Annotated in this window: 53 protein-coding genes, 1 tRNA gene and 2 pseudogenes (1 of these 56 running past the window's edge); 30 read left to right on the plus strand and 26 right to left on the minus strand. The window is 61.2% G+C overall.

Annotation, left to right across the window (positions count from 1 at the left end; genetic code table 11):
• Positions 1-145: 145 nt before the first annotated feature.
• The 4 genes from ATY29_RS06365 to ATY29_RS06380 all read right to left on the minus strand — a co-directional run bounded on the left by ATY29_RS06365 (position 146) and on the right by ATY29_RS06380 (position 5,416).
• Positions 146-1,504: an esterase-like activity of phytase family protein gene (locus ATY29_RS06365; RefSeq protein WP_097535563.1), complete on the minus strand. Its 1,359-nt coding sequence runs from the start codon at positions 1,502-1,504 to the stop codon at positions 146-148.
• Positions 1,505-1,609: 105 nt separating this feature from the next.
• A complete protein-coding gene (locus ATY29_RS06370; protein WP_003574099.1) occupies positions 1,610-2,671 on the minus strand; it encodes an adenylate/guanylate cyclase domain-containing protein in 1,062 nt (353 codons plus the stop codon).
• A gap of 77 nt (positions 2,672-2,748) precedes the next feature.
• The gene (gene rnd, locus ATY29_RS06375) at positions 2,749-3,894 is read right to left on the minus strand and encodes a ribonuclease D (protein ID WP_003574096.1); all 1,146 of its coding nucleotides are present in this window, start codon (positions 3,892-3,894) and stop codon (positions 2,749-2,751) included.
• Positions 3,895-4,024: 130 nt separating this feature from the next.
• Complete coding sequence (locus tag ATY29_RS06380; RefSeq protein ID WP_097535565.1) at positions 4,025-5,416, minus strand: multicopper oxidase family protein; 1,392 nt, start codon at positions 5,414-5,416, stop codon at positions 4,025-4,027.
• A gap of 254 nt (positions 5,417-5,670) precedes the next feature.
• On the opposite strand from ATY29_RS06380, the gene aspS reads away from it, so the two are divergent.
• A complete protein-coding gene (gene aspS / locus ATY29_RS06390) occupies positions 5,671-7,461 on the plus strand; it encodes an aspartate--tRNA ligase (RefSeq protein ID WP_097535567.1) in 1,791 nt (596 codons plus the stop codon).
• Positions 7,462-7,597: 136 nt separating this feature from the next.
• Here the strand turns inward: aspS and ATY29_RS06395 are convergent, their stop codons facing one another.
• Positions 7,598-8,785 carry an aq_1923 C-terminal domain gene (locus ATY29_RS06395; RefSeq protein ID WP_097535570.1) on the minus strand — a complete coding sequence of 396 codons (1,188 nt, stop codon included), beginning with the start codon at positions 8,783-8,785 and terminating at the stop codon, positions 7,598-7,600.
• Between the two features lie 234 nt (positions 8,786-9,019).
• Between ATY29_RS06395 and parC the strand changes: the two genes are divergently transcribed.
• A complete protein-coding gene (gene parC, locus ATY29_RS06400; protein ID WP_097535572.1) occupies positions 9,020-11,275 on the plus strand; it encodes a DNA topoisomerase IV subunit A in 2,256 nt (751 codons plus the stop codon).
• A gap of 194 nt (positions 11,276-11,469) precedes the next feature.
• The gene (locus ATY29_RS06405) at positions 11,470-11,928 is read left to right on the plus strand and encodes an SRPBCC family protein (protein WP_025415830.1); all 459 of its coding nucleotides are present in this window, start codon (positions 11,470-11,472) and stop codon (positions 11,926-11,928) included.
• Here the strand turns inward: ATY29_RS06405 and ATY29_RS37505 are convergent.
• The 5 genes and pseudogenes from ATY29_RS37505 to hemB all read right to left on the minus strand — a co-directional run bounded on the left by ATY29_RS37505 (position 11,918) and on the right by hemB (position 15,718).
• Entirely contained in the window at positions 11,918-12,040 is a 123-nt protein-coding gene (locus tag ATY29_RS37505; protein WP_425299289.1) for a hypothetical protein, read from the minus strand. The genes ATY29_RS06405 and ATY29_RS37505 overlap by 11 nt on opposite strands.
• 7 nt (positions 12,041-12,047) lie before the next feature.
• Positions 12,048-12,921, minus strand: a pseudogene (locus tag ATY29_RS06415) (DMT family transporter).
• 271 nt (positions 12,922-13,192) lie between these two features.
• A complete protein-coding gene (locus ATY29_RS06425) occupies positions 13,193-13,969 on the minus strand; it encodes an arginyltransferase (RefSeq protein WP_097535640.1) in 777 nt (258 codons plus the stop codon).
• Positions 13,970-14,174: 205 nt separating this feature from the next.
• Complete coding sequence (locus tag ATY29_RS06430; RefSeq protein ID WP_003574079.1) at positions 14,175-14,633, minus strand: RDD family protein; 459 nt, start codon at positions 14,631-14,633, stop codon at positions 14,175-14,177.
• A 71-nt stretch (positions 14,634-14,704) separates the two neighbouring features.
• Positions 14,705-15,718 carry a porphobilinogen synthase gene (hemB, locus tag ATY29_RS06435; RefSeq protein ID WP_003574076.1) on the minus strand — a complete coding sequence of 338 codons (1,014 nt, stop codon included), beginning with the start codon at positions 15,716-15,718 and terminating at the stop codon, positions 14,705-14,707.
• Positions 15,719-15,938: 220 nt separating this feature from the next.
• Here hemB and ATY29_RS06440 point away from each other — a divergent pair, with 220 nt between their 5' ends.
• The 7 genes from ATY29_RS06440 (at position 15,939) to ATY29_RS06470 (ending at position 22,680) form a co-directional block, all read left to right on the plus strand.
• A complete protein-coding gene (locus ATY29_RS06440; RefSeq protein WP_003574074.1) occupies positions 15,939-16,376 on the plus strand; it encodes a DUF6163 family protein in 438 nt (145 codons plus the stop codon).
• A gap of 128 nt (positions 16,377-16,504) precedes the next feature.
• The gene (gene ldtR / locus ATY29_RS06445) at positions 16,505-17,020 is read left to right on the plus strand and encodes a transcriptional regulator LdtR (RefSeq protein WP_003574072.1); all 516 of its coding nucleotides are present in this window, start codon (positions 16,505-16,507) and stop codon (positions 17,018-17,020) included.
• Positions 17,021-17,460: 440 nt separating this feature from the next.
• A complete protein-coding gene (locus tag ATY29_RS06450) occupies positions 17,461-18,762 on the plus strand; it encodes a L,D-transpeptidase family protein (RefSeq protein WP_003574070.1) in 1,302 nt (433 codons plus the stop codon).
• A gap of 217 nt (positions 18,763-18,979) precedes the next feature.
• Positions 18,980-20,278, plus strand: coding sequence for a serine hydroxymethyltransferase (gene glyA, locus ATY29_RS06455; RefSeq protein WP_025415833.1), 1,299 nt, complete (start codon positions 18,980-18,982; stop codon positions 20,276-20,278).
• A 9-nt stretch (positions 20,279-20,287) separates the two neighbouring features.
• Positions 20,288-20,764, plus strand: a complete 477-nt coding sequence (gene nrdR / locus ATY29_RS06460; protein WP_003547190.1) for a transcriptional regulator NrdR — start codon at positions 20,288-20,290, stop codon at positions 20,762-20,764.
• A 3-nt stretch (positions 20,765-20,767) separates the two neighbouring features.
• Positions 20,768-22,069: a bifunctional diaminohydroxyphosphoribosylaminopyrimidine deaminase/5-amino-6-(5-phosphoribosylamino)uracil reductase RibD gene (gene ribD / locus ATY29_RS06465; RefSeq protein WP_003574066.1), complete on the plus strand. Its 1,302-nt coding sequence runs from the start codon at positions 20,768-20,770 to the stop codon at positions 22,067-22,069.
• On the plus strand, positions 22,069-22,680 hold the full coding sequence (locus tag ATY29_RS06470; RefSeq protein WP_003574063.1) for a riboflavin synthase: 612 nt from the start codon (positions 22,069-22,071) through the stop codon (positions 22,678-22,680). The genes ribD and ATY29_RS06470 overlap by 1 nt, the downstream gene beginning before the upstream one ends.
• A 97-nt stretch (positions 22,681-22,777) precedes the next feature.
• Here ATY29_RS06470 and rfbA read toward each other — a convergent pair whose 3' ends face one another.
• From rfbA to ATY29_RS06515, 9 genes and pseudogenes are all read right to left on the minus strand, one after another.
• Positions 22,778-23,647: a glucose-1-phosphate thymidylyltransferase RfbA gene (rfbA, locus tag ATY29_RS06475; RefSeq protein ID WP_003574061.1), complete on the minus strand. Its 870-nt coding sequence runs from the start codon at positions 23,645-23,647 to the stop codon at positions 22,778-22,780.
• Between the two features lie 9 nt (positions 23,648-23,656).
• A complete protein-coding gene (rfbD, locus tag ATY29_RS06480; protein ID WP_097535574.1) occupies positions 23,657-24,544 on the minus strand; it encodes a dTDP-4-dehydrorhamnose reductase in 888 nt (295 codons plus the stop codon).
• A gap of 3 nt (positions 24,545-24,547) precedes the next feature.
• Positions 24,548-25,603 carry a dTDP-glucose 4,6-dehydratase gene (gene rfbB, locus ATY29_RS06485; protein ID WP_025415836.1) on the minus strand — a complete coding sequence of 352 codons (1,056 nt, stop codon included), beginning with the start codon at positions 25,601-25,603 and terminating at the stop codon, positions 24,548-24,550.
• 6 nt (positions 25,604-25,609) lie between these two features.
• Positions 25,610-26,188, minus strand: coding sequence for a dTDP-4-dehydrorhamnose 3,5-epimerase (gene rfbC / locus ATY29_RS06490; RefSeq protein WP_003574055.1), 579 nt, complete (start codon positions 26,186-26,188; stop codon positions 25,610-25,612).
• A pseudogene (locus ATY29_RS06495) lies at positions 26,178-28,189 on the minus strand (CgeB family protein). The gene rfbC and the pseudogene ATY29_RS06495 overlap by 11 nt, the downstream one beginning before the upstream one ends.
• Positions 28,190-28,442: 253 nt before the next feature.
• On the minus strand, positions 28,443-29,249 hold the full coding sequence (locus ATY29_RS06500) for a hypothetical protein (protein WP_003574051.1): 807 nt from the start codon (positions 29,247-29,249) through the stop codon (positions 28,443-28,445).
• 169 nt (positions 29,250-29,418) lie between these two features.
• The gene (locus ATY29_RS06505) at positions 29,419-29,931 is read right to left on the minus strand and encodes a GNAT family N-acetyltransferase (protein WP_097535576.1); all 513 of its coding nucleotides are present in this window, start codon (positions 29,929-29,931) and stop codon (positions 29,419-29,421) included.
• Positions 29,932-29,941: 10 nt separating this feature from the next.
• On the minus strand, positions 29,942-30,445 hold the full coding sequence (locus ATY29_RS06510; protein WP_097535578.1) for a cupin domain-containing protein: 504 nt from the start codon (positions 30,443-30,445) through the stop codon (positions 29,942-29,944).
• 145 nt (positions 30,446-30,590) lie between these two features.
• Positions 30,591-30,950: a hypothetical protein gene (locus tag ATY29_RS06515; RefSeq protein ID WP_003574045.1), complete on the minus strand. Its 360-nt coding sequence runs from the start codon at positions 30,948-30,950 to the stop codon at positions 30,591-30,593.
• Between the two features lie 130 nt (positions 30,951-31,080).
• Here ATY29_RS06515 and ATY29_RS36355 point away from each other — a divergent pair, with 130 nt between their 5' ends.
• The 4 genes from ATY29_RS36355 (at position 31,081) to ATY29_RS06530 (ending at position 34,572) form a co-directional block, all read left to right on the plus strand.
• Complete coding sequence (locus ATY29_RS36355) at positions 31,081-31,290, plus strand: hypothetical protein (RefSeq protein WP_128398469.1); 210 nt, start codon at positions 31,081-31,083, stop codon at positions 31,288-31,290.
• Positions 31,291-31,293: 3 nt separating this feature from the next.
• Positions 31,294-31,749 carry a 6,7-dimethyl-8-ribityllumazine synthase gene (ribH, locus tag ATY29_RS06520; RefSeq protein WP_003574043.1) on the plus strand — a complete coding sequence of 152 codons (456 nt, stop codon included), beginning with the start codon at positions 31,294-31,296 and terminating at the stop codon, positions 31,747-31,749.
• 3 nt (positions 31,750-31,752) lie between these two features.
• On the plus strand, positions 31,753-32,235 hold the full coding sequence (nusB, locus tag ATY29_RS06525; RefSeq protein ID WP_003574041.1) for a transcription antitermination factor NusB: 483 nt from the start codon (positions 31,753-31,755) through the stop codon (positions 32,233-32,235).
• A gap of 198 nt (positions 32,236-32,433) precedes the next feature.
• Positions 32,434-34,572 (plus strand): sodium-translocating pyrophosphatase, encoded by a 2,139-nt coding sequence (locus ATY29_RS06530; protein WP_003574040.1) that lies wholly within the window; start codon positions 32,434-32,436, stop codon positions 34,570-34,572.
• Between the two features lie 103 nt (positions 34,573-34,675).
• Here ATY29_RS06530 and ATY29_RS06535 read toward each other — a convergent pair whose 3' ends face one another.
• Positions 34,676-35,209 carry an outer membrane protein assembly factor BamE gene (locus ATY29_RS06535; protein WP_097535580.1) on the minus strand — a complete coding sequence of 178 codons (534 nt, stop codon included), beginning with the start codon at positions 35,207-35,209 and terminating at the stop codon, positions 34,676-34,678.
• Positions 35,210-35,398: 189 nt separating this feature from the next.
• Between ATY29_RS06535 and ATY29_RS06540 the strand changes: the two genes are divergently transcribed.
• The 6 genes from ATY29_RS06540 (at position 35,399) to ATY29_RS06565 (ending at position 39,853) form a co-directional block, all read left to right on the plus strand.
• Complete coding sequence (locus ATY29_RS06540; RefSeq protein ID WP_080588200.1) at positions 35,399-36,019, plus strand: ubiquinol-cytochrome C chaperone family protein; 621 nt, start codon at positions 35,399-35,401, stop codon at positions 36,017-36,019.
• Positions 36,020-36,029: 10 nt separating this feature from the next.
• Positions 36,030-36,584 (plus strand): YceD family protein, encoded by a 555-nt coding sequence (locus ATY29_RS06545; protein WP_003574034.1) that lies wholly within the window; start codon positions 36,030-36,032, stop codon positions 36,582-36,584.
• Between the two features lie 98 nt (positions 36,585-36,682).
• Positions 36,683-37,729, plus strand: a complete 1,047-nt coding sequence (gene plsX, locus ATY29_RS06550) for a phosphate acyltransferase PlsX (protein WP_003574032.1) — start codon at positions 36,683-36,685, stop codon at positions 37,727-37,729.
• A 20-nt stretch (positions 37,730-37,749) separates the two neighbouring features.
• Positions 37,750-38,721 (plus strand): beta-ketoacyl-ACP synthase III, encoded by a 972-nt coding sequence (locus tag ATY29_RS06555; protein ID WP_025415844.1) that lies wholly within the window; start codon positions 37,750-37,752, stop codon positions 38,719-38,721.
• 104 nt (positions 38,722-38,825) lie between these two features.
• Positions 38,826-39,164 carry an integration host factor subunit alpha gene (locus ATY29_RS06560; RefSeq protein WP_003574027.1) on the plus strand — a complete coding sequence of 113 codons (339 nt, stop codon included), beginning with the start codon at positions 38,826-38,828 and terminating at the stop codon, positions 39,162-39,164.
• A 149-nt stretch (positions 39,165-39,313) separates the two neighbouring features.
• Positions 39,314-39,853: a MerR family transcriptional regulator gene (locus ATY29_RS06565; protein WP_003574025.1), complete on the plus strand. Its 540-nt coding sequence runs from the start codon at positions 39,314-39,316 to the stop codon at positions 39,851-39,853.
• A 66-nt stretch (positions 39,854-39,919) separates the two neighbouring features.
• On the opposite strand, the gene ATY29_RS06570 is transcribed toward ATY29_RS06565, so the two are convergent.
• The gene (locus ATY29_RS06570) at positions 39,920-40,267 is read right to left on the minus strand and encodes a response regulator (protein WP_025415845.1); all 348 of its coding nucleotides are present in this window, start codon (positions 40,265-40,267) and stop codon (positions 39,920-39,922) included.
• A gap of 270 nt (positions 40,268-40,537) precedes the next feature.
• Here ATY29_RS06570 and ATY29_RS06575 point away from each other — a divergent pair, with 270 nt between their 5' ends.
• Positions 40,538-42,184: an ATP-binding protein gene (locus ATY29_RS06575; RefSeq protein WP_025415846.1), complete on the plus strand. Its 1,647-nt coding sequence runs from the start codon at positions 40,538-40,540 to the stop codon at positions 42,182-42,184.
• A 39-nt stretch (positions 42,185-42,223) separates the two neighbouring features.
• Here the strand turns inward: ATY29_RS06575 and ATY29_RS06580 are convergent, their stop codons facing one another.
• Positions 42,224-42,538: a DUF1236 domain-containing protein gene (locus ATY29_RS06580; RefSeq protein WP_025415847.1), complete on the minus strand. Its 315-nt coding sequence runs from the start codon at positions 42,536-42,538 to the stop codon at positions 42,224-42,226.
• 310 nt (positions 42,539-42,848) lie between these two features.
• On the opposite strand from ATY29_RS06580, the gene bcsN reads away from it, so the two are divergent.
• From bcsN to ATY29_RS06615, 7 genes are all read left to right on the plus strand, one after another.
• On the plus strand, positions 42,849-43,841 hold the full coding sequence (bcsN, locus tag ATY29_RS06585) for a cellulose biosynthesis protein BcsN (RefSeq protein ID WP_097535582.1): 993 nt from the start codon (positions 42,849-42,851) through the stop codon (positions 43,839-43,841).
• A gap of 107 nt (positions 43,842-43,948) precedes the next feature.
• Positions 43,949-46,141, plus strand: coding sequence for a UDP-forming cellulose synthase catalytic subunit (gene bcsA, locus ATY29_RS06590; RefSeq protein ID WP_003574015.1), 2,193 nt, complete (start codon positions 43,949-43,951; stop codon positions 46,139-46,141).
• A complete protein-coding gene (locus ATY29_RS06595) occupies positions 46,138-48,594 on the plus strand; it encodes a cellulose biosynthesis cyclic di-GMP-binding regulatory protein BcsB (protein WP_003574013.1) in 2,457 nt (818 codons plus the stop codon). Before bcsA ends, ATY29_RS06595 begins: the two co-directional genes overlap by 4 nt.
• Positions 48,591-49,634: a family 8 glycosyl hydrolase gene (locus ATY29_RS06600; RefSeq protein ID WP_003574011.1), complete on the plus strand. Its 1,044-nt coding sequence runs from the start codon at positions 48,591-48,593 to the stop codon at positions 49,632-49,634. The genes ATY29_RS06595 and ATY29_RS06600 overlap by 4 nt, the downstream gene beginning before the upstream one ends.
• Positions 49,631-52,006 carry a cellulose synthase gene (locus ATY29_RS06605; protein ID WP_097535585.1) on the plus strand — a complete coding sequence of 792 codons (2,376 nt, stop codon included), beginning with the start codon at positions 49,631-49,633 and terminating at the stop codon, positions 52,004-52,006. Before ATY29_RS06600 ends, ATY29_RS06605 begins: the two co-directional genes overlap by 4 nt.
• A 101-nt stretch (positions 52,007-52,107) precedes the next feature.
• Entirely contained in the window at positions 52,108-52,776 is a 669-nt protein-coding gene (locus tag ATY29_RS06610; RefSeq protein WP_097535587.1) for an HAD family hydrolase, read from the plus strand.
• A gap of 98 nt (positions 52,777-52,874) precedes the next feature.
• Positions 52,875-52,951: transfer RNA gene (locus ATY29_RS06615), tRNA-Pro, on the plus strand.
• A gap of 81 nt (positions 52,952-53,032) precedes the next feature.
• Here ATY29_RS06615 and ATY29_RS06620 read toward each other — a convergent pair.
• Positions 53,033-53,665, minus strand: coding sequence for a class I SAM-dependent methyltransferase (locus ATY29_RS06620; protein ID WP_003574006.1), 633 nt, complete (start codon positions 53,663-53,665; stop codon positions 53,033-53,035).
• Positions 53,666-54,225: 560 nt separating this feature from the next.
• Here ATY29_RS06620 and ATY29_RS06625 point away from each other — a divergent pair.
• A complete protein-coding gene (locus ATY29_RS06625) occupies positions 54,226-54,441 on the plus strand; it encodes a hypothetical protein (RefSeq protein ID WP_025415852.1) in 216 nt (71 codons plus the stop codon).
• Between the two features lie 2 nt (positions 54,442-54,443).
• Here the strand turns inward: ATY29_RS06625 and ATY29_RS06630 are convergent, their stop codons facing one another.
• Positions 54,444-54,677, minus strand: a complete 234-nt coding sequence (locus ATY29_RS06630) for a DUF982 domain-containing protein (RefSeq protein ID WP_003574002.1) — start codon at positions 54,675-54,677, stop codon at positions 54,444-54,446.
• 195 nt (positions 54,678-54,872) lie between these two features.
• On the opposite strand from ATY29_RS06630, the gene ATY29_RS06635 reads away from it, so the two are divergent.
• Positions 54,873-55,085 (plus strand): hypothetical protein, encoded by a 213-nt coding sequence (locus ATY29_RS06635; protein ID WP_029872887.1) that lies wholly within the window; start codon positions 54,873-54,875, stop codon positions 55,083-55,085.
• A gap of 95 nt (positions 55,086-55,180) precedes the next feature.
• On the opposite strand, the gene ATY29_RS06640 is transcribed toward ATY29_RS06635, so the two are convergent.
• Both ATY29_RS06640 and ATY29_RS06645 read right to left on the minus strand, forming a co-directional pair.
• A complete protein-coding gene (locus tag ATY29_RS06640; protein ID WP_003574000.1) occupies positions 55,181-55,474 on the minus strand; it encodes a helix-turn-helix domain-containing protein in 294 nt (97 codons plus the stop codon).
• A gap of 49 nt (positions 55,475-55,523) precedes the next feature.
• Positions 55,524-56,153, minus strand: the 3' portion of a protein-coding gene (locus ATY29_RS06645) for an ROK family transcriptional regulator (RefSeq protein ID WP_097535589.1). Its footprint extends 552 nt past the window's final position; 630 of the gene's 1,182 nt are visible here — the last part of the coding sequence; its start codon lies beyond the right edge, outside the window; its stop codon occupies positions 55,524-55,526.

The raw sequence follows: 56,153 nt of genomic DNA on the forward strand, positions 1-56,153 counted from the left end.
GTCAGAGACGCCTTGCGGCAGCAAAATGAAATAATGATCGCACTCGAATAAACTGACTTGGTGAGGGAGAAACTTGGATGTGCTCGACCCAAATAAAAAGGGCGGCGCTCTCGCACCGCCCTCTCAATCTCACATCAACCCCGAATTACTTCGCGTTCAAAAACTCACCAACCTCGAGCAGGCTGAACTCGTTATTATCGGCCTTGTCGACCGCACGGCCGGCCGAGAAGGGCAGGTTGTTGTCGTTGCCGATGATGATGTGGGTGGCATCGACGCGGTCGACGTTTTCGATCGTCACGAAGGGCATGTCGTAGACCCCGTCCTTGCTGCCGGCCTTCTTCTTGTTGTCGGGGTCCTGGATGTTCAAGAGGTCGATATAGCCGATCTTGCGGACGGCCTTGCCGGCATTGGCGTCGTTGAACTCGATCTTGTAGACGCGCTTCAGATCGGCAGGCGCCTCGAAGCAATCCGGTTTCGGCTGCTTCGGGTCGGCGCAGACCTTGTCCTTGGTGCCGGCGCCACTGTCGCGCTCGATGACGAGAGCGGTCGTGTCGTCGAGCGTGTTGAAGTCGCCGATCGAGACGCCCTTGTCTTCGAACGGATAGAGCCAGCTGCGGCCGGTCCACTTCTTGGCGGCGACGTCGAATTCGATCACGCGGACGGCGGTGTGGCCGTCGACGTTCTCCATCTGCCCGTCATCCTTGTAAAGGGCGCCTTCGAGCAGGCCGTAGAGCTTGGCGCCGTCCTTCGACATGGCGAGGCCTTCGAAGCCGCCGGAGCGCTTCAGGTTGAAGACCGGCATCTTCGCGGCCGGGTTGCCGGGAAGCTGGATCAGCGGATTGTCGGGTGAAAGCACCGGCTTGCCGTCGAGCGTCGTCGCGATGACGTCCGTCAGGTGGCCTTCGCTGTCGATTTTCAGGATGTAGGGGCCGAATTCGTCGCCGAGCCAGAAGCCGTCGGCAACCGGCTGGATCGATTCGATGTCGAAGTCGGCGCCGGTGAGATAACGCGTGTCGGTGCCTTCGAGCACGATCGGGAACGGAGCGATCTTGTTCGGATCGGAAAGGAAGAGGTTCTTGACGATTTCAGCCCTGTCGCTGGCCCAGTCGAATTTCATCTGGTGCAGGAGAAGCATGGCGTCCGAAGAGTTGGCTTTCGAGCCGAAACCGTTGTCCGTCAGCGTCCAGAAGGTGCCGTCGGCCATCGTTTTGATGCCGGAAAAGCCCTGGACCGGCTGACCGTCGAAGGGAAGCTTCAGGTCGGTGACGCGGGCGCCGTCCTTGCCGGGAACGGTGCCGAGCGCTTCGGTGCGCTTGCGGTTCGGCGTCGTGAACTTGCCAGAATGCTTGAGGAATTCAGGAGCGTCGGCCGGGGCCGGAACCATGGTGTTGGCAGGCAGGATCGCCTGGCCGGCGAGCTTGGCCGGGAACTGCTGTTGGTCTGCTGAAGCGGGACCGGCGATCAGGATGAAAAGCGATACGGAAGCAAAAAGGACGTTCTTCATAATATCCCCCTGGAACGGAAGCGAATGCCTTCCGCTTAGCAGGGGTTTAATGTCAGCGAATTGACGGTTGGGTGAAGCTTTGGTGACGCGCGGCAGAACGTTTGCTCAGCCGTGCAGAATGACCGCGGGTGTGTTCAGCACGGTGACGGCGCGCGAGGAAAGCGCCATGACGCCGAGCGCCTGGCCGCGCCCCCTGACGGCATGGCTGCCGAGATCCTCGCACGATATGTCATCGGGAAACTGCATCCGCCGGGCAAGTTCGGCGGAGATCAGCACCGGCCGGTTCAGGCTGCGGCAGAGCGCCTCCAGCCGGGCGGTGGTATTCACCGTGTCCCCGAAATAGCTGATCTTGTGGTGGTCGACGCCGATTTCGGCGGTGATGATCTCGCCGCCGTGAAGGGCGGCCCGCAGCTTCGGCACCTGGCCGTAGCTTTTCCGCCAGCCGGCGGCATTGGCTTCGATATCGGCGAGGATATCGAAGATGCAGCGCACGCAGCGGGCATTCTTGACGCCGCGGGCAAGCGGCCAGGTGATGATCGCCGCATCGCCGACATAGTCGTTGATCATGCCCTTGTGGCGCCGGACCGGCTCGGCGAAGGTCGCAAACAGCGAGTTCAGCAGTTGCTGCGCGCGGAGGTCGCCGTGTTTTTCGGCAAAAGCCGTCGAATCGACGAGATCGATGAACAGGAAGACACGCTCTTCCTTGACCGGATTACGATACCGGCTGATGAGCATACTCAGAAATACCTCGCGGCCGAGCAATTCCCGCACGCGCAGGATGAAGATCATCGCCGAGCAGACGGCAAGCGCATAGAGGAAGACCTCATACGGCATGATGATGAGATCGACGAGCGACGACGGCTTCACCATGCCGATCGACCAGAGCAGCAGGCCGCCGCAGGCAAAGCCGATGCTCATCAGGATCTCGTAGATCACCAGTTCACTGATGATGAAGGCGAAGGTCGGCAGCTTCTGAATACGCCTGTACAGCCCGCGAAACAGTACCTTGCGCTCGAAGGCGATGATCGGCATGCCGATGAACAGCGCGAAGATGGCGCCGATAACGGGCGTCTGATTGGAGTAGAACATCAGATCATAGACGACGCCGCTGGCGGCCAGAACGAGCGTGATCAAGATCCAGTTCTGCGTCGGAGATATTTCCCGCATGCGGCCCTTCGCCGATGATGTTTCTTCCAGCCATTGTTTCAGCTGGGAAAAAAGCGTCAAGCGATTTTAAATCCGACTCAGAGGCTGACCGTTTCGACCTTCCGGCCGACGAAGCGCAGAGCGATCTGACCCTGGATCAGCTGCAGCGCCGGCTCGCCGAAAAGATCGCGCCGCCAGCCGTTAAGGGCGGCGACTTCGGCCTTCTCTCCCTCGGCGGCGATCCTGTCGAGATCCTCGCTGTTGGCGATCACCTTCGGCGCCACGCCGTGTTTTTCCGAAATCAGCTTCAACAGCACCTTCAGCAATTCGACGGCGGCAGCGGCCCCTTCGGGCGCCTGCGCCTGGCGCGGCACATGTGGCATATCGGCTTTCGGAAGAGCGAGCGCGGCGTTGACGGCCTCGATGACTGATGCGCCGGAGGTCGAGCGCTCCCAGCCTTTCGGAATGGTGCGCAACCGGCCAAGCGCTTCGGTATCCTTGGGCTGCTGTTGGGCGATCTCGTAGATCGCATCATCCTTCAGCACCCGCGAACGCGGCACGTTGCGCGCCCGCGCCTCGCGTTCGCGCCAGGCGGCGACATATTTCAGGATCGCGAGCTCCTGCGGCTTGCGCAGCCGCATCTTCAGCCGCTGCCAGGCATCGTCGGGATGCATGTCGTAGGTTTCGCGTGCCTCGAGAATGTCCATCTCCTCGGAGAGCCAGGAGGTGCGGCCTTCGCGATCGAGTTCCGCCTTCAGCGACAGGTAGACGTCGCGCAGATGGGTGACGTCGGCCAGCGCATATTCCAGCTGTTTGTCGGAGAGCGGCCGGCGGCTCCAGTCGGTGAAGCGCGACGACTTGTCGATATGGACGTTCTTGATGCGGCTGACCAGTTGATCATAAGAGACACTGTCGCCGAAACCGCAAACCATGGCGGCGACCTGCGTGTCGAAGATCGGATGCGGAATGAGATTGCCGCGGTTGAAGATGATTTCGATGTCCTGGCGCGCCGCGTGAAAGACCTTCAGCACCTTCGGATCGGCCATCAGCTCGAAGAAGGGGGCGAGGTCGATGCCCTTGGCCAGCGGATCGACGAGAACTTCGGTCGTCGGGCTTGCCATCTGGATCAGGCAAAGCTCCGGCCAGAAGGTCGTCTCGCGCAGGAATTCGGTATCGATGGTGATGAAGTCGGACTTGGCCAGCTCTTTGCAGGCGGCCGCCAAATCGGCGGTGGTTTCGATCATATCATTTCATTCGCAAGGAAAAGGTCGGTTGAACCTTCCTTCTCCTTTCGCTTCGATATGTCAATACAACAGCATACGCTTCGAGCATTGCTGGCTAAGAATCACGTCCAAACTGTGGCAGCTGAGCGCCTCAGCCGACTCGGACATAGCTGGTCATTCCGGTCTTCTGGTGCTCGATGATATGGCAATGCAGCAGCCAGTCGCCGGGATTGTCGGCGACGAAGGCGAGCTGCACTTTCTCGTCCGGCTGGATGAGATAGGTATCGGACACCAGCGGCATCACCTCTCTGGTCGAGGAGGAGATCACCGTGAAGCTCATCCCGTGCAGATGGATCGGATGCGCGTGCGGCGTGGTGTTCTCCAGATTGAAGACATAGCTCTTGCCGAGCGTCAGCTCCGCCAGCGGCGCCGTCGGATCGGGCGTATCGCCCGGCCACGGCACCTTGTTGATCGCCCAGAAACTGTAGCCGAGCGTGCCGCAGATGCTTTCGGCGGCGGTATTCTCCGCCGTGGCGCTCAGCACCAGCGGGATCTCTTCGGCGGCGGAAAGGTCGGCCCTTGCCACCGGATTTTCGACAAGCGGCCCGAGATCGCCGATCTCGCGCTTCAGCGATGACCCGGTGGCGCGCAGGCTGGCGATCGTCTTCGGCGTCGTGCCGCGGATATCTTCGAGCGTTGCGACGGCGCCCTCGCTGTCCGGCATACGCACGGCGAGATCGAGCCGCTGACCCGGTCCGATCTGCAGAAGATCAAGGGGGAAGCGCTTCGGTACCGGATTGCCGTCGATTGCAATCACGCTCGCATCGGCATCTTCCATCTTCAGCGAGAAGATCCGCGTCACGTCGGTCACCGCAATGCGCAGCCGCACCAGCCCGCCGGCGGGCGCGTCATATCGCGGCTCCTGGTGCCAGTTGGCTGTGCGCACGGTGCCGTAGGTGCCGGACTTGGCGGCGTCACGCGGCCGGAAAGGGGCGATGAACTGTCCGTCGCCGCCGAGCCGCCAGTCGCGCAGGTTCAGCACCACCTCTGCATCGAACTCCGGATCGGCCGGATCTTCGACGACGATGACGCCGGTCATGCCATGCCCCATCTGCGTCAGCGTGTTGCAATGCGGATGATACCAGAAGGTGCCGGCATCGGGCGGCGTGAAGGCATAGTCGAAGCTGTCGCCGGTATAGATGTAGGGCTGCGTCATGAAGGGCACGCCGTCCATGCGGTTGTCGATGCGAAGCCCATGCCAGTGGATCGTCGTCGGCTCGTCGAGCCCGTTTTTCAGCCGCGCTGCATAGGGTCGCCCCTTCGTCATCCTGAGAATCGGCGGCATGCCGTCATGGCCCCAGCTCATGATCTCCCGGGTCGGTGCCGCCTCGGTCAGCATCGCCTCTGTCTTCACAGCTGTCAGCAGTTGCGGCTCGGGTGCCGCCTCGGCAAGCCCGAATTTGCCGCCAATGCCCATGCCGACACCATAGGCGCCCGCGACGGCGGATGCCTTGAGAAGGTTGCGGCGGGTGAGCAGAGGCATGCGGAGGCTCCGGGATGAGAATGCCGATCCTTTTAAAGTTGACAGGCATCTTCATCAATACCGGAAACGCGGCCAAACTGCCGCAGCATACGCGCCGTGGCCTCGCCACAAACGCGTGCCAATCGCGGGGGCAGGGCGCGCCAAGCCTTGACAAATCGGAGCGTCCATGCGCTTTTCCGCCCGATTTTCTTGTCGGCGCTTGAGGGTCTTTGAACCCTTGCTGCCGTCTTAAGCCACATCCAGGATTTGAGATCATGCATCGCTATCGCAGCCACACATGCGCCGCCCTCCGCAAGACGGATGTCGGCTCGACCGTCCGTATCTCCGGCTGGGTCCATCGCGTCCGCGACCATGGCGGCGTTCTCTTCATCGACCTTCGCGACCATTACGGCATCACCCAGGTCGTCGCCGATCCCGACAGCCCCGCCTTCAAGACGGCGGAGACCGTGCGCGGCGAATGGGTCATCCGCATCGACGGCCTCGTCAAGGCCCGCACCGAAGACACTGTCAACAAGACCATGGCAACCGGCGAGATCGAGCTCTACGCCCAGGAGATCGAAGTGCTCTCCGCCGCCAAGGAACTGCCGCTGCCGGTCTTCGGCGAGCCGGACTACCCCGAAGACGTCCGCCTCAAGTACCGCTTCCTCGATCTTCGCCGCGAAACGCTGCATAGGAACATCGTCAAGCGCACCCAGGTCATCTCGTCGATGCGCCGCGAAATGGGCGATGTCGGCTTCACCGAATATTCCACGCCAATCCTGACGGCCTCCTCGCCGGAAGGCGCGCGCGACTTCCTCGTGCCCTCGCGCATCCATCCCGGCACCTTTTACGCCCTGCCGCAGGCGCCGCAGCAGTATAAGCAGCTGCTGATGGTCGCAGGCTTCGACCGCTACTTTCAGATCGCGCCGTGCTTCCGCGATGAAGACCCACGCGCCGACCGTCTGCCGGGCGAATTCTACCAGCTCGACCTTGAAATGAGCTTCGTGACCCAGGAAGACGTCTGGGACACGATGGGCCCGATGATGACCTCGATCTTCGAGGAATTCGCCGAAGGCAAGCCGGTGACCAAGGAATGGCCGCGCATCCCTTACGATGAAGCGATCCGCAAGTATGGATCCGACAAGCCTGATCTTCGTAACCCGATCGTCATGGAAGCGGTGACCGAGCATTTTGCCGGCTCCGGCTTCAAGGTCTTCGCCGGCATGATCGCCTCCAACCCGAAGGTTGAGATCTGGGCGATCCCGGCAAAGACCGGCGGTTCGCGCGCCTTCTGCGACCGTATGAACGCCTGGGCGCAGAGCCAGGGCCAGCCCGGTCTCGGCTACATCTTCTGGAAGGAAGAAGAGGGCAAAATCGCCGGCTCCGGCCCGCTTGCCAAAAACATCGGCGAGGAGCGCACCGACGCAATCCGCACGCAGCTCGGCCTCGAGGTTGGCGACGCCTGCTTCTTCGTCGCCGGCGAGCCGTCCAAGTTCTACAAGTTCGCAGGCGAAGCCCGTAACCGCGCCGCCGACGAATTGAACCTGATCGACCGCGACCGTTTCGAACTGTGCTGGATCGTCGACTTCCCCTTCTTCGAGTACAACGAGGAAGACAAGAAAATCGACTTCGCCCACAACCCGTTCTCGATGCCGCAGGGCGGCCTCGACGCGCTGCTGAACCAGGATCCGCTTGGCATCAAAGCCTACCAGTACGACGCTGTTTGCAACGGCTTCGAAATCGCCTCGGGTTCGATCCGCAACCAGTCGCCTGAAACCATGGTCGCCGCCTTCGAGAAGGTCGGTCTCAGCCAGCAGGATGTCGAAGACCGTTTCGGCGGCCTCTACCGCGCCTTCCAGTACGGAGCCCCGCCGCATGGCGGCGCTGCCTTCGGTATCGACCGTATCGTCATGCTGCTGGTCGGCGCGAAGAACCTGCGTGAGATCTCGTTGTTCCCGATGAACCAGCAGGCCCAGGATCTGCTGATGGGCGCGCCGAGCCCGGCAACCCCGACGCAGCTGCGCGAACTTTCGATCCGCCCGATCCCGCCAGTCAAGAAGGACTGACATAGGGGCTGCGCGGCCAGCCCCGTCCTTCGAGGCCCCTTCGGGCACCTCGGGATGAGGCTGGAGAGAGTCGCGCTCAGAAAGATGAAAGGCCCGGCAGTGGAACTGCCGGGCCTTTATTTTAATGTCGAAACGATCAGTCGTTGGCCGAAACCTTGACGCCGAGCACCTGCGGCAGCGTGTTCGGAGCGCCCATGGCAGCACCGACGATCGTCGGGAACGGTACCGGCTTTTCGGGAGCGGCCTTGACGGTCAGGCTCTTCGGGTCGTCGAGGAAGGTATTGACCGCTGCCGAAACAGCGTTCTGCAGTTCCGGGATATTGAGCTGCGCCAGCATGATCGGCGTCATCGCCTTCAGCGAATCCGCCATCTGCTTGCCGGACATGTTCTGCTGCGAGCCGGCATAATCGAGCGCACGCTTGGTGATCGACGCATCTTCGAAACGCACCTGCGCGGCCTCGAAGGAAAGCTGCTGCATCAGGCCGAGCATGGCAAGGCCGAGCGCCTGCTGCGACTGTTCCTTGTTCGGATTGGCTTCGGATTGCTTCATCGCATCCTGCATCGATTTCATGAAGGCCATCGTGTAGCCCGAAATCTTGAAGCCGAGGTTCAGCTTGCCGACGTTGGTGAAGTCGAAGGCGAATTCCGAAATGTCGATCGTGCCGGGGGCGAGCTCCCAGGCGCCCTTCATGGTGATGTCGCCCTGGATGTGCTGCAGGGCGAGCTTCTCGATCGCATCCTTGCTCTGCGCATCCTCGGTCTTGGTGAGGTCGGCCTTCATACTTTTGAAGGCGCCGTCGAAATCGAAGCCGGATTCGTCTTCGCGCAGCGTCAGGTTCATGTTGCTTTCGAGCAGCGAGAACACTTCCGCGCCGTCCTTGACCACTTTCAGCGGCCCAATATGGGCGCTTTCATAGAGCATCATGGTGTCGAGCGTATCGCCGCCCGGCGTTGCCGGCACGGAAATGCCGCCGAGCGTCAGCTCCTGCGCCGTCACGGTCACGCCGTCTTGGGTCTTGTTGATGTCGGGGAAGGCCGCTTCTTCGATGTAATAGCCGCCGTCCTCGTCTTCCTCGACGCCGGAAAGGGTGATTTGGCCGATCGGCAGGCTCTCGCCGGCGGTCGGCTTGACGGTGACATTCTTCAACGTCACGGTCGTGCCGTCGATGTCGACGCTTTCCGCGGCAATCGTCCCGCCCTGTGCGGCATAAGCGGCATTGATCTTGTTCAAGAGATCGGTGCCATCGAGAGCGAAAGCTGAGCCGGCGAGCGAGAAAAAGGCGGCGCCCGACAGCATCAGCCGCGTTGTCCGGTAAAAGTTCATGGGTGATTCCTCTGGTGGCGTGTGGCGGTTCTGAAATCTGCAGTTACGCTACTACGGATTGGGCCCGCTTTATATTTACGGACTTCTAAATTTCCGTTGAAAGGAACGGCAAACGAAGTCCGAATTGCGGCCGAACGTTTGTCTCATCCTTTGATGTCGGTGCCAAGACTTCATCCACAGCTGCAATGGCCTGGATTCCTTGCCCGCCAGCCTCTTCTGGGCTAGTCAGAAGCTATGGGACAAGAGATTTTGCCGCCCTCCGGCGGAGACGACGACAACATCCAACCGGTCGACCTCAAGGCGGCGCTCGAGCAGCGCTATCTCGCCTATGCGCTGTCGACCATCATGCACCGTGCTTTGCCCGATGTGCGCGACGGGCTGAAGCCTGTGCACCGCCGCATAGTCTATGCGATGAACGAGATGGGGCTGCGGCCGACGTCGGCCTTCAGGAAATGCGCCAAGATCGTCGGCGAAGTGATGGGTAACTACCATCCGCACGGCGACCAGTCGATCTACGACGCGCTTGCCCGTCTCGCTCAGGATTTCTCGCAGCGCTACACGCTGGTCAACGGCCAGGGCAATTTCGGCAATATCGACGGCGACAGCCCCGCCGCCATGCGTTACACCGAATCGAAGATGACGGCGGTCTCCGAACTGCTGCTCGAGGGCATCGATCAGGATGCCGTCGATTTCCGCGATACCTACGACGAATCGAATTCCGAACCGACCGTCCTTCCCGGCGCCTTCCCCAACCTGCTCGCCAACGGCTCCTCCGGGATCGCCGTCGGCATGGCGACCTCGATCCCGTCGCACAATGCCCACGAGCTTTGCGACGCCGCGCTGCACCTGATCAAACATCCGGATGCCACCGTCGAAAAGCTCGTCGAATTCATTCCCGGGCCGGACTTCCCGACAGGCGGCATCATTATCGACAGCCGCGACAGCATCATCGAGAGCTACCGCACCGGCCGCGGCGGTTTCCGCGTCCGGGCGAAATGGCAGACGGAAGATCTCGGCCGCGGCGGCTACCAGATCGTCATCACCGAAATTCCCTTCCAGGTGCAGAAGTCGCGGCTGATCGAAAAGATCGCCGAGCTGCTGATCGCCCGCAAGCTGCCGCTCCTGGAAGACATTCGCGACGAATCGGCCGAGGACATCCGTGTCGTCCTGGTGCCGAAGACCCGCAGCGTCGATCCGACCATCCTGATGGAATCGATGTTCAAGCTGACGGAGCTCGAAAGCCGCTTTCCGCTCAACATGAACGTGCTGTCCATGGGCCGCATCCCGCGGGTCATGGCGCTGAACGAAGTGCTGAAGGAGTGGCTGGATCACCGCCGCGAGGTGCTGCAGCGCCGCTCGCGTTTCCGCCTGGCCGCGATCGACAGGCGTCTCGAAATCCTCGGCGGTCTGCTGATCGCCTACCTCAATATAGATGAAGTGATCCGGATCATCCGCGAGGAAGATGAGCCAAAGCCGGTCATGATGGCGCGCTGGGATCTGACAGACATTCAGGTCGAGGCTATCCTCAACATGCGGCTGCGCGCCCTGCGCAAGCTCGAAGAGTTCGAGATCCGCAAGGAATTCGACGAACTCACCAAGGAAAAGAGCGAGATCGAGGCGTTGCTCGCCTCCGATGACAAGCAGTGGCAGACGGTCGCCTGGGAAATCGGCGAAGTGAAGAAGAAGTTCGCCAAGGCGACCGAGGTCGGCCGCCGCCGCACCCAGTTTGCCGACGCACCCGAAGCCGACGAGGAAGCAATCCAGCAGGCGATGATCGAAAAGGAACCGATCACCGTCGTCATATCGGAAAAGGGCTGGATCCGCGCGCTGAAGGGCCACATCGCCGACACGGCGACGCTGACCTTCAAGGAAGGTGACGGCCTGAAGATAGCCTTCCCGGCGCAGACGACGGACAAGATCCTGATCGTCACCACAGGTGGCAAGGCCTTCACCCTCGGCGGCGACAAGCTGCCGGGCGGTCGCGGCCATGGCGAGCCGCTGCGCATCATCGTCGACATGGATAACGACCAGGCGGTGCTGACCGCTTTCGTCCACGACCCCTCGCGCAAGCAGCTGATCGTCTCCACAGCCGGCAATGGCTTCGTCGTTGCGGAGGCGGAGCTGGTCGCCAATACCCGCAAGGGCAAGCAGATCATGAACGTCGCTCTGCCCGAGGAAACCCAGCTGCTGGTGCCGGTGGGTGGCGATCATGTCGCCGTCGTCGGCGAAAACCGCAAATTGCTGGTCTTCCCGCTGGCGCAGGTGCCGGAAATGTCGCGCGGCAAGGGCGTGCGTCTGCAGCGTTACAAGGATGGCGGCATCTCGGACGTCCGCTGCTTCGCGATATCAGACGGCCTCGTCTGGGAAGACAGCGCCGGCCGCACCTTCACGAAGAACAAGGACGAGCTTGCTGAGTGGCTGTCCGACCGCGCGACCGCCGGTCGCACTGTGCCGAAGGGCTTTCCGCGCAGCGGCAAATTCGCCGGTTAATGCATTTCGCCCGGACATATAATTCGGGGATACGCCATGCATAAAAATTCCGCGCTCGTCTCTTGGCGGGCGCCGGAACTTCTCTATCTCTTTGCTGTTACCCAAAAGAAGAGAAGGCCGATCCGTGGGCGGACGGAACGGCTGTGGCCCGTGCGCTTGGAGAAGGTGCGAGCCGTTTACCGGAGGAAAAATCGATGCCCGCCAGCACCATCAAATTGCATGTCAGCCACACCTACAGGGTGCCGCCTGCTGTCGTGTACGACGCCTGGCTCAATCCTGAAATCGCCCGCCGCTTCCTGTTTGCCACCGATGACGGTCACGTCATCCGCGCCGATATCGATCCGCATGTCGGCGGCCGTTTCTTCATCGTCGACCGCCGTCCCACCGGCGACGCCTTTCACCAGGGGGTCTTCCTGGAACTGAAGCGCCCGCAACGCATGGTCTTCAGTTTTTCCGTCGAGGACCATGATCACAATTGCGACCGCGTCGAAATCGACATCGAGCCGCTCGGCGGCGGCAGCCGCCTGACGCTGACCCACGAAATGTGTGCCGAATGGGCCGAACACGAGGAAAAGACCCGGCGAGGCTGGGCGCATGTGGTCGAAGGGCTTGGCAAGGAGCTGGAACAGCAGCAGATGAAAGCTACCGGTTGAGAGGTGCGCTGAAATCGCGGAGGAAGCGGGCAGCACCTCCTTCGTCGATCTCGCCGGCTGCTACGACAAGCACGAAGGTGTTGAGATTGGCGCCGGTCGTTGCAGGCGACAACATCGCCTCAGAAGAGTCGCTTGATGCTCTTCCCCCGCGTCATCCAAAGGGAATGCCCTCGCCACCAGGATGCCGCCGCCGACGAGTGTCATCGTCGCAGGCGTTTCGGCAAAGATCAGCCAGACCCAGATGGGCGCGAGCACCGTTTCCAGCAGATAGAACATGCCGACTTCAGGCGCGGAAAGATAACGCGGCCCGGTCGCAAGGCACCAGAAGGCGACCGGCATCACGATGGCACCATTGAAAAGGATCCAGCCTGGATGGGCGATGGCAAGCCCTGAGGGCAGGGCTTGCGCGAGGCCGAGCGCGGCCGGCAGGAGGGCGGCCAGCAGCGGCACGAAGCCCATTTCCCGGCGCGAGGCACGTCCGACCGTGATGGCTGCGGCAAGAATTAGCGCGCTGAGAAGCGCCATGGCGTCGCCAAAAACATGGCCGCTCGCAAGCCCTTCGCGCACGATCAGTCCAACGCCCACGACCATGGATAGCATGGCGATCAGCGTTGCTGCGGGTGGCTTCTCCTTGAGGAAAATCCAGCAAAGAAGCGCCCCAAACATCGGATTGAAGGCGACGATGAAGACGACATTGGCCGTGGTCGTATTGAAGACGGCCAGCACGAAGGTGAGGGACGAGATGCCGTAGAGCAGGCCGGCGAACACGCCGGCTCGCCCGGGAATGAGGATCGGCCATTTGCCCGAGGTAAGGCGCATCGCTCCAAGGATGACGAAGGTGGCGAGAACCGTTGCAGCGCTTCGCACTCCCAGGACCGACCAGATGTCGCCATCGCCAAGACGGACGAGCGGGATATCCATGGAAAGCGCCAGCCCGCCGATCGCCGTCAGCAGCAGACCCTTCCGATGATCGGAAAGAGCGGTGGGAGGCATTTAGAGCCTTTCCTGGACAGATTGAAGTATTCTGCCGGAGCAGGTTTTCGTCAGGGCAAAGGCGATTGGCGACGGGCATACCCCGAGGTACGTCCGAGCCGATCGCCTTTGATCCTGGCGGAAAGATGCCCGGCCCTTCGGGTTGGCTGAAACGGGCCGGCTGATCGACCGGCCGGCTTGGCCGTAGAGCTTTGCTACGACGCGCGCCGGCCGGTCGACCGTCCGACTCCGTTTGAGCCAACAGAATGCTTCAATCTGACCAGGAAAGGCTCTAATCGTGGGGGCTTTCGGGCTTGGATGAGGGATCGAAACGTTCCCAGCCGCGCGGGGTCAGATGTTCCTGCGGCTGGAAGCGGGTCTTATAGTCCATTTTTCGCGACCCTTGCACCCAGTAGCCGAGATAGACATGCGGCAGGCCCAGCGCTTTCGTGCGCCTGACATGGTCGAGAATCATGAAGGTGCCGAGTGACCGCCGCTCGAGATCGGGATTGAAGTAGGAATAGACCATCGACAGCCCGTCGCTCATCGTGTCGGTCAGCGCGGCACCAAGCAGTTCGCCCTTCGGCCGCTGCTCCAGTCCGGAGCCTTCTTCACGCCGGCGGTACTCGACGATTCGCGTGTTCACATGCGTGTCTTCCACCATGATCGCATAGTCGAGCACGGTCATGTCGGACATGCCGCCGTGCTGGTGGCGATAATCGAGATAGCGGCGGAAAAGCGAATATTGCTCGCTGGAAGGCTGGGCCGTGAATTCGGTGGCGATGACGTCGGAATTGGCGGCAAGCACCCGTTTCATCGATTTCGTCGGCTCGAACTCCTGGGCGAGAATTCTGACGGAAACGCAGGCGCGACAGGATTCGCAGGCCGGCCGGTAGGCGATGTTCTGGGAGCGGCGGAAACCGCCCTGGGTCAGGATGTCGTTCATCTCGGCGGCGCGCGGGCCGACCAGATGGGTGAACACCTTACGCTCCATCTCATGCGGCAGATACGGACACGTAGCCGGGGCCGTCAGATAAAACTGCGGGGATGGCGTTGTCTGCGTATTCATCTGTCGCGGAAATTTCCTTGTCGAGATCGTGCCGTTTCTTGACAGCATGACCTAAGAATAAAAAACGTCAACAGCGGGGCGGTTCTCGCCCTTCATTTCGGTCTTCTAATTTTAGATATGGAGCGGCGGCGCTCCCGGGCAAAGAGAAAGCGGAGACTTTATTTCGTCTCCGCTTAATGGTTTAGCCGTGGTCTCTATCCAACGCTCAGGCGGTGCGGACCGTCGCTGTGCCGACAAGCAGGTCGTGGATGAGACGGCTGCGCTCGGTAAACAGGCCGGCAAGCAGGATGAGCGGCGTCAGCACCGAGTTGAGGATCCAGAATAGCGCCAGATGCACGATCGCCGTCAGGAAATCCATCGGCCGCCCATCGACGCGCACGATGGCGATCCCCATCGCGCGCATGCCGAGTGAGGCCTGGCTCCGCCCGCCGACAGTCAGGCCGAAATAGATGCCGGCAACGATGACGAAGAGGGCAGGGTAGAGCAGGAAACCGAGCCCGAGCGTGACGATCGACAGAAAAAACAGCACGATCCCCGCGGGGATGCAGAGCAGCAGGACGATCAGATAGTCGAGGATGAAGGCGAAGACACGGCGGCTCAACACGCCGCTATAGGCGCGCCAGTCCTCCGGTGCGGCATAAAGCGGATTGGGGTTGTAGCTCATCTCAATCTCCTACGGAAAAGCGATGCCGCAGATATGGTATCGGCAGAACAAAATACAATATTCTGTCGGAATCAGCGTTTGCCGAGAATTTTCGCCACCTCGACCGCGAAATAGGTGAGGATGCCGTCGCATCCCGCCCGCTTGAACGACAGCAGCGTTTCGAGCATCGCCCGCTCGCCGTCGATCCAGCCGTTCATCGCCGCCGCCTTGATCTGGCTATATTCGCCGGAAACCTGGTAGGCGAAGGTCGGCAGGCCGAAAGCTTCCTTCATCCGCCAGCAGATGTCGAGATAGGGCAGGCCGGGCTTGACCATCAGCATGTCCGCGCCTTCCTCGACGTCGAGAGCGGCATCGCGGATCGCCTCGGTACCGTTGGCCGGGTCGATATAATAGGTCTTCTTGTCGCCTTTCAGCAGCCCGCCGGTCGAGATCGCCTCGCGATAGGGGCCGTAGAAGGCGGAGGCGAATTTCGTCGCATAGCTCATGATGCCGACGCTCTGGTGACCTGCCGCATCGAGCGCCATGCGGATTGCGCCGATGCGCCCGTCCATCATCTCCGACGGCGCGATGATATCGGCGCCGGCATCGGCCTGCATCACGGCGGCGCGGGCAACCTGGTCGACCGTCTCGTCGTTGACGATCTCGCCGTCTCTCAAGATGCCGTCGTGTCCGTGGCTGGTGAAGGGATCGAGCGCGACGTCGGTGATGACGCCGATATTGGGCACAGCCTTCTTGATCGCCACTGTTGCCTGATTGATCAGATTGTTGGCTTCGAGGCTGTTCGAGCCGGTCTCGTCGCGCAGTTCCATCTCGATGTTCGGAAAGGTTGCGAGTGCGGGAATTCCGAGGCCGGCGGCTTCCCGTGCCGCCTCGACCGCCTTGTCGATGCTCATGCGGTTGACGCCGGGCATAGCCTGGATCGGATCGACGATGCCGGAGCCGGGCACGATGAAGATCGGCCAGATCAGGTCGTCGACCGTCAGCCGGTTCTCCTGCACCAGCCGGCGTGTCCAATCCGCCTTGCGGTTGCGCCGCATCCGGCGATGGCCGGTGATGTCGTCGACGAGATGCGTCCTATCCTGCATGATATCTGCCCTGGCCCATTCCATTTATCGGAGCGCTCATTATCATGCCCCTCGAAAAATCCAAACCGGACGATCGGCCGCGGCGGAAAAACCTCAAGCGTCTAACCCGAAATTGATTTTCGGCGTTACGCGCCAACGCGATGTGATAGAGCGTCGTTAGCGCGTCGTCAGACGCACGGCGCTCTTCAAGAAGATGCAACCCCGAACCGATGTCTGCGCTATGGAAACCGATTCCCCGACGATACCGAAACGCACGCTGGCGGATATCCTCTTCATTCTGTTCCTGAGACTGGTCGCCATATCCTGTTTCTGGTTCGGCCTGCAATATTGGGCGATGCTCGTCGGCTATTCGCTGGTCGGCGCCGGCCGCTTCGATCTTTTGAGCCTGCCGTGGAAGGTGGCGAGCACCAGTCTCGCCGTGCTTTTTCCTGTCGCTTCCCTCGGTCTTTGGCTCACTGTCTCCTGGGGGCCGGTCATCTGGGTGCTGGCCGCCGGCGGGCAAATCCTGATGTATGGATTGCTGCCCAATATTTTCGGGCCCAACAAACTGATCATCCTGCTGCATGTGATGGTCGCAGCCGTCTACTGGATTTTCCGCCTGCTGCTCTGGCTGGAAAAGCGCCGGCACCGCCGCCAGGTAAGTGTTGATTTACCCTGAGACAACGTGGGGTTTCCAGTAAGGCTCCGTTAAGCCTGCGGTTTAAGTCGAATTTTATATGTATTCGATAGGGTCTCACTCAAGGCGGGAAGAAAACACACCGCCAATCAAACAGTGAGGCAGTCAATATGAACACGAAAATTAAGCCGCAGGCGGTATCGAACTTCCGTGACCAGCAGGATCAGGGCATCCGTGATCTTTACATGGAATCCCTTCATCTTGTTGAACGTCTTCACCGTCGTCTTCTCGACGTCATCAAGGACGAGTTCGACCGTCAGGGTCGCAGCGACGTCAACGCCATCCAGGCGCTGCTCCTTTTCAACATCGGCAATTCCGAGCTGACCGCCGGCGAGCTGCGCTCGCGTGGCTACTATCTCGGCTCCAACGTTTCCTACAACGTCAAGAAGCTGGTCGACCTCGGCTTCATCAACCACCAGCGCTCGCGCATCGACCGCCGCTCGGTCCGCATCAGCCTGACCGAAACCGGCCAGGACATCGCCGAAACGGTAGCCAAGCTCTACGAACGCCACATCACCTCGATCGACAAGGTCGGCGGCATCGGCACCGACGAGTTCACCCAGATGAACAAGCTGCTCCAGCGCCTGGACCGCTTCTGGAACGACTCGATCATGTATCGCCTCTAAGACCCTCGACCTCCTTTCAGGGTTGCAGAAAATCGGACGTGTCCCTGCACGTCCGATTTGCCGTTTGCTCTCCGTGGCATCTTTGCAACGCAAGGCGGGCAAGCATTATCGCCCGTATCCAAGCCGTTTTTTAGCCGTTATTAACCGGCACGGTTTAGCCCGTCATATGGTTCGTTGTGTCGTGTTTCCGGTAGCCGGGTCATCCGTCTTCCGGCCCGATAACACGAATTGGCCATATTGGTGTGGCAGCGGAAGGCTTAACAACCGGCGCTTTCAACAGACCGATCAATTGGTCAGCCTGTCGCATCGCAATCTTGTGATGGGGCAAGCGGAAAGTTTTGATGTGCCGGGACAACAAATGCACAGAGATCTGCGTTAGAGCGCTGTGATATCGCAAAGAGCCGCGGCTTCTCTTTTCGCCGCATTCAGTGGTTGGGACTATGTCGAAGAAAAACGGAAATGAAGCTCTCTCGCGCCGCGCTTTCCTTGCGTCCGCGGCAACAGTTGGCGCCAGCGCGATTGCCGCGCCGGCCTTTGCGCAATCGGCGATCGATACGCTGATCAATGCACCGCGCCGCGGCAACTGGGACGACCAGTTCGACGCCAAGGCGGCTTCGCGCACGGCAAGCGCTGTCGTTTCCAATACGCCGATTCTTGGCCCCCAATCGGTCGCCAGCGCCCAGCAGGCGATCATGCAGTATCAGCAGATCGCGGCCGCCGGCGGCTGGCCCGAAGTCAATCCCGGTGACCAGCGCCTGCAGCTCGGCGTCAGCCACCCCGCAGTCCAGGCGCTACGCCAGCGCCTTGCGATTACCGGCGACCTGCCGCGCGAAGCCGGCATGTCGAGCGCCTTCGATTCCTATGTCGACGGTGCCGTCAAGCGCTTCCAGGCCCGCCACGGCCTGCCGTCCGATGGTGTGCTCGGCGAATTCACGCTGAAGGCGATGAACATCCCCGCCGATGTCCGCCTGCAGCAGTTGAACACCAATATCGTCCGCCTGCAGACCTTCCCCGAGGACCTCGGCCGCCGCCACGTGATGGTCAACATCCCCGCCGCCTATGTGGAAGCCGTTGAAGACGGCAGCGTCGCGACGCGCCACACCGCGGTTGTCGGCCGTCTCAGCCGCCCGACCCATCTCGTCAACTCGAAGATCTACGAGGTCATCCTCAACCCCTACTGGACCTCGCCGCGCTCGATCGTCGAGAAGGACATCATGCCGCTGATGCGCAAGGATCCGACCTATCTCGAAAAGAACGCCATCCGCCTGATCGACGGCAAGGGCAACGAAGTCGCCCCCGAGACCATCGACTGGAACGGTGAGGCGCCGAACCTTATGTTCCGTCAGGACCCCGGCAAGACCAACGCCATGGCCTCGACCAAGATCAACTTCTACAACAAGAACGGCGAGTACATGCACGACACGCCGCAGCAGGGCCTGTTCAACAAGCTCATGCGCTTCGAATCGTCTGGATGTGTCCGCGTCCAGAACGTGCGCGACTTGTCGAACTGGCTCTTGCGCGAGACCCCCGGCTGGAACCGCCAGCAGATGGAGCAGGTGATCGCAACCGGCGTCAACACGCCGGTCAAACTCGCCATCGAAGTTCCGGTCTATTTCGTCTACATCTCCGCCTGGGGCATGCCCGACGGCATCGTCCAGTTCCGCGACGACATCTATCAGATGGATGGCAATGCCGAGCTGGCGCTGGATACCACGGCTGGCATGGAACAGCCGGTTCAATAAGCGGCGACCTTTGCAATCGCAACCTCAAACCGCGCCTTCCCGGCGCGGTTTTTTTATGCGGGGGAGGGCGCGCGCGCTCGTAGCCATCATTCCTCGGCGCCGCGCTGTCGCAAAATGATCGGAGCGCGCGCTTTGCTCAGCAAATGTCGTTCTTCGTATTGCCCTTGCCACAACGGAAGGCTAATACCTCAGCGCATTCCAGTTGAGGAGCCCGCCCATGACCAATGCTTCCACCGAATCCTTCTTCAATCGCTCGCTTGCGGACGTCGATCCGGAAATTTTCGGCGCGATCGGAAAGGAACTCGGTCGCCAACGGCACGAGATCGAACTGATCGCTTCCGAGAACATCGTCTCCCGCGCCGTGCTGGAAGCCCAGGGCTCCATCATGACCAACAAATATGCCGAGGGTTATCCCGGCAAGCGTTATTACGGCGGCTGCCAGTTCGTCGATATCGCCGAGGAGTTGGCGATCGAGCGCGCCAAGAAGCTGTTCGGCGTCAATTTCGCCAACGTCCAGCCGAATTCCGGCTCGCAAATGAACCAGGCCGTGTTCCTGGCGCTGCTGCAGCCGGGCGATACCTTCATGGGTCTCGACCTGAATTCGGGCGGCCACCTCACCCATGGTTCGCCGGTCAACATGTCCGGCAAGTGGTTCAACGTCGTCTCCTACGGCGTGCGTGAAGGCGACAACCTGCTCGACATGGATGAAGTTGCCCGCAAGGCCGAAGAGACCAAGCCGAAGCTCATCATTGCCGGTGGCACCGCCTATTCCCGTATCTGGGACTGGAAGCGCTTTCGCGAGATTGCTGACAGCGTCGGCGCCTATCTGATGGTCGACATGGCCCACATCGCCGGTCTCGTTGCTGGCGGCCAGCATCCCTCGCCGTTCCCGCATTGCCATGTCGCGACGACGACGACCCACAAGTCGCTGCGTGGCCCGCGCGGCGGCGTCATCCTCACCAATGAAGAGGATCTGGCGAAGAAGTTCAATTCGGCCGTTTTCCCGGGTCTCCAGGGTGGTCCGCTGATGCACATCATCGCCGCCAAGGCGGTCGCTTTCGGCGAGGCGCTGCAGCCTGAGTTCAAGGATTACGCTGCCCAGGTCGTCAAGAATGCCAAGGCGCTGGCCGAAACGCTGATCGCTGGCGGTCTCGACGTCGTCTCCGGCGGCACCGACAACCATCTGATGCTGGTCGACCTGCGCAAAAAGAACGCCACCGGCAAGCGCGCCGAGGCCGCTCTCGGCCGCGCCTACGTCACCTGCAACAAAAACGGCATTCCCTTCGACCCGGAAAAGCCCTTCGTCACCTCGGGCGTGCGCCTGGGTGCACCGGCCGGCACGACCCGCGGCTTCAAGGAAGCCGAATTCCGCGAAATCGGCAATCTCATCGTCGAGGTTCTCGACGGCCTGAAGGTCGCCAATTCCGATGAAGGCAATGCTGCCGTCGAAGCCGCGGTGCGCGGCAAGGTGGTCAACCTCACAGACCGCTTCCCAATGTATGACTACATGGGATAAGGAGTAGCAATGCGCTGCCCCTATTGCGGTTCGGAAGATACACAGGTCAAAGATTCGCGCCCGGCGGAGGACAACACGTCCATCCGCCGGCGGCGTATCTGTCCGGATTGCGGCGGCCGCTTCACCACCTTCGAGCGCGTGCAGCTGCGCGAGCTGATGGTCATCAAGAAGACCGGCCGCAAGGTGCCGTTCGACCGCGACAAGCTGGTGCGCTCCTTCGAAGTGGCGCTGCGCAAACGCCCGGTTGAGCGGGATCGCATCGAGCGCGCCGTGTCGGGCATCGTCCGCCGGCTTGAAAGCTCCGGCGAGACCGAGATTTCCTCCGAGCAGATTGGCCTGCAGGTACTCGAAGCGATGAAGAGCCTCGACGATGTCGGCTTCGTGCGCTACGCCTCCGTCTATCGGGACTTCTCGCTTGCCGAGGATTTCGAAAAGGTCATTTCCGAAATCAACGCCAAGATCGCCCGCGACCCGCTGGACAGGTGAGCCATGAGCGTCACGCCGCATGACGAGAGTTTCATGGCGGCGGCGATCCGCCTGTCGCGCCGTCATCTCGGCCGCACCGCCACCAACCCCTCCGTCGGCTGCCTGATCGTCAGGGACGGCGTCGTCGTCGGCCAGGCGGTCACCGCCGTCGGCGGCCGTCCGCATGCCGAGCCGCAGGCACTCGCCGAAGCGGGCGCGGCTGCCCGCGGCGCCACTGCCTATGTGACGCTCGAACCCTGCTCGCATCACGGCAAGACCCCACCCTGCGCCGAGGCGCTGATTGCCTATGGCGTTGCCCGTGTCGTTATCTCAGTCACCGATCCCGATCCGCGCGTCTCGGGCCGCGGCATTTCCATGTTGCGCGACGCCGGCATAGAGGTGGATGCCGGCGTGCTGGAGGCGGAGGGCCGGCGTTCGCTCGCCGGCTATCTCACCCGCCAGATGAAGAACCGGCCTTATGTGACTCTCAAACTTGCCGTTTCCGCCGATGGCATGATCGGCCGCGAGGGGGAGGGGCAGGTGGCGATAACAGGCCCGGAGGCTCGCGCGGAGGTGCAAGTGCTGCGCGCCGAAACCGACGCGATCCTCGTCGGCATCGGCACCGCAATTTCAGACGATCCGTTGCTGACGGTGCGAACACCAGGCCTCGAGGCCCAGTCGCCAATCCGTATCGTGCTCGATCCCTCGCTGGCATTGCCGCTGACGAGCAAGCTGGTTCGGACGGCGCGGGACGTGCCTGTAATCCTTGTCGCGAGCGAGGAAGTTTCGCCATTAGCCGCGGATGCGGAGGGACTACCCCCCTCTGTCCTGCCGGACATCTCCCCCACAAGGGGGGAGATCGGCAACGAGCATGCTCCGTCTTCCCAGGATGACCGCTCATCACCGGCAAGAAAACATCTAAGGCAGGGAGCTAACCCTCAGCCAATCTCCCCCCTTGTGGGGGAGATGCCCGGCAGGGCAGAGGGGGGTACCCCATCCACCGACATAGACTCCCGCCGCACGGCGCTCGAAGCCGCCGGTGTCGAGATCGTCTATTGCAATCCCTATCATCCGGAAATCCTGCTGCCGGCCCTGGCAACACGCGGTATTTCCTCGCTTCTGGTCGAGGGCGGTTCCAAGACCGCCCGGCTTTTCCTCGAGGCTGGCCTTGTCGACCGCATCCAGCTTTACCAGGCGCCTGTCGTTATCGGCCAAGGCGGTATTGAATCGCCGCTTGACGCAACCGACATACCATCGGGTTTTGCCCATACCGGCACGCAGATGTTCGGCGAAGATCGCCGGGACGAATACGAAAGAGGGCTTTGATGTTTACCGGAATAGTCACTGATGTCGGCACGGTCGAATCCGTTTCCCCGCTGAAGGAAGGCATCCGACTGCGGGTCGCCACCGCCTACGATCCGACGACGATCGACATGGGGGCCTCGATCTCGCATTCCGGTATCTGCCTCACCGTCACCGCACTTCCTGGCGAAGGCAGCAACGGCCGCTGGTTCGAGGTCGAGGCCTGGGAAGAGGCGCTGCGGCTGACGACGATCGGCACCTGGCAGGAAGGCAGCCGCATCAATCTCGAACGGTCGCTGAAAATAGGCGATGAACTCGGCGGGCATATCGTTTCCGGCCATGTCGACGGCAAGGCGGAAATCCTCTCGGTGACATCGGAGGGCGACGCCACCCGTTACCGCCTGCGGGCGCCCGAGCATCTGGCAAAATTTGTCGCCCCCAAGGGTTCGATCGCTCTCGACGGCACCTCGCTGACGGTCAATTCGGTCGACGGCACGGATTTCGACGTGCTGCTCATCCGCCACACGCTCGAGGTCACCACCTGGGGCGAGCGCAAGGCCGGCGATTTCGTCAATTTCGAAGTCGACACCATGGCGCGTTACGCTGCCCGGCTGGCCGAATTCCCGAGCGCCTGAATCGAAACCTCTACCGGTTTCCAGGGGGCGAATCTGCATTTCGCCGGCATGCTGGGCGAGAAGCATAAGGTCTGCGACGTGGCGCCGGCCAGATAGCTCACCAATCCGGGGACAGCTTCGTTAAATACTGGCCGTAGGCACTCTTGCCGAGCTTCTCCGCGAGCTTGGCGAGGTCGTGCTGCGAGATGTAACCCATGCGCCAGGCGACTTCTTCGGGGCAGGCGATCTTGAAGCCCTGGCGCTTCTCCAGCGTGCTGACGAAACCTGCGGCATCGTGCAGGCTGTCCGGCGTGCCGGTGTCGAGCCAGGCATAGCCTCGGCCCATCAGCTCCACGAAAAGCTGGCCGCGCTCTAGATAAGTGCGGTTGATATCGGTGATTTCCAATTCGCCGCGCGGTGACGGCTTCAGATTGGCGGCGATATCGACCACCTGCTGGTCGTAAAAATAAAGGCCGGTCACTGCCCAGTTCGATTTGGGCTCCTTCGGTTTCTCCTCGATCGACAGCGCATTCATCTTTTCGTCGAAGCCGACAACGCCGTAGCGTTCCGGATCGGTGACGTGATAGGCGAACACCGTCGCGCCTTCCCGCCGACTCGTGCCGGATTTCATGATTTCCGCCAGTCCGTGGCCGTAAAAGATATTGTCGCCGAGAACGAGTGCCGAACTGTCGCCGTGCACGAAGTCGGCGCCGATGATGAAGGCTTGTGCAAGGCCGTCCGGGCTCGGCTGCACGGCATAGGTCAGCGAAATTCCCCATTGCGAACCGTCGCCGAGCAGGCACTTGAAGGCTTCGACGTCGTAAGGCGTGGTGATGATCAGCAACTCCCTGATGCCGGCGAGCATGAGCGTCGTCAACGGATAGTAGATCATCGGCTTGTCGTAGACCGGCATCAGCTGTTTCGAGACGGCCTGAGTGATCGGATGCAGACGCGTGCCTGTGCCGCCGGCGAGAATAATTCCCTTCATGCCCTCTCCTTAAAGACCTTTGTTCAAAAGGTCTTGCATGATAATCATCATGGACTGCCTCCACTCCGGGAGCCGGATTCCATATGTTCTGGCGAGCTTGTCGCCGTTGAGACGCGAATTGGCGGGACGCTTTGCCGGTGTCGGATAGTCCGCCGTCGGGATGCGCTCGACGGCGACCTTTCTGCCGCCGGATTTAGAGAGCTCCGCAAATATCTCTTCGGCGAAATCCGCCCAGCTTGCTTCGCCGCTGCCGGTCAGGTGAAAAGTGCCGCGGAGCGATGGCGCAGGGTCCGCGACGACACGGGCTGCGATCGCAAGAATCGCGTCGGCGATATCGAGTGCCGAGGTCGGGCATCCGGTCTGATCGGCGACAACGCGAAGATGATCGCGCGTCTCGGAAAGCCGCAGCATCGTTTTCAGGAAATTGGTGCCAAAGGACGAATAGACCCAGGCGGTGCGCAGGATGACGTGGTTCGGGTTCGCCGCCGCGACGGCCGTCTCGCCTGCAAGCTTCGAACGCCCGTAGACGGAGATCGGCGCCGTCACATCTTCTTCGGAATAGGCGGAGGCCTTGTCGCCGCCGAAGACGTAGTCGGTCGAAATGTGGATGACCGGAACCCCGATCCGCGCGGCAGCCCCGGCCACCGCCCCGGCGCCTGTCGCGTTGACAGAAAAAGCAAGCTCGGCTTCGCTCTCGGCCTTGTCGACCGCCGTATAGGCGGCGGCCGAGACGATCACATCCGGGCGCAGGGCCGAGAAGGCGGCTGCAATGCTTGCAGGATCCGCGAGGTCCATTTCCGGGCGCCCGACCGCGCTGATTTCGACGCCTGTTTCGGCGCCACGTCTGAGCAGCGACTGAACGACCTGGCCCTGTTTGCCGGTAACGACAATGTGCATCGCTTAACGTTCCTTGAAAACGCCGAGGCGTTCGCCGGAGTAGACGGTTTCGCGTAGCGGCCTCCACCACCATTCGTTTTCCAAGTACCAGTGCACGGTCTTCTCGATGCCGGTTTCGAAGGTCTCTTGCGCCTTCCAGCCGAGTTCGCTTTCGAGTTTCGAGGCATCGATCGCATAGCGTGCGTCGTGTCCAGGGCGGTCCGTGACGTTGGTGATCAGACGTGCATGCGGTGCCTTGTCGCTGTAGACGCCGTCGAGAATAGCGCAGATGCGCTGAACGACATCGATGTTCTTGCGCTCATTGCGACCGCCCACATTGTATTTTTCGCCGGGGCGGCCTCTGGATGCGATCGTGAAGAGCGCGCGGGCGTGGTCTTCGACATAGAGCCAGTCGCGGACATTTGCTCCATTGCCGTAAACCGGAAGAGGCTTGCCCTCTAGCGCGTTCAGGATCATCAGCGGAATGAGCTTTTCCGGGAAATGGAACGGCCCGTAGTTGTTGGAGCAATTGGAGACGACGACGGGCAGGCCGTAGGTGCGGTGCCAGGCGATCGCCAGATGGTCGCTCGCGGCCTTGGAGGCCGAGTATGGCGAGGACGGATCGTAAGGCGTCGTCTCCTCGAACAGGCCCTCGTCGCCGAGTGAGCCGTAGACTTCGTCCGTCGAGACATGCAGAAAGCGGAAGGCGCTCTTGCGGCGAGCATCAAGACCATCCCAATAGTGCCGTGCGGCATCCAGCAGGCTGAATGTGCCGACGATGTTGGTCTGAATGAAATCGGCCGCGCCCGAGATCGAACGGTCGACATGGCTCTCTGCCGCGAGATGCATGACCATATCAGGGCGGAAGGACGCGAATGCTTCCTGCATCCTGGCGCGGTCGCAGATGTCGGCACGCAGGAACTGGTAGTTCGGTGCGGATTCGACGGATTTCAGCGACGCCAGATTGCCGGCATAGGTCAGCGTGTCGACATTCAGCACCTCGGCGCCGATCTCGCTGACGAGATAGCGCACCAATGCCGATCCAATGAAGCCCGCTCCGCCCGTGACCAGTATGCGCATCGTGGATCAATCCTCGGGTAGCTGTGCTGAATAGGAAAAATGGCCTGGCAGTTCGGCGAGCCGCGGCAGCGTCTTGTCCTTGTCGGACGATACCATTTCTCTCTCGTCGAAGGGCCAGCGAATGCCGATCGTGGGATCGTTCCACGCGATGCCCCGATCATGCTGCGGGCTGTAGGGTGCGGTTACCTTGTAGCTGATGACGCTGTTCGGCTCGATCGTGACGAACCCGTGCGCGAAACCGGCCGGTATCCAGAGCTGCTTGCCGGTTTCAGGCGAGAGCTCCTGAGAGAGCCATTTGCCGAAGCTCGGCGATCCCACGCGGATATCGACGACGACATCCATGATCCGGCCGGCAAGGCAACGCACCAGCTTGCCCTGTGCGAAGGGCGGGATCTGGAAATGCAGCCCCCGGACGGTGCCGGCCTGCGCCGAAAGCGATTCATTGTCCTGGACGAACGTGACGTCTGCCACATTTTCCCGGAACCAGGCATCCTTGAATACCTCGGAGAAGTAGCCGCGGTGATCGCCGAAGCGTGGCGGGGTGATTGCTACGATGCCTTCGATGGCCGCGGTCTCAATGCGCATGACGTACCTTTTCTGCGGCCTTCATCAGGCGCCTGCCTTCATGACGCTCATCAGCATGTCCGCCTGCGAGCGGCTCTGCATGGCCGCAAGGCCTGTCGCGGCAATGGCATCGCGCTCGTCGGCATCGGCGATCAGCTTGTAGCAGCGCTCGATCATGTCGTCATAGGGCTCGATTGCCAAACCGCCGATAAAGGGCTGGAGGTCCGGATCGCGAATGTCGCCTTCCGTCAGCACGCAAACGCGATTGGCGAGCAGATAGGAAATGCGCACGATCTCGAAGACGCCGCTCGCATAATGATGGATGTTGATCACGATCTTGGCGCGGGCAATCGCCGCATCGCGTTCCGCACCATAGATGTTGAAGAGGTGCGCGACCTTGAGCCCGCCGTCCTTCAGCGTCTTCAGGATATGGTGGCGGCGTTCGTTCATCGAGCCGTAGAAGAGCACGTCGATATCTCTGACGGGATTGTGCTTTATCTGGCTGAGGCAGTTGCTATAGCCGATTTCGAGGACGCCGGCGTGATCAATGCCCTTGGCGGCGAGATTTTCGCGGTTGCGTGGGCTGTAGTCGAGCACCGGCATCGCCCTCAGGATCGACGTATAGCGCGAATTGATCCAGCTGCTTTCTTCGGACACCTGCTCGAGGTTGATGATGACGCTGTCTTTCGGCAGATGGTCGACGATGTCGGCGGGGAGAAGATTGCCGCCATAGATGATCGGCGCACGGCCGGCGAATGCGTTCATGTCGCGGGTGATCGGTGCCGAGCCGCCGAGTTCCTCGAAGGCGCCTTGCAGGCCGAGCGCGACTTCGTCGAAGGCGTGGCTGTGATTGTAGTTGTCGGGCGTCACGATCCAGATGCAATGGCGGTCCTTGTGTGCCTGCCATCCGCCGTTAAAGGGTTGCAACGAATGGCCGAGCGGCTGCTCGATCTTCGGTGCAGCTGGTATAGCGGGCCTTGCTGTCTGTACGGGCTGCTGCGGCACCGCAGAGGCGCCGGAAGGCTGCTGGGCGTGGGCGCGCATCAATTCGCAGCCGCCGATGAATTGGCCGCGCGGCATCCAGGCGGGCGGATCATCAGCCATCCAGATCAGATGCGGCTGCTTGATGAGCGGTTGGCGGCCTTGCTGCCAAGCGGTCAGGAGAGCATCGTCAGGGCTCCGCAGGAAAGCTTCCTTGGCGGCGAAGAGGCCATGCAGCATCCGGCCGAGGCGGACACCGAACTTCCATTCGAAATCGGCAACGGTCGGTACGAAGGCGGCGATCTTCAATCCGGAGGCGGCTGCCTGCTGGATATAAAGCCCGAGTAGACGCTCGATCACGAAGGGGCGCATCTTCGCGTTGGCATCGCGTGAATAGTGAGCCGTACCAGCATAGGCGGCGCCCGCCGCCGTGCCGGCTCGCGCTTGGTTTTCCAGCGATTCGAGAATGCGTTCGCAAAAGGCGAAATAGCCGGACCAGAATTTCCGGTTGCCGCAGAAATAGTTGCAGAATGCGAAGGCAGTCTTGTCTTGGGGCGGCGCGATCGGATAGCCGAGCTCCTGGATATGCAGAAAGATCGGCTCCATGCCGGGGTGACCGCCAAGCAGCGAATGTTCCCAGACGTTGCTGTAGATCGCCGCGTGGCCGATCAGCGGATTGTAAAGATAGGCGTCCGCGCCTTCTGCCCTGGCCTTTTCCGCCTCGGTGACAAAGGACGGAAAGCTCGTCACCGACTTCATCTCGAATTTGCTGGAGAGCAGCCCCCAAAACACGTCGTCGCCGAGGCCGATGGCCTCGTGATGCTGATGCAGGGTGAGGAAGAGTTCATATTCGCGGGTCGTAGGCTGCGTGTTGAACGAGATGTCGAGCGGCATGGCCGCCGCGTCGAGCTGGCCGCGCTGCGAAGCATCGAGATAAGGCTGATAGACAATGACGGATCCCGTGCCGGCAGCTTTCTCCGTGAGAAGCGCCAGATCAGGAAGGCCGGCCGGCAAAGAAGAAATGGGCTGATTGATCGTCAAGGTATCGTCCTTCGCGAATGGCTGCCGTCTGTTTGGGAAATCCGCAGAATGGCAATTCGAGCCTGTTTGGTGCCTACTATTTGAGGTGAAGCTTGCGCCACACTGTTCGCAGAACTGTCGCTGGCAATCTGGAGGGGTGTGGGAACTCAGCCATCCCCCTTCCAGTTTTCTCTAGCCAGCTTTATTGGCTCAGCCGCTTCTGCTGCCGGTGTCGCAAGAGTTGCGATGTTCCGTTTGGATTGGGCCGCTCGGTTTATACGCCGCTTCTATAGACGCCATCATTCGATACGGTGGCTATATCCCCGAACAAGGACCCAGGCAGGGTATTGCCATAGAGTTCGGCTATCCGTTTGACGAGAAGATAGCTTCCGAGACGCTCCTGGCAAAATGAGATCGCGCGTTTCTGCACGGGGTCATCGGCTTGAAACGGTTGATATCGTTTCGCAAATTCAAAAGACGGCGCCACCATGCGGACAAAAGTGTCCAGCCACCAGTCCGTCGGATAGGTGCCGAGTTCAATGCCTCCAGGAACGAAAGTGCTGGAGTTAAAAAACTGCAAAGCTTCGGCTTGCGTTAAAGTGTTTGCTTCGATTGCAAACGCTGTATATCTGAGAAAGTCAACAATATTGTGGAAGCGTGCATAGTGTTGAGATATGTTGTGGAGGTTTAACGGCCGAGGCAGAAAGAAATTCTCTGAAAAAAACTGCGGATCCTCCGGTCTTGTGATTTCCACTTCTTCAGAAGTCGTTGTATTCATCCCGGGATATTCGGGGTTCGGGGTCCCGATTTTTAGCCTCGTTAGAAATTTACGATACTGCCAGATGGTAACGTTGCGATGTTTTGCTGGCTCTTCCGAAACGACCTTCGCGATGACGATCGTTCCAAGAGATCCTGACAATTTCGCGTGAAGCTCCTCCGGCTCGCTGAAAAAATCATAGCCGGCAATGACATCCATTCCCCTGCTTTCCAAAGGCAGTTTAGAGTTGAGCCATATGATTTTCGCGCCCTCGGGAGGAGGGTAGCTCGGCAAATCCTTATGGCAAACAATGAAAATGGTCATATTTGTAATCAGCCTCTGATGGACGGGGAGTGTCTGCCGGCTGAAATTACCACGCGGCTCGCCCGTCAATGCTTCGTTGTGTCGAGGTGGCGGACGTCAGCATTCCTAGCGTTTCTGCCTCTTGTCAGCGACTCTACAGCGCGTTGCTTGCGCGTAGCCGGTGCGAAGCCTAGCGCGAAAACTGAATGACTTCGCCGTTGTACTGCGTGCGCGTGGTCTCGCGAAAACCGAGTTTGGCTGCGACCCGCAACGAGGCCGGATCCGGGCTGATGATGCAGCTCATCGGTTTTGCCGGGAAATGTGCTTGCCCCCAGCCGATCAGGGCGGTCAACGCTTCGGTGGCGTAACCGCGCCCGTGCGCCGAGGGTATCAGCGCCCAGCCGAGTTCCATCGTCCCCTCGATCGATGGCGTCATCTCGCGGCGGGATTCCAAGAAGCCCGCTTCGCCGATGAACCGGTCGCTCGCCTTTTCCACGATCGCAAGAAAGCCGAAGCCCATATGGTGCCACATGCCGGCAATCCGCAGCATGCGGCTCCAGCTCTGCTCGCGCGTCGACGGGATGCCGCTGATGAAGCGGACGACGTCTTCATCAGCCCAGAGTGCCGCATGCGCCTCGAAATCATCGAGGCGGTGAGGGCGGAGCGTCAGCCGCTCCGTTTCGAGGGTTGGAATATCGGTCATATCGGGTCCTTCAAGCGCCGGGCTCGCCGACCCAATAGTCGAGATCGGCTCCCGGCCGGCCGATATGACGGAAGCGCAGAGGTTTGGTATCGCCCCTATTGGTCTTGGCAAGAAACTTTCCGGAATCCGGATATTCGACGATCTCGGTCTTCGCCATCGTCGAGATGCCGAGATAGACAAGCGGAGCCGTGCCGGTGTTGATGATCTGGTGCGCTGTTTCCGGGCCGCCGGCTGGTGCGCCGAGCGCGTCGCCCGCCTTGATCGCATGGCGCTCCCCCCCGAAGCGGTATTCGCCGGTGCCTGAAATCACGTAGAAAAGCTCGTCTTCGACGTGATGGTTGTGGAAGGGGCAGCCCGATTTGCCCGGCGGCACCTCGTTGTAGCTGATGCCGAGGCCGGTCAGGCCGAGAAGCGCGCCGAACGACGTGTCGACGCTCTCATAGAGCGTGCCCTGTTGCCAATGGTCGAGCTTTAGATCGGCGATATTGATCACCGCCTTCGATTCCGTCGCCATGATGTCCTCCTGTTGCAGGAAGAGAAACCATCATCGCCTGGAAAAATTCAATGGTTTTCTGGAAAATCCCCGGCATGGGCGGAGAGGAGACCGCCGCCCATGCTATGAGCGCCGCGCACCGAAGGGGACGCGATGCGCTGAAACGTCAACGGACGTAGAAGGTCACGCTTCCGTCGGCTGCCTGTTCGGCATTGACGATATTGCGGACGTCGACGCCCTCGTTGTTGAGACGATGGGCAAGCGATCTGTTGGCGTCGATCGAGGCCTGGATGGCGTGAACGGCCTGGCCGGAACGTTCCGGCGCCGAGCGCGGCCCGGTGTTCTCGTCGTCGAGGTTGCGCCAGTTGTGGACCTGCTCGACGTTGAAATCATTGCCGTGGAAGGTCCGGAGTGTCTGCTCGATGCCCTGGGCGCTGTTCATCCCAAGGCTTTCGGCCCGGCTGACGCCGGCAAATGCGAGGGAGGAGAGGGCTGCAGCGATGCTGATGGTGACAACGCGGTTCATGATTGTATCCTTTCATCTGCTTTAACGGTCGACTGTCGTTGCAGGGGATCGTCTGTCACGACATGGAATTGGCGCTCTTCCATTCGCGATTCAATAGGTTAAGCCACTGAAAACCCATTAAGAATTGTTCATGAAATCCGCCTTCGAAATGCCGTTTTCCAGGCATGCGGAAAAACCGGTTCGAGAGGCTTGCCGAGCAGTACAGGCCCGGCGCGGCTATCCCCTTGCGGATATTTCTTCTTTGGCATTGCGGCATCGGGCGAAAGTGCTTGCCATTCTGGTGAAGGCATGTTTTGACCGCGGCCTGCCGAGTGGAAAACGCCCCACAAAACGAAGGTGAACCATGCCGAGAGAGACCGCTCCCCATATTTTGATCGTTGAGGCCCGCTTCTACGACGACATGGCCGACGCCCTGCTCGAAGGTGCGACCTTCGCATTGGAACAGGCCGGCGCCACCTTCGAGGTCGTTACCGTTCCGGGCGCACTGGAAATTCCGGCGGCAATTGCCATGTCGCTCGATGGAGACGACAATGGCGGAACGCATTATGATGGCTATGTCGCGCTCGGCATGGTCATTCGCGGCGAGACCTATCACTTCGATATCGTGTCGAATGAATCCTCGCGCGCTTTGATGGATCTTGCGGTCAGTGAGTCGCTTGCCATCGGCAACGGCATTCTGACCGTCGAGAACGACGAACAGGCATGGGCGCGGGCGCGCCGCTCGGACAAGGACAAGGGCGGATTTGCCGCTCGCGCGGCTCTGACGATGATCGAGCTGAAGCAGAAACTGGGTGCATAACGAATGAACGACGACAAGACGGAACGGCCGGTCAAGACTGCAAACCAGCGGGGCGCTGCCCGTCTTGCTGCCGTTCAGGCACTATATCAGATGGATGTCGGCGGCACCGGTGTTCTGGAAATCGTCGCCGAATACGAGGCGCACCGTCTCGGCCAGGAACTCGACGGCGCGACCTATCTGAAGGCCGATGCCGGCTGGTTCCGTTCCATCGTCTCCGGCGTCGTGCGCGATCAGGTCCGCCTCGATCCGCTGATTGCCGCGGCCCTGCAGGATGATTGGGCCTTGTCGCGCCTCGACAGCACCGTGCGCGCCATCCTGCGCGCCGGCGTCTTCGAGATCACCGACCGCAAGGACGTCCCGGTGGCGGTCATCGTTACCGAATATGTCGAGATCGCCCAGGCCTTCTTCGATGACGACGAGCCGAAGCTCGTCAATGCGGTGCTCGACCGTATTGCAAAGCAGGTGCGCGGCGAGACGAAGAAGTAAGTCTTTAGCCGCCAAACAATCTCCCTAAGTCTTTCTTCGCACTGCAACGGTTTTCGCTCGTTGCGGTCTTGACGCCACGTGATCGACCACGCAATCTCCGCACCGCTTAGCTGTGGCATTTCTGTGGAGAGGAAGGCGATTCGGCGGCGTATCTGCCGGAGAAGGAGTGAGCTCCGGCCTATGGGAGGAAAGAGCGAAATGACGATTCTTTTATGCGTAATCGCATGCGGTCTGCTCTCGGTGGTCTATGCCGCCTGGGCAACCCGGTCGGTGCTTGCCGCCGATCAGGGCAACAGCCGCATGCAGGAGATCGCGGGCTATATCCGCGAAGGCGCTCAGGCCTATTTGACCCGCCAGTACAGAACCATTGCCCTTGTCGGCGTCGTCGTTTTCATCGCAGCCTGGCTGCTACTTTCCGCCGAGGCAGCCATCGGCTTCCTGATCGGCGCCGTACTATCAGGTGCTGCCGGCTTTATCGGCATGCATGTCTCCGTGCGCGCCAATGTGCGCACCGCCCAGGCGGCCTCCGCCAGCCTTTCCGCCGGCCTAGACATCGCCTTCAAGTCAGGTGCGATCACCGGCATGCTGGTGGCCGGCCTCGCACTGCTCGGCGTCTCCATCTACTATACCATTTTGACCGTTGGCCTCGGCCATGAGAGCGGTTCGCGCGAAGTCATCGATGCGCTGGTGGCGCTCGGCTTCGGCGCTTCGCTGATTTCGATCTTCGCCCGTCTCGGCGGCGGCATCTTCACCAAGGGCGCCGATGTCGGCGGCGACCTCGTCGGCAAGGTGGAAGCCGGCATTCCCGAGGACGATCCGCGCAACCCGGCAACGATTGCCGATAACGTTGGCGACAATGTCGGCGACTGCGCCGGCATGGCCGCCGACCTCTTTGAAACCTATGCGGTTTCCGTCGTCGCCACCATGGTTCTTGCCGCGATATTCTTTGCCGGCGCGCCGATCCTCCAGTCGGCGATGATCTATCCGCTGGCGATCTGCGGCGCCTGCATCATCACTTCGATCATCGGCACCTTTTTCGTCAAGCTCGGCTCGAACGGCTCAATCATGGGCGCTCTTTACAAGGGCCTTATCGTCACCGGCCTGCTGTCGATCGTCGGTCTTGGCGCCGCCACCTCGCTGACGGTTGGCTGGGGCTCGCTCGGCACGGTTGGCGGCGTCGACATTTCAGGCACGCACCTCTTCTTCTGCGGCATCGTCGGTCTTGTCGTCACCGCGCTGATCGTGGTGATCACCGAATATTATACCGGCACGGGCAAGCGCCCGGTCGTTTCAATCGCCCAGGCCTCGGTCACCGGTCACGGCACCAATGTCATCCAGGGCCTGGCCGTCTCGCTGGAATCGACGGCACTGCCGGCGATCGTCATCGTTGGCGGCATTCTCGCCACCTACCAGCTCGGCGGCCTTTTCGGCACCGGCATTGCAGTGACCGCGATGCTCGGCATTGCCGGGATGATCGTCGCGCTCGACGCCTTCGGACCGGTGACGGACAATGCCGGCGGTATCGCCGAAATGTCGCATCTGCCGCCGGAAGTGCGCAAATCCACGGATGCGCTCGATGCTGTCGGCAATACGACCAAAGCCGTCACCAAGGGTTATGCCATCGGTTCGGCCGGTCTCGGCGCCCTGGTTCTCTTCGCAGCCTACTCCTACGACCTCAAATATTTTGCGGCGAATGGCGACAAGTTCCCTTATTTCGCCGGCATAGGCGATATTTCCTTCGATCTTTCCAACCCCTATGTGGTGGCGGGATTAATCTTCGGCGGCCTCGTTCCTTACCTCTTCGGCGGCATCGCAATGACGGCCGTCGGCCGTGCGGCCGGTGCGATCGTCGAAGAAGTTCGCCGTCAGTTCAAGGAAAAGCCGGGCATCATGCAGGGCACGGAAAAGCCGGATTACGGCAGGGCCGTCGACCTTCTGACCAAGGCCGCAATCCGCGAGATGATCGTGCCGTCGCTGCTGCCGGTGCTGGCGCCGATCGTCGTTTATTTCGGCGTGCTGCTCATCTCCGGCTCCAAGGCCTCGGCCTTTGCCGCGCTTGGCGCATCGCTGCTCGGCGTCATCATCAACGGCCTCTTCGTCGCCATCTCGATGACATCGGGCGGCGGCGCCTGGGACAATGCCAAGAAGAGCTTCGAGGACGGGTTCGTCGACAAGGATGGCGTGCGTCACATGAAGGGCTCCGATGCGCACAAGGCGTCGGTCACCGGCGATACGGTCGGCGATCCCTACAAGGACACTGCGGGTCCCGCCGTCAACCCGGCGATCAAGATCACCAACATCGTCGCGCTGCTGCTGCTCGCCGTTCTCGCCGGATAAACAGCGCCGGCCGGTTAGGTGCGGTAAGCGTCAAGTCGGAGCAGCGATCATTAAAAAACCCGCCGGAGCGATCCGGCGGGTTTTTCGTATGAGGCGTATCGGGTCAGCGCAGGCTGCTCGGATTTTGTGGCGTGCCGCCGGCGCCGCCACCGAACAGGCTGCGGGCGGCGCTCGCGGCGCTGCCGCCGGAGAGCATCTGCTGCAGGAAGGTGAGTTCCTTGCCGCCGGTCGGCGTGACGCGACCGATCGAGTCGAACACCTTGCCGTCCTGCAGCGTATAGTTGGCGCGGCGGCTGACGACGCTGTCCTTGTCGAAATAGATCGCCAGGACGCTCTGGTCGACGACCTTCAGTTTCTGGAAGGCGACCGCACGCGTGCGCCGCTGCGAGATATAATAGAAGACTTCGCCGTCGAAGGTCGCCGTCGTCGACGGGGTGCCGAGCGAAAGCAGCACCTGCTCGCGGCTCGATCCTTCCGGAACGAGGTTCAGCGACTCCTGGTCGGCGACGTATCCGCCATTGAGCACGGTGCTGGTCTGGCAACCGGAAAGAGCTGATGTGGAGGCGATTATAAAGGCAATGGCCGCGCTGCTGAAGAACTTCACGTCAGACTTGAAATACCGTTTCTTCAACGACATCTACTCCCTTGAGTGTCGATAAGCAGCCATTTGGGGCCTTGCACGCATTACCTCCTGCAAAACCATTGTGGCCATTCCGGGTCGAATGTCCCGAATTCGCTTCGCTGACGCATCGAGGGCGTCGTCCCGAAACTGGCCACGATCGGCATTGCAATTCGCGCCTGCTTCGGTAAACCAGCTTTTCAAATCATGCAACAAGGCCAGAGGCCAGCCGGCGTGAAGAATGAGGCATTTCCGGAAAAAACAATGATCTTCGGGCTGTTCCGTAAGAAAAACAACAATCAGGCAATCGTCGACAGGCAATATGCGGTGCTGACGGCGGCCGCGCGCATGCCGGAGATTTATGAGCGGCTCAATGTGCCGGATACGGTCATGGGCCGTTTCGAGATGCTGTCGATCGCCATGATTCTATTTTTTCGCCGCACGCGCAGCTCCGCCACCAGCGGCCAGGAGATCGCCCAGGAGATCGTCGACGCCTTCTTCCAGGATATCGACTACTCGATCCGCGAACTCGGCATCGGCGACAACAGCGTGCCGAAGCGCATGAAGAAGCTCGCCGGCATGTTTTACGGCCGGCTCGAAGCCTATTCGAAGGCGATGGATACCGGCGATACTGAAGCGCTCGCTCTCGCGCTCACGCGCAATATCTATCCGGAAAGCCCGGTGCCGGCCGATATGTCCGGCCTCGCCGGATGGATGATGGCCGCGGAAGCGCATTTGTCGGCCCTATCGGAAGAGGAGATCGCCACCGGTTCGGCAACGCTCCCGCCGGTCGCCAGCCCACCTGTCGCCAGCCCACCTGTCGCTTGAGGAGGAAATCATGAAGAACGATCGGGACGATGTTCCCTTCTCCTATCACGTCAAGGTCGGCCATATCTCGGCCAACCCGGTCGAGGTCCATGTCGAGGCCGACGCAAACGAATTGAAGGCGCTGGCCGCAAGCTGGAATGTCGTCTCGGTCGACGATCTCAGCGCCGATCTGCAGATTGCCCGCTGGAAGCGTGACGGCGTGCGCATCAGGGGCCGCGTGAAGGCGAAGATCGTCCAATCCTGCGTGGTGACGCTGGAGCCGGTCGAATCCGCCATCGACGAGAGCTTCGAGCAGATCTTCGTGCCGGAGGGTTCCAAGCTTGCCCGCCAGGCCGGCAATGATGCCGGCGAGATGTTGCTCGATCCCGACGGTCCCGATCTGCCCGAGACCTTTGTCGGCGATACGATCGATGCCGGCGAGGTGGTTGCCGAATTCGCCGCTCTCGCGATCGATCCCTATCCGCGCAAGGGGGGCATCGAATTCGCAGGCCATATCGAGGATAGCGGCGAGGACGACAAAAAGCCTTCGGCTTTCGCGGCCCTCAAGGATTGGAAAAAGGACTGAAGCGCCTCTGGCATTTGACATAATTCAGTTGTAAGCGACGCCAAAACCGGTATTTTGGCCGAAATTTCGCCCTCGGCGAAAAGAAGGATCAGGGACGCGTGATCAGAATATCTCTCGACCTCATGGGTGGCGACTTTGGTCCCCAGGTTGTCATCCCCGGCGCCGCCAAGGCGCTGGATCGGCATCCGGATATTTCCTTCGTTTTCTACGGTCTCAAGGAACAATGCGATCCGGTCCTTGCCAAGTTTCCGAAGCTTAAGGAAAAATCGGTCTTTCATGATTGCGAGCTCGCGGTCAGCATGGAAGAGAAGCCGAGCCAGGCGTTGCGCCGCGGCCGCTATATCTCCACCATGTGGCGCTCGATCGAGGCGGTGAAGACGGGTGAAGCCGACGTCGCCGTCTCAGCCGGCAATACCGGCGCGCTGATGGCAATGGCGAAGTTCTGTCTGCGCACCATGGCCAATATCGAGCGCCCGGCGATCGCCGCGATCTGGCCGACGCTGAAAGGCGAGAGCATCGTCCTCGACGTCGGAGCGACGATCGGCGCCGATGCGCAGCAACTGATGGATTTTGCCCTGATGGGCGGCGCCATGGCGCGGGCGCTATTCGAGGTCGAACGGCCGACAGTCGGCCTTCTGAATGTCGGCGTCGAGGAGATGAAAGGCCAGGAGGAAGTCAAGGAGGCCGGCCGGCTGTTGCGCGAGGCGAACATCGATTCGCTCGAATATTCCGGCTTCGTCGAGGGCAATGACCTTGGCAAGGGCACGGTCGACGTCGTCGTCACCGAAGGGTTCTCAGGCAATATCGCGCTGAAGACGGCCGAAGGCACCGCCAAGCAGATCGGCGAATATCTGCGCGCTGCCATGTCGCGCACGCTGCTCGCCCGCATCGGCTATCTCTTCGCCAAAAGCGCCTTCGACATGCTTCGCGAGAAGCTCGATCCGAGCAAGGTCAATGGCGGCGTGTTTCTCGGCCTGAACGGCATCGTCATCAAGAGCCATGGCGGCGCGAATGCCGAAGGCATCGCCGCTGCCATCGAAGTCGGCTACGACATGGCCAAGAACGGCCTTAATCAGAAAATAGAAAACGATCTTAAGAAATATCATGCCAAGCGGCTGCCCCCGATGGGCCCGGAAGCTGCATGAGCAATGGGGTTCAATCGAATATGATCCGTTCAGTGGTTCGCGGGTTCGGAGCCGCACTTCCGAAGCGCGTAATGACCAATGGTGACATGGAGGCGATCGTCGATACGTCGGACGAATGGATCGTCCAACGCACCGGCATCCGCCAGCGTTATGTCGCCGGCGACGAAGAGACGACGGCATCGCTCGGCGAGGCTGCCGCGCGTGCTGCCCTTGCCAATGGCGGCCTGACGCCAGCCGATATCGATCTGATCATCTGCGCCACCTCGACGCCTGACAACACCTTTCCGGCAACCTCGGTCAACATCCAGAACCGCCTCGGCATGAGCCACGGCTTTGCCTTCGACGTCCAGGCCGTCTGCACCGGTTTCGTCTATGCGGTTACGACAGCGGATGCCTATATCCGCGGCGGCCTTGCCAAGCGCGTTCTCGTTATTGGCGCTGAAACCTTTTCACGCATTCTCGACTGGAACGACCGCACCACCTGCGTGCTGTTCGGCGATGGCGCCGGTGCGATCGTGCTCGAAGCGACGGAAGGCGAGGGCACCGTTGCTGATCGCGGCGTACTGACGGCGCATCTGCGCTCCGACGGCTCGCACAAGGACAAGCTTTATGTCGATGGCGGGCCGTCGTCGACGGGCACCGTCGGCAAGCTGCGCATGGAAGGCCGCGAGGTCTTCAAATACGCCGTCGGCATGATCACCGATGTCATTCAGGCTGCCTTCGATGCGACCGGCACCACCGCCGACGACCTCGACTGGCTGGTGCCGCATCAGGCCAATCGGCGCATTATCGACGGTTCGGCCAAGAAGCTGAACATCGATGCGGCGAAGGTCGTCATCACGGTCGATCTGCACGGCAATACCTCGGCGGCCTCGATCCCGCTCGCCCTTGCGACCGCTGCCGGCGACGGCCGCATCAAGAAGGGCGACCTGGTGATGCTCGAGGCGATGGGCGGCGGCTTCACCTGGGGCGCCGTTCTGCTGCGCTGGTAGGCGTAAATCCAAAAAACTGGCGGCGAACAAGAGCTTGACCGTAAGGCGCAAGACAAATACTCTTTGCGCGATTTCACAAAATATTTGTAATGGGCGGGGAAACCATGACCGGAAAGACAGTGACGCGAGCAGACCTGGCGGAATCCGTTTTCCGCAAGGTTGGGCTTTCCCGGACCGAATCTGCGGAACTTGTGGAAACCGTCATCGACGAAGTTTGCAACGCCATCGTGCGGGGTGAAACCGTCAAGCTGTCCTCTTTCGCCACCTTCCAGGTGCGCGACAAGAACGAGCGGATCGGCCGCAACCCGAAGACCGGCGAGGAGGTTCCGATTTCTCCCCGCCGGGTCATGACTTTCAAGGCGTCGAACGTGCTGAAGACTCGTATCCTCAAGGCGCATGTCTCCCGCAAGGTCAAGCTGAAGCCGCAAAATCCGGCATCCTGATCATCGGCTTCCCGTCTTTAAACGGTGTTTTTTCCCTTCGCACCGTGCTGCGTTGTGCGCAACGTCGAGACATGACTTGAATTGTCGGCGCCAAACCGTTGAAATATGATGAGTCGCCGTAAGATCGAGCCGCGAGGTCGCGTAGCAGTATGACGTTGGACAAGAGCCCCGATGCCTTTCGCACCATCAGCGAAGTCGCAGACGATCTTGATCTGCCGCAGCATGTGCTGCGCTTCTGGGAGACGCGTTTTCCCCAGATAAAGCCGATGAAGCGCGGCGGCGGCCGTCGCTACTACCGGCCCGAGGATGTGGATCTCCTCAAGGGCATCCGGCATTTGCTCTATGATCACGGTTATACGATCAAGGGTGTGCAGAAGCTTCTGAAAACCAACGGCAACAAGTTCGTCATATCGGTCGGCCACGGCGATCTCGCTAGTGTCGAGGCGCTTGCGTCGGGTGTGCAGGAGGCGAGCGCCGGGGAACCGCGCGTCGGCATGGCCGATGAAGACCAGATTGTCGGCCGCGCCAAGCCGCCGATTACCCGCCGCTTCTTCAATTTTGTGGCTGGTGAGGACGAGCAGGAAGTCTCGATCGGCAAGTCAAGCGTCGGCAAGGAAGACAGGGCATTGCTGCAGGAGGCGCTCTACGACCTGCTGGAGTGCAAACGTCTGCTCGATCAGGTGCGCTGACCGGAACTCTTTAATTTTATGCGCGTCGTTATCCCGGAATCGCTGCACGCTTCCCGGCAACACACGTCAGGTTCCAGTAAGCCGCTTCATCGTCTGTTCGAGTTCGCTGAGCTGGAAAGGTTTTTGCAGCACCGGCAATGTGGTCGGGCTGCTGCCGGCAGGGGCGGCGCCGTATCCCGTCGCGTAGACATAGGGTTTGCCGCGTTCGTCGAGCAGTTTTGCGACCGGCAGCGAGCTTTGACCGGCAAGCGAGACGTCGAGAATGGCAGCGTCGAATTCCGTGTCCCTGGCGGCTGCCAGCGCCCGTTCCAGATCGGGCGCGCTGGCGCAAACCCGATAGCCGAGATCGGCGAGCATATCCTCGAGCAGCATGGCAATCAGCGCATCGTCTTCGACGATGAATATGTCTTTCATGTTCGCGTCCACCCATTTCCCCTTGCCGGGCATGCGGATTTATGTGGACTCCATGCACGGCTCGTCAAGATGTCCTACCCGGTAGTGCGAGAAACAGCATATTGCCGGGTGAAATTCGATGTGTAAAAGCTGGAATGCCGCCTGCACAACGGCGGCTGCATAATTCCTTCAATCAGAATCGATTTTGGGATTAAACTCTGCAGCAATTCAAAGTGTTACGGCGCCATTTGCGCATCTGAAAAGACGCGGCGCCGTGAGGAGGGGTCTGGAATGGATTTGCTGAGTGCCACGGATTGGCTGCGCCATAGGCCGGGTTATACATATCCGTTGGCCGTTGCCTTCGTTGGCCTGACATTTCTTCTGAGGCTTGCCGTCAGCGACTATCTCTCCGGTTTTCCCTTCCTGAGCTTCCTTCCGGCGATATTGCTGGCGAGTTTCATAGGCGGCGCCGGGCCGGGCTTTGTCGCGGCAATACTGGCCGCCTTCATCGTCCAGCAGTTTTTCGTCGAGCCGCACAATATCTTCTGGCCGGTCAGCGCCGGCCAATGGGTTGGGCTGTCGACCTATCTCATCAATGCGGTCATCATCGTCGGGCTGATGGAGTTGATCATCAAAGCGCATGGCCGGCAGAGCCGGCTCCGCAACGAGCTCAACAGTTTCAACACGCGCCTCGAACAGACAGTGGTTCAGCGCACCGCCGAACTCAGGCACGAGATGGAAGAGAATGCCGCCGCACAGGCGCAGGTCCGCCAGTTGCAGAAGATGGAGACGATCGGTCAGCTCACAGGCGGCGTCGCGCATGATTTCAATAACATGCTGGCGATCATCATCGGCAACCTCGACCTCGCCCAGCGGCGCATGACGGGGCATGAGGATCCGCGCCTGCTGAATTCTATCCAGAATGCTAAAGACGGCGCCCAGAGGGCAGCGGTTCTGACCGCGCGCCTTCTCGCTTTCTCGCGCCAGCAGCCGCTTGCCCCTGAGGTGATCGATCTCAACAAGCTGGTCGGCGGCATGTCGGAGTTGCTGCGGCGTACCCTCGGCGAGCACATCCGGATCGAGACCGTGCTCGCTGGCGGCCTTTGGCCGAGTTTTGCCGATTTGAGCCAGCTTGAGAATGCCATCCTGAACCTTGCCGTCAACGCCCGCGACGCCATGCCCGGCGGCGGACATCTTACCATCGAGACCGCAAATACCGAACTCGACGAGCGATATTCCCGCATGCATTCGGAGGTCGAGGCCGGCCAATATGTAATGATCAGCATCACCGACACCGGCACCGGCATGTCGCCTGACGTGATCGACCGGGCATTCGACCCGTTCTACACCACCAAGGGTCCCGGCAAGGGCACTGGTCTCGGCCTCAGCCAGGTTTATGGCTACATCAAGCAGAGCGGTGGCCACATCAAGATCTATTCGGAGATCGACAGGGGCACGACGGTAAAGATCTACCTACCCCGGCATGTCGGGGCGACGGACGCCAGGTTCAATGCGGCTGGCGCCCAGCCTATTCCTCAGGGCAGCGTCAACGATACCATCCTGGTGGTGGAGGATGATGAGAACGTCCGCATGATGACCGCCGAAAGCCTGCATGAACTTGGTTACACCGTGTTGCAGGCGGCAAGCGGTATGGAGGCGCTTCTGCTTCTGGAAGAAAATCGGGAGGTCGATCTGATCTTCACCGATATCGTCATGCCGCAGATGAGCGGACGCCAGCTTGCCGATATTGTTCAGGAAAAATGGCCGGCGATCCGCATCCTCTACACGACGGGCTACACCCGCAATGCCATCGTCCATAACGGGGTGCTCGATCATGGTGTCTCCCTGCTCGCCAAGCCTTTCAGCCTGGAGCAGCTCGCCCACAAGATCCGCGAACTTCTGAATGTGCCGGCGAGAATGGAAGATGAGAGGACGTGAAGCCGCACCACGGCCGCACATCCACTGTTGGCGACCGCGTTATTCCAGAACCTGGATCACGCGGTGCGTCTTCGGCTCGACGATGACGCGCCGCTCATTGATGACAGTATAGCCATAGCCGTCAATATTCGGCACGGTATGTACTTCGACGGTATCGGGCAGCGTCGCGCCGACCGCGATATCGCCTTCATAGACGGCGGACGGCGTGTTTTGTTCCATCACATAGGTGCGAACTTCGCCCGGCAACACGACGGAGCCGGTCGGCGCGGGATCGGTGATGATGACAGTGCTCTGCGCGAAGGCGGCGGAGCTGATGGTCAGCACGGCGGCGGCAGCCAGCATGATGGTGCGCACGGGATGTTCTCCTTTTTAACCTAAGACATCAAGGCAACGCCGGCCGTACGGCATAGTTCCGCGCCGGCTCTTCTTGGCGGAAGGCAGGCGCCAGGCCTGCAAGATATTGCTAAACCAAATTATGCACCATACGGTTGATCTGTCCGAATCACGGTCAGTGCGAGTCCGTCCGGCGGCAGGGCCGGGTGTTTACTCTTCATTAACCATGTTGGCGATTTATACCCTGTGAACGGCCGTGTGGTCGTTGATTCGAAGGTCCGTCGCGTTTTGCGAATGGATATCTGGAAAGACGATTGCGGCGGCTCGAGACATGCGTTTGCGGAAGACGATATCGCTGGTGGCCGTATTGGGCATGATGGCCGGCTGTACGTCGACAGGCGGTGTGCGCGAGCCCTCCGGGCCGGAGACCGTGGCGCCTGAAAAGGCGCTGGTCCTGCCGCCGCCCGGCGGCCCGTCGATCGTCAGCGTCGTCGAGCGCAAGCGTGGCAACGGCGTCGAACAGACGGTTTCCTTGTTTACGTCATCCTCCGTTCCCGGCCAGAATTTCCTGAAGGTCCAGTTTTTCGGCGCATCCGGGGCCAACCCCGGCACCGGCAATGCCAGCTTCAGCATGATCAACGAGAGCGGCATTGCCCGCGAGGTGGCGCGCTCGGCCCCCGGCGTGCCCATGGCGACGTCGGCGACCTTCCTGCAGAACAGCTATGGCCCCTTCGGTTATGCCTCCGGCCGCAGCCGTGCCGGCGACACCTGCCTCTATGCCTGGCAGCAGATCCGCTCAAGCGTCAACGCCACCAGCCGGGCGCGCAACTTCGGCATGATCCAGCTGCGCCTGCGTCTCTGCGACGCGAACGCCAGCGAGCGCCAGCTGCTTAGCATCGTCTATGGTTACACCATAGTCGGTAGCTTCGACGGAGTGATCTGGAATCCTTACGGCAATCCGCCGCCCGCCGATGCCGCGCTGGGGCGCACCGGCGAGCCGATCTATCCTGACCAGGGCGGTTATCGCGCCAGCCCGATGCCGATCGGCTACGAGCCGGCGCCCGCCATTGTCAGCCGGCCGCGGGCGGTTTTGCCCCGCAGCGCTTCGACCCCGCAACCGGCGCAAGGCCCCGCACCGATGCCTCCGCCCATCGGCCCGCGTGTGCCGCTGCCCGGCGAGGCGCCGCAGGCGAGGGCAACGCCGGATGCGGCAGCCGCGCCGCCCGAACAACCGGTCGTACAATCCGCAAGAGCGATCGGCGTCGCTGTGCCATCGCCGGACTGCATAGGCGACGCGGCCATGACGGCCGCCTGCCGGAGATAGAGCATGATGCCGAAAAGTGTGGGTGGTTATCGGACGGCATCCTGTTCCAGTGAGCATACCCGGAGCGCCGAAGGGCGCCTCGGTTGAGCAATTTCGAAGGAACGTCGATGCGCAAAGCCCGCAGTGTCTTTATCTGGGCCGTGGTTTCGCTCTGCATGATCGTGCTGATCACGTTGCCGGTCAATTTGCAGACGCAGCTCATCACTAGCATCACGGTCGTGACGGTGATGGCGCTGATCAAGATTTTCAAGGGCGAGGGGACCTGGCGCCTGGTGGCGCTCGCCTTCGGCACCTCGATCGTGCTGCGCTACGTTTATTGGCGCACCACCAATACGCTGCCGCCGGTGAACCAGCCTGAGAATTTCATTCCGGGCCTGCTGCTCTATCTTGCCGAAATGTATAGCGTCGCGATGCTGGCGCTCAGCCTGTTCATTGTCGCCACGCCGCTGCCGCCGCGCCCCTCGCGTGCCGCCAATCCCGGGCGTTTGCCGCATGTCGATGTCTTCGTACCGTCCTATAACGAGGATGCCGGGCTTCTCGGCAACACGCTGGCTGCCGCCAAGGCCATGGATTATCCGGCCGACAAGCTGCATGTCTGGCTGCTCGACGACGGCGGCACCTTGCAGAAGCGTAACTCCGGCAAGTTGCTCGAGGCCCAAGCGGCGGCCGCCCGCCATATCGAACTGAAGCAGCTTTGCGAAGACCTCGACGTTCACTATCTTACGCGCGACCGCAACGAGCACGCCAAGGCCGGCAATCTCAACAATGGTATGAAACATTCGACCGGCGAACTGATCGCCGTCTTCGATGCCGATCACGCGCCGGCCCGCGATTTCCTGCTCGAAACCGTCGGTTACTTCGAAGACGATCCGAAGCTTTTCCTCGTCCAGACCCCGCATTTCTTCATCAATCCCGATCCGCTGGAGCGCAACCTGCGGACCTTCGACAAGATGCCGAGCGAGAACGAAATGTTCTACGGCATCATCCAGCGCGGCCTTGATAAATGGAACGCTGCCTTCTTCTGCGGCTCGGCCGCGGTCCTGAGCCGCAGGGCGCTTGAATCCCAGAACGGCTTTTCCGGCGTCAGCATCACCGAAGACTGCGAGACGGCCCTGGCGCTCCACGGCAGCGGCTGGAACAGCATCTATGTCGACAAACCGCTGATCGCCGGCCTGCAGCCCGCCACCTTCGCAAGTTTCATCGGCCAGCGCAGCCGCTGGGCGCAGGGCATGATGCAGATCCTGCGCTTCCGCTTCCCGCTGCTGAAGCGCGGCCTGTCGATCCCGCAGCGCCTCTGCTACATGTCCTCCACGCTTTTCTGGCTCTTTCCGTTCCCGCGCACCATCTTCCTGTTTGCGCCGCTCTTCTATTTGTTCTTCGATCTGGAAATCTTCACCGCCTCCGGCGGCGAATTCCTTGCCTATACGCTGGCCTACATGCTGGTGAACCTGATGATGCAGAACTACCTCTACGGGTCGTTCCGCTGGCCGTGGATTTCCGAACTCTACGAATATGTCCAGAGCGTGCATCTGCTGCCGGCGGTCGTCTCCGTCATGCTCAATCCGAGAAAGCCGACCTTCAAGGTCACCGCCAAGGACGAATCGATCGCGGTCAGCCGCCTGTCGGAGATCAGCCGCCCCTTCTTCGTCATCTTTGCGGTGCAGATCGTCGCGCTCATCATCACTATCTACAGAATCTATGCCGAGCCCTATAAGGCCGACGTCACGCTCGTCGTCGGCGGCTGGAACCTCATCAACCTGATCATGGCCGGCTGCGCGCTCGGTGTCGTGTCTGAGCGCGGCGAACGCGCCTTGTCTCGCCGCGTACGCGTCAACCGTCGCTGCGAATTCGGCGCCAACGGCAAGTGGTATGCCGCTTCGATCGAGGATGTCTCCGTCCATGGCGCCAGGCTTCACATCTTCAACAAGCAACTCGATGAGATGCTGGTCGGCGCCCTCGGCGAAATCCGCTTCCGGCCTTATAGCGGCGCGGAACTGGAAACCTTGCCGCTCATCGTCCGCAATATCGAGCCGTCAGGCGACATCAGCAATGTCGGCTGCCAGTACGTGCCGAAAAGCGCGCTCGACCACCGCCTGATCGCCGACTTGATGTTTGCCAACTCAGGCCAGTGGACCGAATTCCAGGCCTCGCGCCGTCACAATCCCGGCCTGATCCGTGGCACCATCTGGTTCCTCGGCCTGGCGTTCTACCAGACGAGCCGCGGCCTCATTTACTTCTTCCGCAGCATGCGGCCGGAACGGGAAGCCCGGCAGCAGGCAGCAAAGGTCAACGCCGGATGAGAAGCATCGTCGCCGCCTCGCTTCTGCTGCTGAATGCCTCCGTCTTCGCCCAGGCGCAGACGGCACCTTTCGACATGTCCGGCGAGCGGCCGCCCGGCGTCTCCGTTACTCCGAGATTGACACCGCCAGTGCCGCCGGCAGCGACCGCGCCGGTTCCGGTCACGCCTCCGGTTTCCGTGTTGCCGGCACCTGCACCCCAGGCCGCTCCCGCTCCTGCACCAGTCCCCCCGGCAATCTCCGTTCAGCCGCAGCCGCCCGCGCTGCAGCCAGCCGCGGCGGCAAATACGGCTCTGGTTCAGCGCGCCGGCAGTGTCCGTCGCTATGTGGTGCCCTTTTCGAAGCTCGGTCTCAGCGGCGAATATGACCGGCGGTCATGGTCCGTCTATCTGACGCCGGAACAAGCGGCAGCCAAGGCGAGCTTCACCTTCGCCTATCAGAATTCGATCGTCGTCGCGCCCGAGGCCTCGGCGCTGACAGTCTATCTCAATAATCGCCCGATCGGCCAGCAGCGGGTCGGCTCGCCGGACGGCCTGTCGGCCGTCACCTTCGAGGTTCCGCCAGGCCTGCTGCAGCCGGGCGCCAATGTCGTCACCTTTGAAGCCGCTCAGCGCCACCGCACCGATTGCAGCATCCAGTCCACCTATGAATTGTGGTCGAATATCGATCCGGCCGGAACCTATTTGAGTTTTGCCGGCAGTGATGCCGCGGAGCCGGCGAGCGCCGATGCTATCCGCGCCATCGGCGTCGACGGCGCCGGCAAGACCGAGTTCGACATCGTCGTCCCGGCGCTGGAGCAGCCGGGCACCACCAAGCCGCTGCTGCGGCTGGCGCAGGGCCTGTCTGTGCTGAGCAGCATGCCGAACCAGATCTTCGCCTTCAGCACCTCCTCGCTTCCGGCCGGCGGGCCCGGTAAGCTCAGCGTACTCGTCGGCACCGCGGCGGAACTGCGGCCGCTCTTTCCCGGCTTGCCGCCCGGCGCCGAAAGTGCGGCACTCGCCACTTTCGTCACCAATCCGGGCAGCGGCTCGCCGGTGCTTCTGATCAGCGGCCCCTCCTGGCAGGCGGTCTCCTCGGCGATCGATACCATCGTCTCGCCGACGGACAGATCCGCAGATGTCCGCCGCGACGCGCTGACCACCGAGCGCTGGAGCGCGCCGAATGCGCCGCTGATCTTTTCCGATACGAACATCGCTTTGTCTCAGCTTGGCGTGAAGACCACCGAATTCTCCGGCCGGCGGTTGCGGACCAGCTTCAATCTTGCCGTGCCGGCGGATTTTTACGCCAATGCCTATGGCGAGGCGAAGGTGTTGCTCGACGCCGCCTATACCCACAACGTTCTGCCCGGCAGTCACATCGATATCTACGTCAACGACAATATCGCCTCCACCGTGCCGATCACCACGACAACGGGCGGTATCCTGCGCCATCTGCCGATCCGCGTGACGATGCGGCACGTCAAGCCCGGCCTGAATACGGTGGCGATCGAGGCGATCCTGATGACCAAGGACGATGCGGCTTGCGCGCCGGGCGCCACCGCCGCCGCCAACCCCCGCTTTGCCCTGTTCGATACCTCCGAGCTGCACATGCCGGATTTCGCCCGTGTCGGTCAGCGGCCAAATCTGGCTGCCATGGCCGGCACCGCCTATCCCTACGGTCGTTCCACGGAGCCGATGCCGCTGTTCATCGACCGTGTCGATGCCGACACGCTTTCGGCCGCCGCCACCCTGCTTGGCCAGATGGCGATCATGGCCGGCCATCCGATCCCTGTGGAAACAGTCGCCTCGCCGAATACGATCGGCGATCGTGACGCCATCTTCATCGGTTCCATCTCGCAGATGCCGACAACCGCGCTGTCGCAGACCAATATATCAACGGCGAGCCAGGCCTCGTGGCGTCCGGTGACGGATGCGCAGACGGGTGTCGTCGACACCGGTACGGCCTTCGAGGAATGGAATTCCAAGGTCAGTGGCGGTGTCTTGCGCAGTCGGATGACCGCTTTCCGCGAGTGGCTGTGGCGCAATTTCGATATATCCCGCAGTTCGCTGCAATTCGCGCCGGGCGCCGAAGAAATCTTTACGCCGCCCAACACCGCCTCGCTTCTGGTGGCCCAGGGCTCCAGCCCGGCGGGAGCAGGCTCCTGGACCGTGGTGGCGGCGCCATCGGCGAAGGATTTGCGCGAAGGGGTGGAGGTTCTGACCTCGCAGCTGAACTGGCCGCAAATATCAGGCCACATCACCACCTATTCCAGCAAGACCGGCAAGATCGAGGCGGTGCCGGTCACCCGTTTTGATTTCGTGCCGTCGACACCCTGGTCGATCGCCAACTACCGCCTGATCGCCGCTAACTGGTTGTCGACGAATATCCTCTCTTATGCCTCGCTGCTCGTCGTCTTCGTGCTCCTGATCGGTGTCACCACGTCGAAGATGCTCAAAAAGCTGGGCCGGTCGAAATGAGGCGGTGGCGCGCGTTCCTGCTGGCGGCAACGGTCGCGATTGCACCGGGCCTGCCCGCCACTGCGCAGCAGGCGATGATCAATGCCGGCGCATGGTCGGCCTACAAGGCGAAGTTTCTCGATCCGACCGGCCGCATCGTCGACAACGGCAACGGCAACATCAGCCACAGCGAAGGGCAGGGCTATGGCCTGCTGCTCGCCTACCTCGCAGCAAGCCCCGCCGATTTCGAGCAGATCTGGTATTTTACCCGCACCGAGTTGCTGTTGCGCGACGATGGCCTGGCCGTCTGGAAATGGGATCCGAACGTCAAGCCGCACGTGGCCGACACCAACAATGCCACCGATGGCGACATGTTGATCGCCTATGCGCTGGCGCTGGCCGGAACGACCTGGAAACGGGAAGACTATATCCTCGCTGCCTCCCGCATGGCGCAGGCACTGCTTGCCGAAACCGTCGGCAGCTCGCAGGGCCGCACCTTGCTGATGCCGGGGACCGAAGGTTTTACCGGCAGCGACCGCGACGATGGTCCCGTTGTAAACCCATCCTACTGGATTTATGAGGCGATCCCGGTGATGTCAGCGCTCGCTCCGTCGGACGCCTGGCAAAAACTGTCGGACGACGGCGTGGAACTATTGAAGACGATGCAATTCGGCCCGCGCAAGCTGCCTGCCGAATGGGTGAGCCTGCACGACAAGCCGCGGCCGGCAGAGGGGTTCGATGCCGAATTCTCATATAACGCCATCCGCATCCCGCTCTATCTCGCGCGGGGCGGCATCACCGACAAGGCGCTGCTCATCCGCCTGCAAAAGGGGATGTCGCAAGACGGCGTTCCCGCCACCATCGACCTGACCACCGGCCGGCCGAAGACCGTTCTGTCGGACCCCGGTTATCGAATTGTTAACGATGTTGTGGCCTGTGTTGTCGATGGGACCAAGCTGCCGAACTCGGCGCTGCAGTTTGCCCCCGCACTCTATTATCCGTCCACCCTTCAACTGCTGGGGCTGGCCTATATCGGGGAGAAGCATCCAGAGTGTCTGTGAAGTCTTCTCTCGTGGCGGTTTCAGCGGCAGTGGTGGTGGCGAGCCTCGTCACCGGGCTGAAAGACCGTGCCGCGCTGCAGGAAAAGTTCGGCCTTGGCTCGGCCGGCAAGCCGGCGCCGGAGCTGATGATGATGGGCCGCATCAAGCCGACCGAGGCTGCCGGTAATTCCGAATTCAATGCGCAGCTTGTCGCCGACAAGATCGAGGCGATCACGTCCCCGCCGCCGTCAGCATCGGATACTTCAGATCCAAATGTTGTCGCGCAGCAGCCCGCACCGCTGCCATCAGCCGCGCCTCAAGCTGCGACCCCTTTTGCGCCTCAGCCGGCGCCGATCACGCCTCCCATCGTGTCCGAGACGCCGGCGCCGCAGCAGGCCGCCGCCCCGACGCAGCCTGCCGTCGACGAAAGCGCGCTTCGTTATTTCGCCAGCCGCGGCGACAAGGTGCGCCTCCAGGCTGAGATCTCCCGCCTTCAGGCGCTCTACCCGAATTGGGTTCCGCCGGCCGATCCGCTCGCCGTGCCGCAAAACGGCGACAAACAGCTGGAGGCCATGTGGCAGCTTTATTCCGACGGCCGCTATGCCGAGCTGCGCAAGGCGATCGCCGACCGTCAGGCAGCCGATGCCGGATGGCAGCCGCCAGCCGATCTGCTCGACCGGCTCGATGTCGCCGAGGCCCGCGCCCGCCTCATCAACGCTTCCGACCTCAAGCAATATGCGACGGTGGTCGATATCGCCGCAACAACCCCGAGCCTCCTCACCTGCAGCGAGGTCGATGTCCTCTGGCGTGTCGCCGAAGCCTTCATCCAGACGAAGAGGGAGCAGCGCGGCCAGGACGCCTACAACTATATCCTGAAGAACTGCCCCAATCCGGCCGAGCGGCAGGCGACCGTCGAAAAGGCCTCGACACTGCTTGCCTACCAGCCGATGCAGGCGCTGCTTGCGCTGGAAAGACCGGCGTCCGACGGCAGTAGGGAATTCGAGGCGATCCGCGACAACCTCGCCCGACGCTTCATCGCCGAAGGCAATGACGATCCGAAGCTCGCCATCGCGCCCGATTACGTCGCCCGCCTCGAAAAACTCGCCGGGACCGAGGGACTTGCCTCGGATGCGCTGCTGCTCGGCTGGTACCAGCTTCGCCGCAACAATGATGCCGAGGCGGAGAAGTGGTTTCGCGCCGCCCGAGCCAAGCAGGATACTGCCGCCGCTTCGCAGGGGCTGGCGCTGGCGCTGATCGCCCGCAAGGCGCCTGAGGAAGCCGAGGACGTGATGTTCCGCTGGCGTGCCGATTCCGACGACGCGAGTGCCACCTATCTCGCGGCGACCGCCAATCTGATGGCGCTGCAGCCGCCGGCTGAACTCGCCGAAGACGTGCTGCATCGCATCGCCGCCGAGGTTATTGCCCGGAAATATGTGCCGACGGCGCAGCAGTTCGGCTGGTATGCCCGCTCGCTCAACCAGTTCCAGACCGCCGCGCGCTGGTTTGAGACCGCGCTGGTCTGGAAACCCGATGACGAGCCGTCGGCCTATGGCCTTGTCGTCACGCGCGAACAGCTGAGCGACCGCAAGGGTGTGCTCGACCTGCAGCGCGCCTGGGCCGGACGCTCGGACCGGATCACCAATCTCGAAGACACCTCCTCGCTGATACCGAATGCGCGCGTCCTGCCGCCGGAGAAGGGCGCACTTGCCCCGCAGCAACCGGCTCAGCCGACACAGCCGGCGCAACGCCCTGCTACGGCAAACGAGCCGCTTCCAGATGAACGCCAGCTGCAGCCGGGGCCTGACGTCGCCGTTCGCCCGGCAAGGCCGGCGATGCAGACGGTGACGGTTGCGCGCGGTCCGCGCCAGACACGCGGCTGCTCGACGACCATCGATGCGGCCCAGCTCAGCCGGGCCAATGCGCTGTCGCGCGGCTGGTGCCTGATGGATATCAATCGGCCGATGGAGGCGATCTCGGCCTTCGAGACGGCATTGCAGAGCCCGGTCCGCAAGGACCGTGAAGACGCAGCCTACGGCCAGAGCCTTGCCTATCTGCGCGCCGGCCTCTCCAGCAACGCCGCCGTTGCCGCCACCAAGGCGCCGCAGAACCGCCAGCGGGCCGCCGAGCTCCAGATGGCGATCCTCGCCGACCGCGCGCTTTCGGCCTTCGACGCCGGGCGTTATCGCGAAACTCTGATCTATCTCGATCAGCGCGCCCAGCTGCAGCAGGAACGCATCGACCTGATGGTTCTGCGCGGCTACAGCTACTTCAATCTCAAAATGTATGGCGATGCGACCCGTATCTTTGAAGCCGCTGCCGCGACCGGCAGCCGCGACGCCGCACGCGGTCTGGCCGACGTTCGCAACGTCACCCACCCTGATGTCAATGACTAGCGTTGACGTCGACGTCAACGCTAGTCGTTGACGCCGACGCCGCTCTCCGCTACTCGCCTGTGCAGGGGTCACCCCGGCCTCGCACCCGCAAGGAAACGCCCGTGCCCGCTCCCCACGATATCCTCGACAAATCGTATGACGCCTTCCTTTTCGACATGGACGGAACGCTGCTGAATTCCATCGCCGTCGTCGAACGCGTCTGGAGCGAGTGGGCAAGGCGCCACGGCTTCGAACCGGAAGTCTTCCTGAAGACGATCCACGGCATCCGCGCTTCCGACGTCATTCGCGGGCTCGGCCTGGCAGGCGTCGATCCGGCCCATGAGGCGGACCTGCTGCTCGCCGAGGAGATGGAGGATGTCTCAGGCATCGTTGAAATTCCCGGTGCCATCCGCTTCCTCTCCGCCATTGCCGACGGCAAATGGGCGATCGTCACCTCCGCACCGATCGAGCTCGCCAGACGCCGCATGGCTGCAGCCGGCATCCCGATGCCGACGGTCATCGTCAGCGGCCAGGAGGTCAAATCCGGTAAGCCCAGTCCCGAAGGCTATCTGCTCGGCGCCAGCCGCCTGGGTGTTGATCCCTTGAAATGCCTCGTTTTCGAAGACGCTGTCGCCGGCATCCTCGCGGGCGAGGCCGCCGGCGCCGATGTCACGGTCATTACCGAAACCCATGCCACCCCCTTCGAAACCCCGCATTTCTCCATCGCCAACTACCAGGCATGGCAGCCCGGCCAGACCGGCGAAGGCCAGTTGAAGCTCATCGCGATCTGACCAATCCGATAAACCACCTGCTTTTTGTCGGAGGCGAGTTTTTTCCGCTTGCATTGCACGCGCCGAAAAACTAAACGAAGCAAGCCGTTTCGGCAGGTCGGGGCGTAGCGCAGCCCGGTAGCGCACTTGACTGGGGGTCAAGGGGTCGCTGGTTCGAGTCCAGTCGCCCCGACCATTTATCCCCTTGAAATCCAGTCAGAACATCACGTTTCGTGTGGCGGCCGCTCTCGCGGTCAGTGCGGAGAACGGTGAATGTTCAGTGCGGTTTCTGGGCAATCGCGATCATCGATTTGGCCAGCAGCGGAATCCTCCCGACATATTCGAAGTCGACCTCTTCGAAACCTGTTTCGTGCAGAAGCGTGCTCAGCGTTCCCGGAGACCAGAATTTGATGTGGCCATGGTCCTTGAGAGGCATGAAATGGTCGTCCATCTTTCCGCTCACGGCCAAGGCCAGATTTTTCCAGTAACCGTGAAAAGGCGTCGACATGACCGCGATGCCGCCGGGCTTCACCAGGTCGTACATGGTGGCCGAGAATGCCTTGGGGTCATAAACGTGCTCCACGACCTCGAGGCTGATCACCGCATCGAAGGTGCCGTACCGGCTGGAGAGATCTTCGTAACCGGAGCCGATTTCCAGCGGCAGATCCGGGTGGGCCGTTCTCGCTTTTGCGATACCGTCCTCGGAGGGATCGACACCGATTACATCATAGCCCTTTCGGGCAAGCACGGCTGCAGCACCGCCGGCACCGCAACCAAGGTCGAAGACCGACGTTTCGTTTGCTTCCTGAAAACTATTCTCAAGAACATCGACAACAGCCGGCAAGATATAGGAATGGGCGGTCGCCGGTCTGGCATGCATATAGGTCGTTGCGTCTAGTTCGATAGACATTTTATCTCCTGGAGTAGTGAGGGAGTAGTGAGCCCGCCAGCCCAATAATGCCACACAATGGTACAGCGGAGTTTGACGGCAGTGTGGTGTCGTTGTGGTATTAACGTGATTAGCGCCGAAGGCGCCCGCGGCAGGTGAGGGGCGCTGGTGATGGATGCGCGCGTTCGGCCGGGCTCACCTTCATCTCACGAACGATGAGCGCCCATAGAAGATCTAGAATTTGACAGGGAGGCGGGAAGATGATGAAAACTGCCGCAATTCGGATTTCGTCTGCTCGGGCGGGGTGACCCGCCGTCGGTTCAACGCCGATAGCTGCGACCATTTGCAGCAAATAATGCAGTAAAATACCCTTCGATGGTGTGGAATCAAATAAATATATTAGTTCTTTTTGGCACGTCTCCAGTGACGCTAGGCGGTATTGGTTGCCTTTTGTTAAGACTATACCGAGATCGAATATGAAATACCCGATTTCAAATTTAAATAACGTGAAACCTCTTCGAATTCATGCGAATAGGTGTAGATTAAAAGCGTCCCTGTCACAAACAGCCTACTGCGAGCGCATGGCGGAAATGAAGCAGAATCTCACTTGCAGACAAGCCCTCGCCGGCGCATTCCAGGCTTTGTCCGACGAGGCCGTCAAGGCCGGCTGGCCGGAGGGCGATGTCGCCCTCGCGCTTGCTGAACTCGCCGAGGACCAGGTGATCGAGATGACCGCCAAGGTGATCACGGAAGGCTTTATTCACCCTCAGCTCGCCGCCAGCCGCCACAGCAGCTGATCTTATAGCAGCAATCCCGCCGTCTTCGCCGCAGCAATGAAGGAAGCCTGTGCGGCGCGCGGGCTGCGCAATCCATCGAGCGCATCCAGGCAGTGCTGGCGCGCAATGCGATAGTCGCGCTCGCGCTTCTTCGGCCATCGTTTCAAATACTCGACGGCTTCCCAAACGGTGGAAACGATTAGGCTGCGGTTTTGAGAAAAGACCCGGACGGGGGAGGGAAAGCGTATTTCACTCAACGTCGGTACTCGCTGATTCCTGCTGCAAACGCGCCTAAAACGCGCGGCACAAAATTTTGTTCCCTAATTTTGTTCTGTGGAAGTTTGCATAGTTGCTAAAGTTCGGCCCCTCGCGCATAATCATTTTTGCCGGTTGCGGAGGGCGGCCGGCAATGCAAGCGTGGATGCGTTTGCCCTCGGAGGGAATGCGGCGTGATGTTACGATCATCAATTCATCCGCATGATTTACCGCTGTTTTCGGAAGATCTCGATTTGCTTTCGCAGGTGCTCGACAAGGTCTGCGATGAGCGCGGCCTGGCCAGGACAACACCTGAGGCCGAGCGGATCGGTGCGGTCATCATTCAGCTCTACAGGCAGGGCGTGAAGGACGGCGGCAAGCTCGCCGATCTGGCAAAAACCTATCTCTGACGCTCAGTTCTGCTCGATCGAGACACCGTTGTTGCCGATGCTCATCGCGATCGCCTGCGCTTTGTTTTCCAGCGGTGAGGCCGATCGCATAGCTTCTAATCGTCGTTGGCGGCATTGAGGTTTTCCGGCCGGATCCCATCGTCGGTCATGGTGCGTGCTCGCAATCGGATGCCGGGGCCGCCTTCATCCTGATTGCCGCTCGACAGGAAGATGATGCCGTTCGCCTCGAGCGTGCTGCGCACATCGAACAGCGCGTGCGGTTCGCCCGCAAACTCGCCGTTTTCCAGCGCCGCGACGGTCTCGACCGGCAGGCCGCTTGCGGCGGCGAGCTCTTCGATACTCATTCCGATCATGGCGCGTGCGCCGCGTATCTGTGTGGCTGTTATCATGGCGGAAAATCTAGCGCATTTGCCGCACTTCTCAAGTGGCGCAGGCCGATCAAACCTCCTTCAATTTCACGCCGAACAGATCGTCGTGCATGCGCTCGACGGCGACCCCCATGCCTCCCATGAGGGCGGCCCGGTTGCCAAAGCGGCTTATCTCGATGCGCGGCGGATAAGGCGTGCAACGCGGCAGGAAATGTCGGATGGCGTCTACGAGTTCCGGTCTCGCGCCGATGCTGCCGCCGGTGATCACCAGTTCGGGATCGAGAGTTGCACCGATGGCGGCAATGGCGACCGCCACCAGTCTTGCCGTCTCGTCGATTGCGGCGACGGCGCTGGTCTCTCCCGCATTGAAGGCGACAAAGAGATCGGCGACGGTGGAAGCGTTACGCCCGCCGAAACCGGTGTAGCGGCGTAACATCGCGACGCTGCCGACCGCGCTCTCAAAGGTTCCAAGCGTAAACCCGCCGGGATCAAAAACATCGCCGCCGATCGGAAGATAGGCGATCTCGCCGGCCGCGCCACGCGCGCCGCGCAACAGAGCGCCATTGGCGATGATGCCCATGCCGACTCCCGTTCCGAGCGCAATGAAAGCAAAATTGCCGCTCTCGGCACCGTGTCCCCGCCATCGCTCTCCCTGCGCCGCGAGATTGACGTCGTTTTCGACGATCACCGGCATGCCCAT

Source organism: Rhizobium hidalgonense, from assembly GCF_002914525.1.
Taxonomy (GTDB): domain Bacteria; phylum Pseudomonadota; class Alphaproteobacteria; order Rhizobiales; family Rhizobiaceae; genus Rhizobium; species Rhizobium hidalgonense.

What these genes read in the sequence shown, in the direction of transcription:
- rfbB (WP_025415836.1), bottom strand. Translation starts at nt 25,603, where the DNA reads ATGCGCATACTGGTCACGGGCGGAGCGGGCTTCATTGGATCGGCATTG.
- ATY29_RS06365 (WP_097535563.1), bottom strand. Translation starts at nt 1,504, where the DNA reads ATGAAGAACGTCCTTTTTGCTTCCGTATCGCTTTTCATCCTGATCGCC.
- ATY29_RS06505 (WP_097535576.1), bottom strand. Translation starts at nt 29,931, where the DNA reads ATGACCGATATTCCAACCCTCGAAACGGAGCGGCTGACGCTCCGCCCT.
- nusB (WP_003574041.1), top strand. Translation starts at nt 31,753, where the DNA reads ATGAACGACGACAAGACGGAACGGCCGGTCAAGACTGCAAACCAGCGG.
- ATY29_RS06425 (WP_097535640.1), bottom strand. Translation starts at nt 13,969, where the DNA reads ATGAATACGCAGACAACGCCATCCCCGCAGTTTTATCTGACGGCCCCG.
- aspS (WP_097535567.1), top strand. Translation starts at nt 5,671, where the DNA reads ATGCATCGCTATCGCAGCCACACATGCGCCGCCCTCCGCAAGACGGAT.
- ATY29_RS06535 (WP_097535580.1), bottom strand. Translation starts at nt 35,209, where the DNA reads ATGTCGTTGAAGAAACGGTATTTCAAGTCTGACGTGAAGTTCTTCAGC.
- rfbC (WP_003574055.1), bottom strand. Translation starts at nt 26,188, where the DNA reads ATGCGCATTGAGACCGCGGCCATCGAAGGCATCGTAGCAATCACCCCG.
- ATY29_RS06600 (WP_003574011.1), top strand. Translation starts at nt 48,591, where the DNA reads ATGAGGCGGTGGCGCGCGTTCCTGCTGGCGGCAACGGTCGCGATTGCA.
- ATY29_RS06565 (WP_003574025.1), top strand. Translation starts at nt 39,314, where the DNA reads ATGACGTTGGACAAGAGCCCCGATGCCTTTCGCACCATCAGCGAAGTC.
- ATY29_RS06515 (WP_003574045.1), bottom strand. Translation starts at nt 30,950, where the DNA reads ATGAACCGCGTTGTCACCATCAGCATCGCTGCAGCCCTCTCCTCCCTC.
- ATY29_RS06440 (WP_003574074.1), top strand. Translation starts at nt 15,939, where the DNA reads ATGGAAACCGATTCCCCGACGATACCGAAACGCACGCTGGCGGATATC.
- ATY29_RS06545 (WP_003574034.1), top strand. Translation starts at nt 36,030, where the DNA reads ATGAAGAACGATCGGGACGATGTTCCCTTCTCCTATCACGTCAAGGTC.
- ATY29_RS06395 (WP_097535570.1), bottom strand. Translation starts at nt 8,785, where the DNA reads ATGAACTTTTACCGGACAACGCGGCTGATGCTGTCGGGCGCCGCCTTT.
- ldtR (WP_003574072.1), top strand. Translation starts at nt 16,505, where the DNA reads ATGAACACGAAAATTAAGCCGCAGGCGGTATCGAACTTCCGTGACCAG.
- parC (WP_097535572.1), top strand. Translation starts at nt 9,020, where the DNA reads ATGGGACAAGAGATTTTGCCGCCCTCCGGCGGAGACGACGACAACATC.
- ATY29_RS06380 (WP_097535565.1), bottom strand. Translation starts at nt 5,416, where the DNA reads ATGCCTCTGCTCACCCGCCGCAACCTTCTCAAGGCATCCGCCGTCGCG.
- rfbA (WP_003574061.1), bottom strand. Translation starts at nt 23,647, where the DNA reads ATGAAGGGAATTATTCTCGCCGGCGGCACAGGCACGCGTCTGCATCCG.
- nrdR (WP_003547190.1), top strand. Translation starts at nt 20,288, where the DNA reads ATGCGCTGCCCCTATTGCGGTTCGGAAGATACACAGGTCAAAGATTCG.
- ATY29_RS06405 (WP_025415830.1), top strand. Translation starts at nt 11,470, where the DNA reads ATGCCCGCCAGCACCATCAAATTGCATGTCAGCCACACCTACAGGGTG.
- ATY29_RS06500 (WP_003574051.1), bottom strand. Translation starts at nt 29,249, where the DNA reads ATGACCATTTTCATTGTTTGCCATAAGGATTTGCCGAGCTACCCTCCT.
- ATY29_RS06625 (WP_025415852.1), top strand. Translation starts at nt 54,226, where the DNA reads ATGGCGGAAATGAAGCAGAATCTCACTTGCAGACAAGCCCTCGCCGGC.
- ribD (WP_003574066.1), top strand. Translation starts at nt 20,768, where the DNA reads ATGAGCGTCACGCCGCATGACGAGAGTTTCATGGCGGCGGCGATCCGC.
- ATY29_RS06570 (WP_025415845.1), bottom strand. Translation starts at nt 40,267, where the DNA reads ATGAAAGACATATTCATCGTCGAAGACGATGCGCTGATTGCCATGCTG.
- ATY29_RS06540 (WP_080588200.1), top strand. Translation starts at nt 35,399, where the DNA reads ATGCAACAAGGCCAGAGGCCAGCCGGCGTGAAGAATGAGGCATTTCCG.
- hemB (WP_003574076.1), bottom strand. Translation starts at nt 15,718, where the DNA reads ATGCAGGATAGGACGCATCTCGTCGACGACATCACCGGCCATCGCCGG.
- ATY29_RS06595 (WP_003574013.1), top strand. Translation starts at nt 46,138, where the DNA reads ATGAGAAGCATCGTCGCCGCCTCGCTTCTGCTGCTGAATGCCTCCGTC.
- ATY29_RS06560 (WP_003574027.1), top strand. Translation starts at nt 38,826, where the DNA reads ATGACCGGAAAGACAGTGACGCGAGCAGACCTGGCGGAATCCGTTTTC.
- ATY29_RS06620 (WP_003574006.1), bottom strand. Translation starts at nt 53,665, where the DNA reads ATGTCTATCGAACTAGACGCAACGACCTATATGCATGCCAGACCGGCG.
- ATY29_RS06635 (WP_029872887.1), top strand. Translation starts at nt 54,873, where the DNA reads ATGTTACGATCATCAATTCATCCGCATGATTTACCGCTGTTTTCGGAA.
- ribH (WP_003574043.1), top strand. Translation starts at nt 31,294, where the DNA reads ATGCCGAGAGAGACCGCTCCCCATATTTTGATCGTTGAGGCCCGCTTC.
- ATY29_RS36355 (WP_128398469.1), top strand. Translation starts at nt 31,081, where the DNA reads ATGAAATCCGCCTTCGAAATGCCGTTTTCCAGGCATGCGGAAAAACCG.
- ATY29_RS06575 (WP_025415846.1), top strand. Translation starts at nt 40,538, where the DNA reads ATGGATTTGCTGAGTGCCACGGATTGGCTGCGCCATAGGCCGGGTTAT.
- rfbD (WP_097535574.1), bottom strand. Translation starts at nt 24,544, where the DNA reads ATGCACATTGTCGTTACCGGCAAACAGGGCCAGGTCGTTCAGTCGCTG.
- ATY29_RS06450 (WP_003574070.1), top strand. Translation starts at nt 17,461, where the DNA reads ATGTCGAAGAAAAACGGAAATGAAGCTCTCTCGCGCCGCGCTTTCCTT.
- ATY29_RS06510 (WP_097535578.1), bottom strand. Translation starts at nt 30,445, where the DNA reads ATGGCGACGGAATCGAAGGCGGTGATCAATATCGCCGATCTAAAGCTC.
- glyA (WP_025415833.1), top strand. Translation starts at nt 18,980, where the DNA reads ATGACCAATGCTTCCACCGAATCCTTCTTCAATCGCTCGCTTGCGGAC.
- bcsA (WP_003574015.1), top strand. Translation starts at nt 43,949, where the DNA reads ATGCGCAAAGCCCGCAGTGTCTTTATCTGGGCCGTGGTTTCGCTCTGC.
- ATY29_RS06555 (WP_025415844.1), top strand. Translation starts at nt 37,750, where the DNA reads ATGATCCGTTCAGTGGTTCGCGGGTTCGGAGCCGCACTTCCGAAGCGC.
- ATY29_RS06530 (WP_003574040.1), top strand. Translation starts at nt 32,434, where the DNA reads ATGACGATTCTTTTATGCGTAATCGCATGCGGTCTGCTCTCGGTGGTC.
- ATY29_RS06640 (WP_003574000.1), bottom strand. Translation starts at nt 55,474, where the DNA reads ATGATAACAGCCACACAGATACGCGGCGCACGCGCCATGATCGGAATG.
- bcsN (WP_097535582.1), top strand. Translation starts at nt 42,849, where the DNA reads ATGCGTTTGCGGAAGACGATATCGCTGGTGGCCGTATTGGGCATGATG.
- rnd (WP_003574096.1), bottom strand. Translation starts at nt 3,894, where the DNA reads ATGATCGAAACCACCGCCGATTTGGCGGCCGCCTGCAAAGAGCTGGCC.
- ATY29_RS06470 (WP_003574063.1), top strand. Translation starts at nt 22,069, where the DNA reads ATGTTTACCGGAATAGTCACTGATGTCGGCACGGTCGAATCCGTTTCC.
- ATY29_RS06370 (WP_003574099.1), bottom strand. Translation starts at nt 2,671, where the DNA reads ATGCGGGAAATATCTCCGACGCAGAACTGGATCTTGATCACGCTCGTT.
- ATY29_RS06430 (WP_003574079.1), bottom strand. Translation starts at nt 14,633, where the DNA reads ATGAGCTACAACCCCAATCCGCTTTATGCCGCACCGGAGGACTGGCGC.